We start from the raw sequence: 57671 nt of genomic DNA, 5'->3' as shown, positions 1-57671 counted from the left end.
GCGATGATCTTTAACGGAGCGTGGATGGAAAACGAGATGAAAGACTCGATTCCGGAAGGCTTCCGGATGAGAATCATGCCGATTCCGCCAACGGCCGATGCCAAAGTAAAGGAAATGATGTCGGTTGCGGATTCCAGGGATTGGGGCGGCATCCCGTCCGCATCCAAGCATATCGAAGTCGCGAAACAATTTCTGCTGCTGGCGTCAACGGAGGAGTCGAACCGCAAATTCACCGAATTGACCGGCGCGCCCCGCGCCTTCAAGTATGCGATCGACGGGATGAACCTGAGCGACTTTACGAAAAGCGCGATCGAAATGTTGAGCAAATACAAAACCGTTTCCTATATTTACGAACCGCAAGCGATCGGCGATGGCCCTAGCGGCGTCGACTTCTACGCGGCGATCGCATCCGGGGACATGACTCCGCAGCAAGTCATCGACAAGAACGTCGGCGCGGCGCCGGATAAGTGGAAGGAGCAACAAAAAACGATTAATAGCAAATAAGGAATTTTGGATCATGGGGATCAGGGCGGAAGGTCTGAATGCGGTCGGATTCAGACCTTCTTGGTTCCATCCGGAAAGGAGACCGGCATGAGCGAAGGCGGAAAGTCCGGCTTCAGGAACAAAAGCAAAGTACAACGCAATATCTTCATCGTCGTTATGCTGGCTTGGCCGTTATTGTATTTCGCCGTGTTCGGCATCTATCTGCAGATCCAAACCGTCTTGTTTTCCTTCCAGCGCTGGAACTATGTGTCGGGGAAGCAGGTTTGGGTGGGCTTGGACAATTACAGGCAGGCCATGAAAGAGCTGATCGGCGGTTCTTACTGGAGAACGGGCATGACGAACGCGCTCCTCTTCATTCCGGTAAATTACGTGCTCATCACCTTGTCCATTCTCGTAGCCGTTATTTTAAGCCGGAAATTTCCTTTCGCAAGCTTTTACCGGATCGTATATTTCTTCCCTACCATCTTGTCGATCGTTGTGCTGACCATGGTTTATCAATTCAGTCTGCACCCCACGAACGGGATCGTGAACGGCCTTCTCGGTTTTCTCGGCCTGGAGGATTGGCAGCGCTCCTGGCTGGGTGAACGCCAGACCGCGTTCCCCGCCGTCATTGTCTACTGCCTGTGGGCGGGCATCGGCTTCTATAACGTCATGTTCACCGGGGCGCTGCAACGGATTCCGATCGAGTATTACGAAGTCGGGAAATTGGAAGGCATCACGTTCTGGAAGGAACTGTTTTCTGTGGTCCTTCCGGCCATCTGGCCGACGATATCCACCTTCATCATTCTCGGCACCAGCGGCGCTTTCCTGGTCTACCTTCAACCGCTGCTGCTGACAAACGGAGGTCCGAATCACTCCTCTACGACCGCGGCTCTCGAAATGTTCCAAGCCGTGCTCGGTGCCGGGAATTACGGAATGGCCGCGACCTTCGGCATCATTTTCGCGGTGATCGGTTCCCTGGTGACCTTCCTCGTCAAACGAGCGGTGGACAGGGTGGATACGGCGGACTACTAAGAGGGAGGCGGAAAGCGTGGAACTCGTTCGGCGGACGTACGCGGTTAGACGGCACTCGGCATGGAAGTGGGTACTGCAGCTTCTCTTTTTGGGCTACGCCCTGTCCCTGATTTATCCGTTTGTCTGGATGTTCATCAATTCTCTTAAAAACAACCGCGCATTCTACAAAAGCGTATGGGCGCTTCCGAATACGTGGGAGTGGTCGAACTATGCAAACGCCTGGCAGGAAGCGCATATCGGACAATATTTTCTGAACAGCGTCTGGATGACCGCGGTGGGCACCTTTACGACGGTCATGTCCGCGGCTTTGCCGGCATACGTGATGGCGAAATATAAATTCAGAGGATCGACGTTCATCTACAATCTGTCGATCTTCAGCATGTTGATTCCGGCGATCGGCACGCTCGGGCCTTGGTATCTGCTCATGAGAAATCTGGGCTTGTTCAACGAGTGGGGCGTCATGCTCGGCTACACGGCGGGAATCGGATTCAACATGATTGTCCTGATGTCCTTCTTTAAGGGAATCAGCTGGGAATATGCGGAGGCGGCTTTCATCGACGGCGCAGGGCATTTCCGCGTGTTTTTCTCCGTCATGCTTCCGCTCGCCAGACCCGGTCTGGTGGCCATCGCCACGGTCACGATGATCGCGATATGGAACGACTACTTGAATCCGTACATTCTCATACAGGATCCCAAGAGATATACGATCGGAGTCGGATTGTTCTATCTCGTGGAGAAGCAGAAGTACGCTTCCGACTTCACCACGCTTTTCGCGGCGATGTGGATTGCGCTGCTGCCGGTGCTGATCGTTTACGCCTTCATGCAGGAAAAGCTGATCAACGGTTTTACCGTAGGCGGAATAAAAGGGTAAGGAAGTGTGCGTATGCTGGCCGAACGGCTGCTTCAATTTTACAAGGAACATATCGATAAGCTCGGTGCGTCCGAATTGCCCCATATCGAGCGGTTTGCTGAAGCCGTCGCGGACCGGATCGCGAAAGGCGGCGCCCTGTATTTGTACGACAGGGGACATCTGCTCAGTCAGGAGTTGTTCCACCGGGCCGGGGGGCTCGCCTTGATCCGCCCGCTGGAGCTGCCCGAAAAGGGAACGGATATCGGCCGGGCGGAAAACGCGGTGAAAGAATCCGGCCTGCGTTCAGGCGACGTGCTGATCATCGGTTCGGTGTCGGGCAAGAATGCATTCGTCGTGGAACTGGCCATTCAGGCGAAGAAAATCGGCGTAACGGTCGCTGCGTTAACTTCATTGCCATTCTCGGCGCTAGTGGAATCGGAACATCCGGGAGGGCAGCGGCTTTTCGAAGCGGCGGATTACGTTTTGGATATACATGCCGCGGCCGGAGACGCCATTCTGGAAGTGCCGGGGCTCGAAGAGAAAATGGCCCCGATATCGGGCATATCGGCTGCCGTGATCGGCTGGTGCTTGAAAGTCCAGATTGCCGATCATCTATTGAAACGGGGCATAAAACCCACAGTATATATAAGCGTCAATCTGCCGGGAGGATCCGAACGATTTGATACCGCAAACCAGCGGGTGCGAGAATTGGGCTATTAAACACAGCATGCTGGACAAGGTTGGAGGGAACGAACTTGGCAGCCATACGACAATACATTCTGAGCATCGAAAGCGGCGGATCGAAAACGATCAGCGTCATTCTGAACGAGGATGCCGAGCTTTTGGGGTTCGGCATCGGGGGCTCGGCCAACGAGGTGTTCGCCGGACACGATATCGCCGTCCAATCCGTCGTGGAATCGATCCAAGCCGCACTGGGCGACGCTTCCGTCCATCCGGGGCAAATTACCGCGGTCGCGGCTTCCGTGCTCATGTCGCGCGATCTGTTGAACAGGGCCATTTCAGCTGCAGACATTTCAGCGGAGGTACATTCTTACGAAGAAAAGGAGACGTCGCTTGCCGCCGCGTTCTGCAGCGATCATGGCGTGCTCGCCTCCAGCGGCACCGGGTCTTTCATTTATGGACGCTCCATACACGGGAAAACCATGGTGCTGGGCGGTTTCGGATCGATCCTCGGAGATGAGGGGAGCGGTTATGAAATCGGCCTGCAGGGACTGAAAAGCGTCATCTATTCGTTGGACGGCCGAGGCAACCCGACCAGCCTGGTAGAGGAAATCTGCGTGAAGTGGGGAATTGACCAAAGGGACAGGACCAAGCTTCAGACGGCTTGGGAGCTGGCGGAGAAGGTTCACGATCTGTATCCCTACCGGCACCGAGGCTTGCTTGCGAGGCTCAGCCTGTCCGTCGCCAAGAGCGCGAAGGAAGGCGACGGCATCTCGCGACAAATCATCCGGAATGCCGGCGGCGTCATGGCGGAGCTGACCGCGGCGTTTCTGAAGCAATTCGAAGTCGGGATACGTCCCGTTCCGATCAGTTACTCGGGAGGCAGCTGGAATATCGGCGAGCTGATGCTGGAGCCTTTCCGGCAGAGGCTTGCGCAATTGGCCAACGTCCCTTACGTCATCGTGCCGCAAAAACTGCAGCCGGTGTTCGGCCCTTTTTTGCTATGGAATAAACAGCGGGGCATCCCGTGGAACGACATGCTGATTCGCCGGTTGAAGAAACACGATAAAACCATCATCGCGCAATACGGCAAATACCTGTACGCCCATCAAGAGACCGGACGTAAAACGATCCAATCCTAATGGAGATCACCGGACGCCATGCGAAAGCTCCCAATCGCCCCTCTGGATGCAGAAGAGGTTGCGTTAGGGAGCTCTATTCGTTTCTATCGTTTGTTTGATTTAAGAGGCCTTTAACTTCCTTACTTCAAATAGATGCAATCGCTTGTTCTAATTTAATACTAGTTTTTCCTGTGTTGGCCCTACTAAGATAGCACCAGATTCTACTAGCGAATCTACGCTTAATGATTTCGAATCCGCTTCCGACTTCCTGCGTTTGTTAACCCTCCTCCTTTTTCAGCATCATTTTACGCAATTCTGTAGAAATATGTCGATTCGATTAATACTGGCCTGACAATCTGCGACTAAAGTTGTTATGTCTGTCTGAGAAAAGGCTCATCGAAGGTGTCGTCAAGCGTAGAAGATCGTCATCGCGAAAACGCGGTTCCGGCGCGAACGGATTCGCGTCGACGCGTGCAAGAAGGACAAGCGGACAGTCGTCGGACAGCAATGCATCAAACATGTGGGAGGTAGACGAAGTGTTGCGGATCGTCCAGAAAAGCAAGAAAAGCTGGGGAATCGTCATGGCCGTCGTCATGCTGGTCACGATCCTGTACCCCGCGGGGTTCGGGAGGCTGGCCCATGCGGCCGGGGCGGAAGAATTGGTCTATTGGAGCGGGGCCGGTAGCGGCTCGGGCAGCACTGCCGACGTTCCTGTGACCCGCTCGAACGCGGCCAACCAAGATCAGAAAATCACCGCGACGGGCTCGGCCATTGCGAACTTTACGACTGCAGGACCCATCAGCGGTATTACCGTCGCCAGCGCAACCGGTTGGACGAATGCGCCCGCCTATTGGGAAGCGTCGGTCAACACGACGGGGTATGTCAATCTTCTCCTGTCGTCCCGGCAGCTCAGCTCGAATACGGGACCGAGAGATTTTAAGCTTCAGTATCGGCTGACCAAGACCGAGGATTGGAAGGATGTTCTCGTCGACGGCAATCCGGCAACCGTCTTGATCGGCAGCAGCAGCTGGGGCAAAGGCGGGGTCGACGACAAGGCCGCGCTCGTCAACGTGCCGCTGCCGGCCGAGGCGAACGATCAGCCGTCGCTATACATACGGTGGCTTGTCCATTCGACGAACGCCGTGAACGGCACCTTCGGCGCTTCGGGCACGAGCCGGATCGCGGAAGTGTACGTCAACGGCACGCCGAAGGACGGAGCCGGCCAGCCGGCGCCCGACAAGTCGGCCAATCCGGCCGCGGGCAAAATCCGCTTCGGCGACAACTTCAAGACGGTAATCGGCGATGCCGGCGCGGTCGCGAAGGGCGCCGCCGTCCGGCTGTCGCTGGACGGTACGTCGGTCGCCGGATCGACGTACGCCAGCCCGGCGGACGGCTCGTTTTCCTACGAGCTGGACAATCCGGGCCGCGCCGCCACCGTCTACGTTTCCGCACTCGAGGAAGGGAAGACGGAAAGCGACAAGGTCGCGATCGCCATCGCCAAAACGGCGCCTCCGGCAGCTTCCAAGATCGTCTTCGCCGATCCGACGACCGTCAAAGGGGCGGCTTCGGCCGTGACCGGCGGCGCCACCGTCATCGCTTATCTGGATGGCGTGCAAGTCGCGACGGGCTTCGCGGAGAGCGACGGCTCGTTCCTCCTGACGATTCCGAATCCGGGCGGCCGGACGCAGGTCGGCATCGCCGCCAAAGAAGCCGGCAAGCTGGAGAGCAACCAAACGACCGTTTCGATGGCGGATACGTCCACCTATTTGCCGGGCGATATCGTCATCAGCCAAATTTATCCGAACGCCGGCAACAGCGGCGCCTTTTACAAAACGAAGTTTTTTGAACTGCACAACACGACCGACCGCGACATCACTTTCGGCGGCCAATGGTCGATCGGCTACGTGTCGGCTGCCCCCACTTCATTCAGCGCGGGCGTCGCGCTGACCGGCACAATCAAGGCGCACGGCTATTATCTGGTCACCGGATCCAGCGGTGCGAACGGGGCGGATCTCCCCGTCGCCGCGGATCAGACGACGTCCCTCAATCCGAGCGGATCGGCAGGCGGCATCCTGTTCGTCGCGCACAAGACTAGTGCGCCCGCGAACGACGAAGATCCCGACCTGATCGATCTTGTTGCGTTCGGCAACGGTACGGCAAACAACGGCAAAGGATTCATGCTGGACATGCCCCATTGGGGCAATCCGTTTATCGTGTCCAACATCGGCAGCGGACCGGCGCTCCGCCGCACGGACGAGGGCTCCGATCCCCGCTCGGCGTTCGGGCTGGGCAACGGCGCCTTCTGGAGAAACCCGTCCCAGCAGTTCGTCATGAACGTGCCGGCGATTCCCTCCAATCCGCAGGAGGTGCTGATCCGCAACGCCTTGTACAAGGCGGCGCCGGACCGCGCGAAGATCGCCTTCGCCGGGGCGACGGTCGCGGGGACGGCCGGCGCAGTGCCGGCTTCGTCGGTCGTCAAGGCGTACTTCGAAGACGCGGGAACCTTGACGCCGGCCGGCCAGACGACCGCCGCCGCGAACGGCTCGTTCACAATTGCCGTTGCCGACGCGGGCGCGCATACGGCCGTCTACGTCACGCATACCGACGTCTACAAAGAAAGTTTCTACACGCGGATCGACGCCGCCCCCGGCGCGGGCGCGGCGATGCCGATCGGGGAGCTGCGCAAAACGGACGCCAACGGCGTGCCGATTTATTTCGGATACGAGACGACCGTCGAAGGCGTCGCGACGACCGACAACCAGGCGCTCGGCGCCGAGAAAACGAACTTCTACCTGCAGGACGCCTCGGGCGGCATCCAGGCGCTGGGCGGCAAGGCGCCTGCCGTCGCCGTCTTGAAGGGTCACAAGTATCGCTTGACGGGCCGGGTCGCCTTCACGGCGGGCACGACCCAATTCGTCCCGACGGCGATCGAGGAACTGGCCGAAGAGGCGTCGCTCTCGCCGCTTGCGGTAACGCCGGACAAGCTTTCCGCATTCGCCTCGGCGGAGCCGCTGGAAGGCAAGCTCGTTTTCCTGAAGGCCAAAGTGTCCAACATTCCGGTCGACGGTCCGGATTACAACGTCACCGTGACCGACGACGCGGGGAACACGGCCGTCGTGCGCATTCTCGCCGCTTCGGGCATCGACGTGGCCGGAGGCGCGATCGGGCTCGGGGAGTCGTTCACCTTCACGGGCATCGTCGGCCAGTCGAAGGCGGCGTCGCCTTATACGAGCGGCTACTATCTGCTTCCGCGGAACGCCGCGGACGTTCAGGGGCAGCTGCAGTTCAGCCATACGCGGCTTGACAAAGCCTACGTCGGCGCGGACGTCGTCGTCAAAGCGACGGCCAAGTACGCCGATTCGGTCACGTTGTACTTCAAAGGCGAGAGCGACGCAGGTTACGCTCCCTTGCCGCTCCTCTCGGCGGACCGGCTGAACTACAACGCCGCGATTCCGAAGGAGCAAGTCCCGCCTGGCAAGCTGCTCTATTACGTGGAGGCGAAAGGCGTCGGGGAAATCAAGAGCGAAGGGACCGCCGCCGCTCCGATCGCGATCGACGTCGTGGAGGACCGCGACGGCCCGGCGTTCGGCGAGGTGCTGCCGGCGGAGAATGACGAGATCGAGACGATGCATCCCGAAATCTCGGCCGCATACGAAGACCCGAGCGGCGTCGACGTCTCCAAGACGACGCTGAAGCTCGACGACAAGGACTATACGGCCAAAGCGGTCGTCACCGAATCTTCGGTGAAGCTGACGCTGACGCCGGCGGACGATTTGGGCGTGGGCGTCCATACGGTGACCGTGTCCGTTCAGGACAAGCTGGGCAACCCGTCCGTCAAGACGTGGACCTTCAAAGTCGCGGAGCGGTTCACGGGGGGCAACCACTACTACGGGACGACGCACAATCATACGAATATTTCCCACGATGCTTCGGGCAATCCCGAAGACGCGCTCAAAGCAGCCCAATACTACGGCTACGATTGGTTCGCGTTTTCGGATCATTCCCACGACATCGACTCCTCGCTGGTCGGCACGGACACCGTGGAGCACAAGGGGATGCCGGAGCGCACGGGGGGCTCGGATTGGCAGCTGACCAAAAACCTGGCCTCGCAATATACGAAAAACGGCGATTTCGTCGTCTTCCCGGCGTTCGAGATGACTTCCACGACGTGGGGCCACTCCAACGTGTTCGGAACGGACAACTTCATCGACCGCAAGCAGGACGGCGGCAAATACCAAGACCTGAAAAGCTATTATGCCTGGGTGCTGACGTACGACAACATCGTCGCGCAGTTCAACCATCCGGGCATGTCCGCCAACGCGTTCGACAACTTTATCCCGTACGACAAAAACGTAGACAAGCTGTTTACGATGCTCGAAGTCGGCAACGGCTCGGGCAAATACTCCTACGTGAACGTACAGGACAAATTTTTCAACGCGCTGGATCTGGGCTGGCACATCGCGCCGACCTACGGCGAAGACAATCATGACGCCACCTGGGGCCAAACGAATAAACGGACCGTCATCGTGTCCAAGGATCTAAGCCAGGAGTCGCTGCTCGAAGCGATGCGCAAAATGCGCGTCTACTTCACCGAAGACCCGAACGCGAAGCTCGACGCGACGGCGAACGGCTGGTATATGGGGTCGACGGTCGATTCCAAGACGCTGAACTTCGACATTCGCTTCAGCGACGACGTCCTGGAAGAGAAGACCGATCCGAAGTACGGCTACCTGAAAACGCCGAGCGACGACCGCGTCGCCAAAGCCGAGCTGATCACCAACGGCGGCACGGTCGTCGACACGTACGTGCCGAAAAGCAGCGAAACTTCGTTCCGCTGGACGCCGACAACGACGGTCATGGGCGGGCAGCAATGGTTCGTCGTGCGGATCACCCAAGCCGACGGGGACCGCATCTACTCGGCGCCGTTCTGGTCGCCGGAGGTGCCGGTGGCGGTCAAAATCAGCAACGTCGCCATCGCGGAAGGCGCCGTTATCGGCGGCGTGCCGGCGACGCTGCAAGCCGTTCTCTCGAACATGGGCACCGTCGACGTCACGAACGTCAAGGCCAAGTTCTACTACGACGATCTGAGCCACCCGATCGGGGAAGCCGACATCGCCTCCCTCAAAGTCGGGCAATCGGCGACGGCCAGCGTCGTCTGGTCGGAGCCGGCCGTCGGCGACCGCATGCTCATTGTCGCGCTGACCGCGGACCAGGATCTGGGAGGCTACCAGTACCAGCAGGCCGTAGCGGTCAAAGCTCCGTTGGGCAAGACGATCCTGATCGACGCCTCGAGAAATAACGAAAATACGACGAAAGATGCCAGCGCCACGTACAAAGACAAACTCCAGATGTTCACGACGCAGATGCGGCAGCTGGGATACACCGTGAAGGAGAATGCGTCCCCGCTCTCCGATACGGTCTTGAAGGGCGTCAGCGTGCTGTACATTTCGCATCCGGCGACCGCGTACGGGACGGCCGAAATCGCGGCCATCAAAACGTACGTCGACGGGGGCGGCTCCGTCTGGTTCTCGGAGAAGAGCAATTACGGCAGCGGCAGCAACCAGAATTTGAATCCGATCCTCAGCGCGATCGGCTCTCGCATTCTCGTCAACAACGACGGCATCGCCGACGAGACGAAGGACGGAAACTTCTGGTCCAATCCGCTCACCTCGAATTACGCGGTCCGCCTGTATCCGCAGCCCGTGCGCAATCATCTGACCGACCTCGTGCCGACGATCGAGTATTACAGCGGTTCGAGCTTGGCGGGCAACGACGGCGCGGGCAACAAAGTCGCCTTGCAGGACGGCGGACCGGTCACCGTGCTGGCATGGGGCAACGACTCGACGTTCCAAATCTCGGCCGGCCAGATCAAGGCCGATACGGTCCAGTACAACGTATCCACCTCGCCGGCGCCCGCCAATCTGACCGGCGGCGCGATCATCCCGGCGATCGCTTCGGAGACGCTGGCCGGAGGCGGCCGCATCGTGGTCTCCGGGATGAATATATTCAACGACTTGCAGCTCAAAAACGACAACGGCAACGACGAACTGGCGCGCAACGCGATGAACTGGCTGTCGCATCTGGAGAAGCCGGTTACGCCGATCGGTCAGGCGCGGCAGCTGCCGGAAGGAACGGAAGTGCTGATCCAAGGCCAAGTCACGACTGCGGCCGGCGTCTTCTTCGACGCGGCTTACGTCCAGGACGAGACCGGCGGCATCATGGCGTTTAACGATGTGCCGGAAGGCACGCTGAAGCTCGGAGACGTCGTGCGCGTCTACGGGCATATCAAAGTATTCGAGAACAACACGGAAATCGAATTCGACAAATTCGACAACAGCATCGTCAAGGTTAGCGAAGGCACGCCTCTCGCACCGAAGGCGGTCAGCACGAAGGATTCGATATCGCCGGCTTACCAAGGACAATTGGTCCGGGTAACAGGCACCGTGACAGAGATGCCCGACAGCAACTCCATCGTGGTCGATGACGGCAGCGGTCCGGTTCTGGTATTCGTGGACGGCTATATCGCAAACCAAAGCGGACCGATCCCGGACATTCGCGTTGGCGATCGTCTCTCCGCCGTCGGCTTGTCCGGCAAATACGCGGAAGGCGACCGCATCCGGGTGCGGGATGCGAAAGAGCTGGCCGTCCTTTCCGGACAAACGGCCGAGGAAGTGGCGGCTTCGATTACGGCTGTCGCGCCTCCGCTGCCAAACGCGACGGCGCTGACGCTGCCGGCCGTGCCGGCCGGATTCGGCATCGCGATCAAATCGTCGTCCGACCCGGGTGTCGTCGGGACGGACGGAAAGATCGTTCTGCCGGAGCAGGCGGCGACGGTTACGCTCGTCCTGACCGTCACGAGGCTCTCGGACGTCAGCGCGGCGGATACGGTTCCGATCGACGTGACCGTGCCCGCGAAGCTGATCCTGTTGACGCCGGAAGTCGTCGCGTCGGGGATTGCGGGGATTCCCGCCCCCGCGAAGGACGCGGCGAAGCTAAGCTTGCCTGAGGTGCCGGAAGGCTTCGAAGTGGCGATCGCCTCGTCGAGCCGTCCGGAGGTGATCGCCCTCGATGGCACGATTACGCCTCCGGAAGCCGAAACGACGGTCCAAGTCGCGCTCGTCGTGACGAGGACGTCGGACGGCAGAACGGCAAATACGGTCGAATTCGCCGTAACGGTGCCGGGCAAGACGTCCTTGCCGCCGGAGCAAACGCCGGTTGCCGGCGTCTCGCTGGACCGGACGGCGCTGAGCCTGAAAAAGGGCGAAACGGCGATCCTTAAGGCCGACGTCTCGCCTGCGGACGCGACGGATTCGTCGGTCGCATGGCGTTCGAGCGACGATTCGATCGCGACGGTGGCGGACGGCACGGTCACGGCGATCGGCGAAGGGACCGCGATCGTCACCGTCACGACGACGGACGGCGGCTTCTCCGCCACGGCGAACGTAACGGTGGAAGCCGCCGAACCGGGCGAACCGACACCAACACCGACACCAACGCCAACAACGTCGCCGACACCAACGCCGACGCCGATTAACGGTACGATTGTCGTCACGGCGGATCAGCTTCGGGCGGGCGCGGGCGGCACGGCGACCGTCAACGCGCCGGCCGGCACGCGCGAAGTGGCGCTTCCCGCGCAAGCGGCCGAGCTGCTGAGCGGCGGAACGCTGCGCATCGCGTCCGGCGCGCTCACCCTGGACGTGCCGGCCGGGCTGATCCGGCAGCTTGCCGACCAACTCCCGGCGGACGAACGGCAAGCGGGCCAAATCTCGCTCAAGTTCGATCCCGTGAGCGCGGCGGACGCGCAAGCGATCGCGGCCAAGAGCGGCCAAGCCACCGGCTTCGACGTTCAACTGAAAGGCTCGATTTACAACTTCGTCTTCTCCATCGCATCGGCGGGCGGCCGAACGGCTTCGCTCTCCAAGTTCGATCAGCCGATGACGATCCGATTGAAGGCCGATCCGGGACTCGATCCGAAGCTGGCGGGCATCTACTACATCGCCGACGACGGGGCGCTCGAATATATAGGCGGAACTTACGAAAACGGCGAATACGTCGCCCAGATCCGCCACTTCAGCGCATACGCGGTGCTGCAGCTGACCAAAAACTTCGCGGACGTGACGAACAAGCATTGGGCGTACAACGTGATTCAAGGGGTGGTCGCCAAACAAATCGTCAAGGGCACCGGCGCCTCGACCTTCGAGCCCGGACGCTCGGTTGCGCGAGCGGAGTTCGCATCGATGCTCGTTCAAGCGCTGAAGCTGACGAAAACGTCGGACGTTCGATTCGCGGACGTCGCCTCCGGCGCCTGGTACGCGGAGGCGATCTCGATCGCCTACGGGGCCGGCATCGTCAAGGGCAAGAGCGTGAATACGTTCGATCCGAACGGTGTCATCACCCGCGAGGAGATGGTCGTCATGACGGTGAAGGCTTACGCGATCCTGAAAGGCGGGCAGCCCGCCAAAGCGGGAGGAACGCCGTTTAAGGACATGGCCAAGGTTTCCGCCTGGGCCGCCGACGATGTCCTCGCCGCCGCAGCGCTGCATTTGATCAACGGCCGGGACGGCGGACAATTCGCGCCGAAGGGCGCGACGACTCGCGCGGAAGCCGCGCAGGTCATCGACAACCTGCTTCGCTCCTAATCGCAAGTCCCGCGTTTGGAAGACCGCTTCGACCAAAGAGGATGCCGTTGAGCAAAACGGCATCCCTCTTGGCTTTTTACGTACCCACATCGAACCGCACGGGAGGATATCCGATGGCACAGTCCCTGTTTCGGGCGTTCCGTCCTTTGCTTTGCGCCGCGGCCGTCGCCTTCGCCGCGATCGCTTTCGCGCCGCAGGCCGACGCGCATGCATATAGCGCCGCTTACAATACCCTTACGCTCGCCAAATCGCAGACGGAAATGACGTACGCGCTGGACGAGCTCTCCGCGATCGAGCTGGCGGGGGGCGACGCCAACGGCGACAAGATGCTCGACCAGGAAGAGTTCGACGCCGTCAAGGACGAGCTGGCCGACATCCTGCGCGCGCATCTGACGCTCAAGCTCGGCGGAGAGGAGACGCCGTGGACGTCGCTCGAGCGCTTCGTGCTCGTGCGGGAAGGAGACGCCTCCAAAGTCGTTCTCCGCGCGCTGTATCCGCCCGCCGCGCCGTCCCAATCGATTTCGCTGACCGATCGGCTGTACGAGAACGATACCGCGACGAATTACGTCGACCTGCTGACGATTCGTTACGGCCCCCAGAAGAGCACGTCGGCATTGTCGGGCAAGGACCGCGCCTGGGCGATGCAGCTGACGGACGGCGACTATGCGGGACTGCCGGAGAAGGCGGGCGAGACGGCTTCGGCATCCGGAGACGCGCCCGGAGAGGAGCCTGCGGCATCGGCTTCCGGTACCGGCTCCGGCTGGCTGTCCTTTTTCAAGCTGGGCATTCGTCACATCCTGGGCGGATACGATCATTTGCTGTTCCTGTTCTCCTTGTTGATCGCCCGCCAGACGTTCAGGCAGTATGCGGCGATGATCACCGCCTTCACGGTCGCGCACAGCCTGACGCTGACCTTGACCGTATTGGGTTTGCTCAACGTGCCGCCACAGATCGTCGAGCCCGCCATCGCGCTCAGCATTTGCTACGTCGCCTTGGACAATATCCTCCGGCCGCGCGTGAGCTACCGGTGGGTGCTGACGTTTCTGTTCGGTCTCGTCCACGGCATGGGCTTCGCCGACATTCTGAAGGAGATGGAGATTCCCCGCAGCGAACTGGCCGTCAATCTGATCAGCTTCAATCTGGGCATCGAGGCCGTTCAACTAACCATCGTTGCGCTGCTGGTCCCGCTTCTCTATGCGCTGCATCGGTACAAGCACGCGAGACGCTTCGTCGTGGCCGCCTCCGTCGCCGCGCTCGCGCTTGGCGGCGCCTGGCTGTTCGAGCGGCTGTTCGCGGCTTGACGCCTCATGACCGACCTCAAGGAGGGGGCATCCATGTCCCAAAACGCCATGCAGACCGCGCCGCGCGCGTCCCATGCCGGGGTATTCGCCGGGCTCAGCCTGCTCGTCGTCAGCTTGCTGTACTTTTTCGCCAGCCAGTCGCCGGGGACGGCGCTGCACAATGCCAAGCTGCTCATCTTCAAAACCGCGTTCATCGGCATCCTCCTCGAAGCGCTGCCGTTTATTCTGATCGGCGTGCTCGCCTCGGCGCTCCTGCAGGTGTTCGTGTCCGACCGGATGGTCCGCCGGATAATCCCCCGCCATCCGCTCCTCGGCATCCTAACGGCCGGCCTGCTCGGCATCGTCTTTCCGATTTGCGAATGCGGCATGGTGCCGGCCATTCGGGGACTGATCCGCAAGGGCATGCCCGCTTACGTCGCCTCTACGTTCATTCTAGTCGGACCGATTCTGAATCCGATCGTCTTTTGGTCGACGTGGGTCGCCTTCCGGTCCCGCCCGGAAATGACCTACGCCCGGATGGGCTTGGCGCTGGCCGTCGCGATCGCCGTCGGTTTGATCGTCTACCGGTTCGTCAAGGGCGGCGTTCTGCGGGACGAGGGGCCGCCGCGGGAACGTGCGCACGATCACAGCCACGGCCACAGCCACAGCCATGGGCACGCGCACGGCTACAGGCAGGGCGGCGTTCGCGGCAAGCTGACCGAGATGATGAGCCATTCGGTCGGGGAGTTTTTCGAGATGGGCAAGTTTCTGCTGTTCGGCGCGCTGCTCGTCGGATTGCTGCAAGCCTTCGTGCCGCAGCAGCAGCTGGCGTCGCTAGGGCACGGCCATGCCGGATCGAGCCTGCTCATGATGGGACTCGGCTTCGCGCTGTCGCTGTGCTCGACGTCGGACGCGTTCGTGGCCCAGTCGTTCCTCGCCACGTTTTCCAAAGGCTCGCTCGTCGCGTTCATGGTATTCGGTCCGATGCTAAATTTAAAGAGCCTGCTCATGATGCTTGCGGTGTTCAAGACGAAGTTTGTCGCGCTGCTCGCGGTGTTATCGTTCGTCTTCGTCTACGCGGGCGCATGGGTGCTCGAAACTTGGTTGCTGAAAGGGGGATGAAGCGATGACGATGCTGCGGAACCGGGCAACGGTCCATCATCTGCTGCGGACGGCCATCCTCGTCGGCTTGACCGCGCTGCTCGCTCGACTGCTTTTCTCTGGAGACATGCTGCTGTATATCGCGCCGCATCTGATGCTCTACGCCCGGATCGCGACGGCGGGCGTGACCATCCTGGCCCTTTGCCAGGGCTATCTGACGGTCGCCTCGCTCCGTCACCCGGCGATCGGGTGCGCCTGCGGCCGAGATCACGACCACGATCACGCGCCGCCGGCGTCGCTCGGTAAAAACGTCGTCCTCTACGGCCTGTTTCTCCTGCCGCTGCTGTTCGGCGCGGTCGTGCCGAATGCGGCGCTGGCGGGCTCGCTCGCGCGGAACAAAGGGATGAATCTGGCCGGCGCGGCGGTCCCGAACGGGGCATCGCTCGAGACGGTCGAGCTTGAGGGAGATGCCGATCAGGCGATCAAGGCGATGTTCAGGACAAACGTGTACAACAAGGACTACGCCAAGCTCGGCATGCTGCTCTACCGGCAGGATGCGATCGAAATGAAGGACGAATGGTTCATCGAGAAGCTGCAGGCGATGAATCTGTTCGTCGACAACTTCCAAGGCAAGCGAGTTACGCTCACCGGCTTCGTCTACCGCGAATCGGGGCTGGCGGACGATCAGTTCATCGTCGGGCGCATGGCCATGACGCACTGCATCGCGGACATTTCGCCATACGGCATCGTCGTCGAAGCGCCGGACGCGGCCGGTTACCCGAACGATGCCTGGCTGACCGTCGACGGCACGATCGACCGGACGACGTTCCAGGGGCGCGAAGTGATCCGCATCGTCGCGGACGGCGTCATTTCGGCCAAGGCGCCGACGATCCCGTACGTGTACCCGGACTGGAATTTCGCTTCCAAACTTTAAAACGAAACGCGGAGGTTCGGTTATGGTGCTGAATATAGGCAGTCTCGCGATTCTCGCGCTGGCGGCGGGATACATGCTTTATTACGTCAACGGCCGCAAGGCCGTCATCCCGGCGGCGCTCGGCCGGGCGGCCTTGATCGCCGCGGCACTGCTCGTCAGCGCGGCAGCCAGCGTCGTCGCGGTGCAGGCGTTCGACTATCGTCTGCCCGCCGTGATCGTCTACGCCGTCCTGTTCGCGGCCGCCGCCGGCGGCGCCGGCTTTCGCCTCTACGGATCGCTGCCGGCCCTTCATGCGGCGCTCGCCGGCATGCTGGGAGCCATCGCCGGGGTCCGCTTCGGCATGATGCTGTTCGCTTCCGCCATCGTCGTCTTGGCGGCCGCGATCGCGGGCATCGTTGCGGTTTTTGCGCTGCAAAAGGCGGTTGATTGGCGGGCGAAGGCAGCCATCCAACCGCCGAAGGCAAAGGGGAAGCGGACTTCCAAAGCGCCTCAAGCGTTCGCGGCGGTGCTCGCCGCGGCGGTGTTCGTCTCGGGAATCGAGCTGATCGTCCACCGGGATCGCATCGCCTTCGGGCAGATCGGACAGCAGGCGTCGCAGCAGGCGGCGCTGGACGAGGACAACAACCTGCAAATCGCGACGATCGACGTCAAAGCGACTGGATTCAGTCCGCGCGACAGCCGGTTTACCACCGGCGCGATGGTGAAGGCCGTCTTCCGCGTAGACCGTCCTTCCGACGCGGGCTTGACGCTCGTCTGTCCGGCGCTCGGCATCGAGGCGCCGCTGAAGCAAGGCGACAACATCTTTTTGCTGAACCGTCCGCAGCCCGGCGTATACGCGTTCTCGCTCGGAGGTTCGCGTTTGACCGGCACGATCACGATCCGGGAAGACGGAGAACCGGCGCAGCGCGAAGGGGCATGACGGACGAATGGGAGACGCCTATGCCCGCTTTGAATAAGCGATGTTCAATCGTGTTGTTGACCTGGCATGATTTCATTACTTGGACAGCAAGGAATAGGAGAATAAAGCGTCTTGCCTGTATACTGTGACGGACACGAACACCAAACTTCGGCGTACCATTTTTTCTTGTTGAACTTACGGGCAGAATAGTTGAAACACTGCAACCTTCATGTGGGTCTTTACGTCTCCTAAATGGAAAATGAAGGAGGTGGGTTTCAATTAAGAAAATGATTGTTTTATTTTCAATTTTTTGTCTTGTGTTTCTGATTGGTTGCGGTAAAGAAACAACGGAGCAGAATAATGTTAAACATATGGAATACCTTAAGTCGTTTGGTTGGCATATTGAGGAAAAAATGAGCGAAAGAACGCAAGATACAAAAAACTATCTACCTGCAACAAACGCAGGTATTGATTTGAAGCCGTATAAAGAAATTTATATTACAACCTATTTGCTGAAAGAGAAACAAAAAACGGGAAAGAAAATATACGCTGACATTTATCAAATGAATGAAGATATTATTGGAGGAAGCGGACATTTAGAGACTTGGGAGCCTGGAGATTTCTCTTTGAAGGATAAAGAAAGGTTAATCAACGAAGGAACAATAAATAATTAAATTAATAAATAAATTAAGGTAGGCTGTTCAGCTAACGGGGCAGCGCAATAATGCTCAATCATATTCGGGATCTTTCGCTGATATTGAACGGGGAGATTAGTTTAAGAAATGAAGGAATTTTAGCTGATTGTGACCATTCTAACCGGGAAATGGGGAAAAATTAACGATCCACGTTAACGGGATACGAAACCACATCATACAGCCTGCCGATTATAACGTCGGCAGGCTGTTCTGCTAACGGAAGAATATAGTTCAACCAGAACAGGGAGCAGGCCACCGCGGTGCTGCTCCCTGTTCCATTAAAGTATTGGGCAGGATACTTTAAGATCATGCGTGGCGAACCGTATCATAAGTAGGGCGAAATATTGTCTTTACTGCTCAAGGATGAAGTAAGGATTTTGTTACTCTAACGAGGATAGTTAAGCAAATGTCTGCAACAAATTATTGATCTGTAGGGGTGACTGGTTCAGAGTAGAACTGTTGATAGCGTTCCAACAATTTCTTACCATTCTTCTTGACATAGTCTCGTTGCTTTCTAACATTATATCCTTTATAGGAACCATAGAGAATTCCCGAAGATATGTGAAGATTTACAGCGTTTGATGCCACGCGGTTTGTAGGTTCTGTATTAATTTCTACACTTTCATAAAAGCGACTTCTTTTTGCATCAACTACAGTTGCATTCCAACCTTGCTTGTTTTTAATATCAGTCCTTGCGGATGCTGTTGGCGTGGCAGACCGAGCCACCCTGGCTTCGGAAGCGCCCGCAGGAGTAGTACATACGGACGATCTTCGTCCCCTCTTTCGCTCGGTTGACCGTGCGGCTGGCGGTCATCGCCGCGCCGCACTCGGGGCAGCGGATAAGTCCGGTCAGCAGGTACTCGCCCTCGAAACGCTTCTTAGGCATGGCGCTCTTATTCTGTCGGAGCAGGTATACCTTCTCCCACAGCTCGTCCGACACGATTGCTGAGTGATCTCCCTCTGTTTGATCTTGACATAGTAACTTTATAACTAGTAATATTGTAACTAAAGGCTTGATTAAAATTTTTGTAAAGGCGGGAAATGAAATGAGTACACCTGGAAACTTTGACTACAGCAAGCTTAAGGGAAGCGATTTTGCAAATATGGATTTAAGCAACCGGTCTTTTAAAGGGTGTGATCTGGAGGATGCAATATTTGACGGTTCCAATCTCACGAATACCTTGATTATCGGCTCCAATCTGAAAGGCGCATCATTCCGTGAATGTACTTTTGACGGCACGAATTTTAAAGGCTCCGATTTGTCAGGCCTTTGTTTCGACAGGATGACATTCCAGGGAACGGTTTTTGATCATACCGGATTAAAGGGAACCAGCTTTCGAAATGCGGTTTTTTATGATGTTTCAGTTAAAACGGAGCTTAAAAACGCTATCTTCGACGGGTCCTCGATGGATAAATCAACTTATGCGTTGCTCAAGGGCTTCAATGCGGATGTGAGCAAAGTTACTGTCATTTAACTATTGAACAAAAAAAGGGGATTTGAATCCGGATTGGGGAGGCGCTATGACATTGAAAACATCAAAAGCAATCCACCGTTCCCCGGTTGCGTTGGCCATCCTGTCACTGCTGATTGAAGAGCCGATGCATCCGTACCGCATGCAGCAGCTATTGAAAGAACGGGGCAAGCACGATGTCGTTAACGTTCATCAGAGAGCCAGCATTTATCAGACTATCGAACGGCTTAGCCATCAGCAATTGATCGAGGTGCAGGAAACGATACGGGAAGAAGGGAGACCTGACAAGACGGTGTATGCCGTAACGGAAAAAGGCCGTGTTACCGCATTTTCATGGATGAAGGAAATCATATCCCTACCGGTCAAAGAGTATCCGGAGTTCCCTGCTGCCCTTTCATTCCTTCCGCTATTGGATGTGGAGGTGGTTATTGAGGCTTTTGAAAGACGGGTAGGATTCCTTAGGGATAGCTTGACAGGTATGCAACATCAGTACGAAGAGGCTAAAGAGGTGCTTCCTAGAGTACTTCTGCTGGATTTGGAGTATCGAATGAATATGTTCTCGGCGGAAATAGAATGGGTACGGTCTATTCTGGAGGAAATAAAGAACAAGAATATTGACTGGAATTTGGAATTGTTGCTTGGAATTTCCACAAAGTTTAAAAGTGAGAACCCCCATCATGAATAAATTAGAATCAACTTATATACAATAGGTCAGATTACTAGAAGATAAATCAAGCGGAAGGTGATTGGAATGGAACAGCGCAACAAATCTCATCGCAATTATGCTCATTTGATATATTCAGTTCTAGCGTGGCTCTTTGCAGCTTGCATTGTCATACAGCTGTTTTTCGCCGGATTAGGGATGTTCACGGATTCGAAGTTCTGGGAGTATCACTCCAATTTTGTACATTTTTTTGAATTCATCCTGTTGCTATTGGTGATTATCGCATTCATCGGCAAGCTGAGCCACGGTTTGCGTTGGTGGCCCTTCGGTTTATTCGCCATGATCGCGCTCCAATATTTGACTGCAGAAATGACATTGGGCACTACCGCAGCAGCATTGCATCCTGTTATTGCAACATTCTTATTCTATGGATCCGTGAATGTGGCTGTTAGGGCAACTCGTACGCTTAAGTAAGTGCAATTTGCAGCATTGCGTTAATTCAATGTTAACAATAAGGCACTCAGGTGGAGACAAACAATTTTAGATATGTCATGGTTCCGAGGATAATGAAGGCACCCCCATCAGGTGCCCTCTATTTTCGTCGTTAGAGATACGGTGAACCGCAGTTTCCCTTGTCTGTTAGAGTATTCCAAAAGGACAGTTAATACCGTCTATCTTCTGGCATAATAGATTGGCAGTAACAGTATAGATTTTTCAACAAAGGAGTCATTATATCGTGTTGTGTCAGTCTCCTGGTTATACTCCACAATCCGCTGACTTGCTGTTAGATGTAATTGCCGATTATATTGAGCTTATTTAGCTGATCTTTGCTAAAGCTACGGTGAGCTATTACAGCACGTTATGATTTAATAGGATAGGCCCTTGTAGATAATATTTGTAAGGGCCTATTTGAATTTCGCTCTATCGATGATACGGAGAACCGTATCATAATTAAGGGCATGTTTTTGCTTTTGAAGCCGACAGAGGCAGAACTGGCCCTGAAGTGCGGGGAACTGTATGAATAAAAAGCCAGATCATTGCGTTAACTGGGAACTATGCTCAATAAACCACATGAAGCTACCCCTGTGATCGGCACTTCATTACGTTAACGGGCAGGATAATGTAATATTCCATCATGCAACCGGCGAAATATTCGCTTGCATGTTCAGTTCTTGGGTAAATTAGCTCAATAAATTCTATAAATAAGATTATATATGGTATAATATGAAAATATATTTTAAAATACTAAAGCGTTATGAAATGGTGGACTAAACGAATGGAACGTACAATTCAATTAATGGAAACCCATTTAAATATCGATCTTGGAAATCCGCCCTTTTTAAAAATAGATAACGGGTTGCAAATTCCATATTCTTCGATTAAGGGGATAACAACAGGTAGACCCATACCAAATGCTTTCAAGCTTTATGGTTTTTCTTTTGGAGGAACAAGAAATGGATTATTTAGATTCAATGGAGGTTATCATCTCTACTTTTTTAATAATGAGGTTGATACCCTTCATTTTGACTTGAATAATTTTCTTGTTGGTAAATTTAAAATATCAAAGTTAATCATTGATGTTAAAAACCCTGAAGAAATAAGTAAAACTATCTCCGAAAGATTGACGTGATAGTTCAATACCGAAAGGTCTACCGCACTGGCTTTTCTCAACTAACGGGCAGTTTTGCTGAATAGATCTGGAAAAAAGGAAAGTGAGTTATACATATACCTACTGTATACTAAGTTCTTCCACTTGCTGAGTATGTGGAGCGTCTGACCTCTCACGGTTGGGCTGCGGTCAAGAAAGGATAAAATCGTCAGGTAGATTTGCCTGGTGGTCCTTCGTGTGAGGGGAGGAGATATCCGGCAGATGCGATTGTGATCAAAAGCCACCCATGACGCACGTGCGTCATGGGTGGCTTTTGATCATTTTCATACGTTCAGGAGGGGGCCGTGGTGCAATAGCGATGTTTTCAATCATTTCGGTGGACAGAGTATTGCGTGAAAATGGCCAGCATGACCCTGGAACGGCCATTCTTCGTATCCATTTCCGAACCGGACTTACTTGACCGGCCCCATCCAGGTTGTAATCGTCTTCTTCTGGTGCGGCAACGGCGGTTTCAACTTCCCGTTATCGATCAAATGCTTCAAAATATAAGCGACCAGCCGGCCTCCGCCGGTATTGCCTCTCACCATGTAAGCAATCTGCGGTTCCAAATGCTTCGGCTGATTTTGCAGGAACAGCTTGAGCATTTTATCGTAGAGCTTGCCGACAGCAGGCGCATACAGGGCGGACAAATCCGGCATTGCCTTGTTCAACCGATCCAGCGTTTGCGGAGAGTCGATCCAAACCGCATTGAACTTGTACCCCTCCTCCGTCTTGCGGATGTACCCCTTCTCCAGCAGGAACGAATATTGCTCGCTGTTCCCTTCGTTGTCGGGCAGTTCCCCTTGTTGGAACGCATGGCAAACCTCGACATTCCGGTATTCCAGGAAACGCCAATCCACCTGGCGGTCGCTCCAGTACGTATTGAATTGCCACAAGTATAAGGGACTGTCTTCGACGTAGCGGAGACTCGGACCGAAGGTGACGTAACTGCTCAGATCAAAACCCGGATCGGCATTGCGGCTCCGGTTCAACGCCGCATAGGCGATATACTGCCCTCCGTCCTTTCGCATCGGCGCGACCGCATCGAAGTTGTCGCCCGCCGGCATGCTCCGCCAGGATTGCTCCTCGACGTTCTTGGGCAGCAAGGTCCAGAGCAGGAAGTTATAGTCGCCGTCCGGAACGTACACTCCGCTATCCTCGACTTGCCGGCGAACTTCAATTAACGCGTCGAAATGAACATCGGCCACTTCGGCGGCGCACTCTTGATAGAATCGATGACTGGCTCCGGCCAACTCGACGATGTCCCAGACTATGGTATTGCTTTGATATTTGCCGGGAGAGGTTTGGATGAGAAAATTGTAATCGGCCAGGTGCCGGACTTCGTCTTCCAGCAAAGACGGCGGCATTCCGAGCTCCTCCGCGATTTGATGGACGGTATGCGCCTTGTGATAAGCCGCGTAAACGATATTTTGCGCCAAGGCGCGTCCAAGAAAATCGTTGGTTTCGCCCAGTCTGCCGGCCGAACCGGAATGGCCCATTTCCCCCATGCTGACCGGATTGACACTCAAAGTTCCTGTTGCGCGCATACGTTTCATCCCTTTCCTTAACTCCTTTTTGGCCTCGCTCAGATGCCACTTCACCGTGTTGACAGGAATGTTCAGAGCAATCGCGATATCGCCGATTTTAAGCTCGTCGTAGTAATGCATGACTACGATCCGGCGATGGATGTCGGACAGAAACGCGACTTCCCGGCGCAGCTCGCGGTAAGCTTCGGTTACCAGCAGCCGGTCAAGCGGCTCCCGGGATCGGTCGGCCGACAGTTCGGACATGCCGTTGATTTCGATCGCTTGGGGAGCGTGCGCACGCTTTTTCAACCAATTCACCCAAGTGTATCGGGCAACCGTCCAGACGTAAGCCTCCAGGCATCGAATGTCCCGCACCCCGGAGAAGGATTTCAACAATTGCAGCATAATCTCCTGAGTCAGATCCTCCGCCTCCGCCCGCTGCTTGACCCGGTTCAATGCAAAACCGAAAATCGGTTTGACATAGCTCCGAATCGCTTCCGCCGCTTCTTTTCCGTTCTGCCCGATCGAATCCATCTTTCGCCTCCGCAGTTGCATCTGTAATTCCTGACAATCAAATAGTGTGCCAGGCGAAATAAAGGTTGGGATATTTTCAAAAAAATTTGGACGTCCTACCGGATCGAATGGTTAAAGAGACGTTATGAACTTTTTGTTGAGTTTAATGGAACAAGAATTAAACAAGCTGAAGATTACTTAAGATTTAAGGGTCTCACTTTTAGTATATAAAGATACTTTTTTCCGTTCAACTAAGGTACGCCAGTTTAATAAAGTCAGTCTAAAACCTTCCATAAGAAGCAAACTAGATTTAATAGACTCTTATGGGAGGTTTTATTTATGATTTTAAGTAATTTATGGCGGCTGTATGAAGCTGATAAAAGTCCGATCGGTTGAAACCCAGCAGCTTGGGACATCGCATATGAAGAAACATATTTAACACCAAATCCTTCCTTGAAGTTACGTGAACCTAAAATGGAAACGTATTCCTAAGTTCTTGATCGAGGAGGATGTCATTCACTTGAAAATCTCTTGTCATTCTCTGAGAGAAAGGGCTCTTCTAGAGTTTCTCTACAGTACCGGCTGCCGGGTTGGAGAGGTGGAGAAGTTAAACACCTGAACTTTGAGAACTGCTCCGCAATTGTAAATGGCAAGGGATCAAAACAAAGAGAAGTTTACTTTACAACCGAGTGTAAAGTTTGGTTGAAGAAGTATCTTGTGAGCCGCGAGGACTCCTGCAAGGCCCTATTTGTAACCAATATAAATCCAACAAGACGGATGGCTATTCCGACGATCAGGTGGGCATTAAAACGGCTTGCAGATCGTGGTGAGCTCAAAGTTGCATGAAAAAGCATCAACCACTCAGATTTACGCCCAACTGCGTGGGGAACGCCGGCGAGAACTCTACCGGCGTTACTTTTAGGTTCGTTGCGGCGGGTGTCTTATTGAGGTCTATGTTCAACTAAATGGCAGTTTAGCGTGGCGGCCAACCAACTAAGTGGTTGCTTAATCTCAATTGTTGGAAGGAAAGTTCAATTCATTCGCGAATTCATTAGACATGCCGAAGTTGCGAATTTCGCAAAAAAATCGCGGTAGAACATTGGAAAGAGCATTGTAGTTTTCTATATCTTCATAGAAAGGTGATTACACATGAACCAAAGACCGTCTGAAGAAGAATACGCCGGGGACGCCGGCGAGTATATCCGGTTGGTGCCGGATGGCAACATCATCGACATTCTGCTCGCCCAGGAAAAGCAAATGACCGAGCTGCTGGCATCGTTGACCGAAAGCCAGAGCGCCTATCGGTATGAGGAAGGAAAATGGACGCTGAAAGAAGTCGTGGGCCACATCGCAGACAGTGAACGCGTCATGACCTACCGCCTGCTCCGATTTGCAAGAGGGGATCAGACGCCTTTGCCCGGTTTCGACCAGGAATTGTTCATTCCTCCTTTCGGAAGCTGGACAACCGCGCAATTGGCCGAAGACTACCGGGCCGTACGGCAATCGACGATCACACTGCTGCGCGGGTTGCCGACGGAGGCGTGGTCCTACAAGGGCACAGCCAACAACGTAAGCATTACGGCGCGCGCCCTCGCTTACGGCATCGCAGGACACGAGCTTCATCACATGGGGGTCATCCGAAATCGTTACTTGAGTTAGTCGTCCATACTTTATCGCACCCTTCCCGCCCGGTTCATAGGCTGATATGAAGAGAGGACAAGACGGCTAACGGGAAACGATAGCCTAATCAACCATCTTTTCGTTGAACGTTATTCTTTTATTCGAAAAAAATCAACATTTAACATAGCCTTGAATAAAAGGACCTCATCTTCCGCCATCGGAAGATGAGGTCCTTTTTGGGTTTGATAGAAAAAAGCAAAATCGTAGAATAATGAGAATTGCCGCTCCGGCAGGCGTTATTTATTGTAGAAGTATACGCGGTCAGGAAGGGAGATGAGCGTGATCGATCAGGAAATCGAACAAGGCGTCCATTCTTTCAGCAGCGCATCGGAGTGGGTAAAGCCGGAAGACCCCGTCATTCTGCAACGATTGGAATGGTTCCAAGACCAGAAGCTGGCGCTCATGATGCATTGGGGTCCGTATTCCCAACTCGGCTTAGTGGAGTCGTGGGCGCTGAGCGACGATGACGGCGATTGGGCGCGCAACGATATCGACTGGACCGACGATAGCGCGGAAATGAAGCGGTCGTACATCGATTTGAACAAGACGTTTAATCCGATCCGCTTCCGGCCCGACCAGTGGGCGAAGACGGCCGCCGAAGGCGGGTTCAAGTATTTGATCTTTACGACGAAGCACCACGACGGCTTCTGCATGTGGGATACGCATACGACGGATTACCGGATCACGGACAAAAACACCCCTTTCCACACCCACCGGTATGCCGATATATGCAAACACGTGTTTGACGCTTTCCGCAAGGAAGGGATGGCGATCGCAGCCTATTTCTCCAAAGCGGACTGGCATACGCCCTACTATTGGGCGCCGGGCATGGATAGAGGGAGCCAAATGTGGCGGGGTCCTTCGTACGATCCGCAAGATTATCCCTGGCTATGGGAAAATTTCGTTCAATTTACGCATGAGCAAATCATGGAATTGACGACCCGGTACGGGAGGATCGATATTCTCTGGCTGGATGCGGGCTGGGTGAGAGAGGGAGGACGGGTCAAGCAGGATATCCGGCTCGGCGAAGCGGTGAAGCGGGCGCGCCGGATTCAGCCTTGGCTGCTCGCCGTCGACCGCACGGTAGGAGGTCCTTACGAGAATTACGTGACCCCGGAGCAAACGATCCCCGATAAGCCCATGACCGTACCTTGGGAAAGCTGCATCACGATAGGCACATCCTTCTCGTTCGGATACGAGGACCGATACAAATCCGCCCGCGAATTGGTCCATATCCTGATGGAAGTGGTGGCGAAGGGCGGCAACCTGGCGCTCAACGTCGGCCCTCAACCGGATGGCCGATTGCCGAAGGGCGCCGTCCGAAGCATGAAGGAACTCGGCGCATGGTTGAAGAAATACGGAGAAGCCGTATACGGCACGCGCATATGCGCTCCGTACTACACCGGTTCTTGCGCGTTTACCTGCAATGGAGCTGCGGTTTACTGCACCTATTTATATCCAGACGAAGACGCGCCGCTCTCGGAGCGTCTCTATCTTCCGTATCCCGAACGCGCAGCGGCCGTCGAACTCGTGGGAGTCGCCGGGGAGCTCGAATTCGGGCGAGAGGGCGAAGGCTTGTCGGTGCGGCTCCCGGCATCGGAGCTCGCCCGCAAAGCTCCGATCGCCCATGTATTCCGAATCCGCAATAATTAGGCTGGTCAGCTTTCTCGACCAAACAAGGGGAGGGGAGGTGCGAAATGAACAGCAATTGGTTTCGGCGACTTCTTTTATCGTACCTTCCTGCATTTTTCATCGTCATTTCGATTTTGTTCGCGGTCTTTTTTCAAACGCTGAACGAACAAAACCGCAAAGAAGCGATCAAAGCCAACGAATTTTTGGCGCAACAAGTCATCTCGTACACGGATAACACCTTGAAGACGCTGGACTACCGCATTTTGCGGGATGTTTTGTCGGCGCCCGTGCTGCAGCATTTTTTCGGCGCGAACGGCAACGACGTCTATGGGAACATTCAGGCCGCCGATCTCATGGAGGATTGGAAGTTCAATTACCCGATGATCGATTCGGCCTACTTTTTAAGATTGGAAGATCATTTCGTTTTGGGAGACGGATCGGGCCAGACGGCCGATTTTACGGACGAGCCGTTCCTCCTGCCCTTTGTCGAGCAGCAAAAAAGCTTGGGCGAATGGACCGGCAAAAGAACGTACAAGCCCTATGCGTCGGAGCGGCCGTCGGAAGTCATTACGATCGTGCGGGGGTACCCCCACTTTGCCAGCGCGAAAAGCGGGTATATCGTCGTCAATGTCAGCTTGTCCAAGCTGAAGCGTTCGATCGCTCCCATGTACCACCCTGACCTCACCTACGTCCGCATCACGGACGGCGAAGGCGCAAGCCTGTTCGGCGAGGTTGCCGAAGAAGCGAACGACCGGAGCGTATTTTCCCATTACGTTTCTCCGTATACGGGCTGGGAGGTCTTCAGCGGACCCGCGAACCGCGGATGGACCCGGATAGTTCTGGACTTCTACAATATTTGGCTTGCGATTGCCGTGGTCGCGGTGCTGCTTGGCGCGATTTGGGTCGTGCACGTCACGCGCCGCAACTATCGGCCGATCAGCCAGATCGTATCGCTGATCCGGACGAGTTCGTTGATCCAGCAGGAAGACGGCAAGCCGGACGCCAACGAGTTCGGCTTTATCCGAAGAGCGTTGGAGCACTTCATGGAGGAGACGAAAAAAAACAGGCAACAGCATAAAGAAACCCTCATTTTGCAAAAGAAACACCGTTTCCAAGAGGCTCTGAAAGGAATCGTGCCCATCCGAGAGGCGGAATGGCAGGCGGATTTGATCCGATACCACGTGAATCCGGCAGGCTTGCGATCCTTTGCGCTGATCCTCGAGATCGATCGCTTCCAACGTTTTGTCGAAACCTACCACGCGCAGGATCAGTCCATCCTCAAATTCCTCCTTTCCAGCGCCGCCCAAGAAATGGTGCAGCTGAACGGGGCTTCCGTCTGGGCGGAATGGACGACGGACCGCCGGCTGTCGGCGGTCGTGTGGATTCCCGAACCGGCGGATGGGACCGCTATGAGGAATGCCATCGGGGAGCAGATCGTGGAATGGGTTCGCGCCAACTTGAGCTTTACCGTCACGATCGGCGTCCACGGCATGGCCGCCAGTCTGGAGGAGATCCGGAGGTCCGGCGATATCGCCGGAAATTTGCTGCAATACAAAGCCGTTCTCGGAACGGGAAGGCTCATCCGTCCGGAAGAGATCGAAGGAACGACATCCCGAATTCACGATTTTTTCGGCACGATCCACGCTTTATCGCAGGCGATCCGACTGCAGGAAAGCGATTGGACGAAACATCTGGACGAACTGTTCGAACAAATCCAAGAAGCGGTTTCCTCGCGGAAGGAAATCGAAAGCCTGCTCCAGTTCCTGCATCAACAATTAAGCCGCGTATTCCTGGAATCGGCAAAAGAGTACCGGGATGCATGGAAGGACGCGGAAGCGGAATGGCAGCGACTGGAGAAAGGTTGGGAAACCGTTCGCGAGCTGCAAGGCGCCTGCGGCAGCATCTTCGGCGAATTGTCGGATCGGATGCGGAAAGTACGGGATTCGCAGCGCAACCGGGCGGTGATCGGGGACATTCGGAGCTACATCGAGAATTGCTACGCCAACCCGGAGCTTTCCTTGGATCACTTGAGCGACAAGTTCGTGTTGCATGCCAAAAACATAAGCAAGTTGTTCAAGGAGGAGTTCGGCGGGAATTTCGTCGATTTTCTCATCGGGCTTCGAATGGATCATGCGAAGCGCATGCTCCGGAAAACGGACAAATCCTTGCAGGAAATCAGCGCCGAAGTCGGGTACCACAACTATAATTCATTTAACCGCGCCTTCAAAAATTTGACGGGATTATCGCCCAGCGACTATCGGAAACAGGTGCATTCATAGAAAGCGAACGGTCCGGTGTCAGCCGAATCCTCGGTAGCGTCAGCAAGCGGCGCATACCGGGGGTTTTCTCGTTTCGGGGAAAAACGGCAAGGATGGAAAATGGCGAAGCGTCCTTATTCGTACGCGCGATCGGCTTATTCTGGCGATTCCGCGAAAAAGGTGGGGTCTGCGAATCTTACAAATTGATGGAGAGAAGAAGCGCGGGCTAGAATCGAACTACCGAACCCGACGACCCGGATGGGAAGACGGCGCTTGGAAATCCATCCGACAAGGAGTCGTGCCGATGTCGCAAACGTGGGTCAAAGTGAGGCGCAGCTGGGAGTTGTACCTTCTCGTCCTGCTGCCCGTGCTGTATCTCCTCGTTTTTAAGTACGTTCCGATGTTCGGAGTCTTGATCGCGTTCAAAGATTTTAACGCGGTCGATGGCATTCTGGGCAGTCCGTGGGTGGGATTCAAGCACTTCCAGAATCTGTTCGCCTCTCCGAATTTTCCTCTTTTGATCAAGAACACGCTCGGCATCAGCTTCTATTCGCTCCTAGCGGGTTTCCCGATTCCGATTCTTCTTGCTTTGGCGCTAAACGAGATCCGGACGGGTTTTTTCAAGCGCGCCGTACAGATGGTCACTTATGCTCCGCACTTTATCTCCACCGTAGTCATGGTCTCGATTCTGATTCTGATGCTTTCTCCGCACGTCGGCGTCGTGGAGCGTTTCTTCTCGCTCTTCGGGTGGTCCAACACCAACTTCATGGGAGAGCCCGGACTGTTCAAATCGATTTACGTCTGGTCGGGGGTATGGCAGGAGATGGGATACGCTTCGATCATCTACATCGCGGCCTTGGCCGGCGTGGATCCCGCTTTATACGAAGCCTCGCGCATCGACGGGGCTTCCAGATTCAAAAAGATCGTCCACATCGATTTGCCGTCTCTGGTCCCGATCTCGGTCATCCTGCTGATTCTTAGTTTAGGGAATGTGATGGGCGTCGGGTTCGAAAAGATCTATCTCATGCAAAATCCGCTTAATCAAAGCACGTCCGAAGTCATTTCCACTTACGTGTACAAGGTGGGTTTGCTCGGGGCCAATTTCAGCTTCTCGTCGGCCGTAGGGCTGTTCAATTCCGTCATTAATCTGATTCTGCTCTTGCTTGTGAATTTCGTTGCCCGCAAAGTATCGGAAAACAGCTTGTGGTAAAAAAGGAGGTCGTCCATGTTCAACACGCAAAGGATCAAGGAGCCGTTCGGCGACCGCGTTCTGCTCGTCTTCCTCTATGTCTTGCTCTCCGTCATCGCGTTGTCGGTGCTATACCCGTTGCTGTACATCCTGAGCTCGTCTCTTAGTTCGCCCAATGCGGTCGTGTCCGGCCAAGTATGGCTGTTCCCGACGGCATTTTCGCTCCGAGCGTACGAAGCGATCTTGCGCAGCTCGCAGTTGATGCTCGGCTACTACAACAGCATCGTTTATACCGTCGTCGGAACCTTTATCAATGTCGCCTTCACGGTGTTGATGGCTTATCCGCTGTCGCAGAGGGGAATGCCCGGCCGAAAATACCTTATGATTTTGATGATGATCACGCTCTTCTTCAACGGCGGGCTCATTCCGACTTATTTGCTGGTTAAAGATCTTCATCTGCTGGACACCCGTTGGGCGCTCTGGCTGCCGGGAGCCTTCTCCGTCTTCCAGGTCATCGTCGCCCGAACGTTCTTTCAGACTTCCATTCCCGTCGAGCTGCAGGAAGCTTCTCAGATCGACGGCTGCCGGGATTCCCGTTATTTATGGAGCATCGTACTCCCGCTTTCCAAGCCGATTTTGGCGGTGATGACTTTGATGTATGCGGTCGGTCATTGGAACGCCTACTTCGACGCCTTGATTTATTTAAGGTCGGAGCATTTGTTTCCCCTCCAGTACGTGCTTCGGAACTTGCTGATTCTGAACGCGGCGGATCCGGGGATGCTGGCGAACACGTCCCAGCGAATGCGAGACCAAGGATTCGAACAGGTGCTCAAATACGCTTTGATCGTCGTGACCTGCATCCCCGTCTTGATCCTGTACCCGTTCGTGCAGAAGCATTTCGTCAAAGGCGTCATGATCGGCTCCTTGAAGGGGTGAACGGCGATGATTACGCCCGGAGGTGAGGTCCAAGAACATCGAGTCGTCTTTGTCCGACAGATCGGAAACGGCAAGTCAGGCAACCCGGCGGCATCCGCTTTTCCCATCCACGCAGGGCCATGAAAAGGAGGAGTCAGTTTGAAAAGGACACTGTGGGTATCGCTCATGATTTTGTTGGTCGGCAGCATCGCGCTTGCCGCTTGCGCCGGCGGAGACAAAGGGAATCCAGGCGCAAGTCCTTCGGCGGAAGGATCGTCCGCCGATCCGTCCGCCAATTCCAAGCCTGCAAAGCCGGTTGACGTCTCGTTCTTCGCCCCGCAAGGCAAAGCGCCGCTGGAAGACAATGATTACACGAAGTTGGTGGAGCAGAAATTCAATGTCAAGATCAAGTGGGACCTGGCGCCTGCCGATGCATTGGTGGATCGCAGGCAGCTGCTGCTCGCCAGCGGCGACTATCCGGAAGTGTTTCTGGAAGGCAAATTCACGACGACGGATATTTTGACTTATTCCAAACAGGGCGTGCTGATTCCGCTGAACCGTCTGATCGACCAGTATGCTCCGAATCTCAAAGCGCTCATGGAGAAGAAGCCGTATCTCAAGACGGCCATGACGGCGCCGGACGGCAACATCTACGGCATTCCGCGGTTCAACGAATGCTATCACTGCCAATATTCCCAAAAGTACTGGATCAATCAGGAATGGCTGGATCGCGTCGGGCTTTCGGTCCCGACCACGACGGATGAATTGTACGCCGTGCTGAAGGCCTTCAAGACGCAGGATCCGAACGGAAACGGAAAAGCGGACGAAATCCCGCTGACCGGCGCGCCGAACAAATCCGTATGGAACGGCAATATCGACGCGTTTCTCATGAATTCGTTTATTTACAACGATAATGATAAGTATTTGACCGTAAACGGAGGCACGGTGGATTTCGCCGCGGACAAGCCGGAGTGGAGAGAAGGCCTCGCTTATATCCATCGGTTGTATAAAGAGGGGTTGGTCGACAAGGCGGCATTCACGCAAAACGATCAGGCGGTCGGTCAGCTGGGTAACCGCGAAGGCGACGAAATCGTAGGTTCGATCACGACCGCGCTGCTTAGTTATCTCGTCAACGTCTGGGACGACAACGTCATCCGCCACAAGCATTGGGTAATCGTGCCGCCGCTCAAAGGGCCCAACGGCGTGCAGCTTGCCGGCACCTCGCAAGGGCTGGGCGAATTCGCGTTCGCGATCACCAAGAAAGCGAGCGAAGCGCAGCAAATCGCCGCCATCCGAATCGCGGACTATGCATTCTCCGAAGAAGGAGCGCTGCTCAGCGAATATGGCACGCATGAAGGCGTCGGATGGAACAAGGCGCAGGCGGGAGAGAAGAACATTTGGGGCGAACCTGCCAAGTTCAGCTTTGAAAACTTGCCGCCCCAGGACGAGAATGCCATCCGAAACGATAGCTGGTCGTTGCTGGGTCCGAAGGACATGTCGAAGGAATTCCGCGATTCGTTCGCTTCCGCGCAAGACCCGCTGAGCTCGAAAGGATACGAAACGCGGCTGGCCCTGGCAACGAAGACCTACGAGCCTTACGCTCCGAAGGAATTCTATCCGGCGGGCGCCTATATCCGTCCGGAAGACACGGATGCCGCGGCGCAGCTGACGACGTCGATCAAGGAGTATGTCCAGTCCAATATGGCGCAGTTCATTCTGGGCAATAAAGACATCGAGAAGGATTGGGATGCCTATGTGAAAGGGTTCGACGGCTTGAATCTGAAGAAGTACATTGAAATCTATCAGGCCGCGATCGAGAAGAATTAATACGTTGTTTAAGGCAATCGCCGACAACCGCCGCGCCATACTCGCATATATAGAATCGTTCAAGACACGAGTGCGAGCGGAGGGATGGCATGACATACGGAAACAACAAGTGGGGTAAGCATCGGGTGATGGCGGGAGATGCCCAGCTGGCGCGACACCTCCCGCCTACCGGACCCGCGACCTATGCGTTCGTCCGGCGCATGCTGGGACTGTACGGGTCCGTTTATTTGAAACCGAGCCACGGCACGGGCGGATTCGGCATTTTCAGAATCAGCAGGCGCAACGGTGCGTACGAGCTGCGTTACCGGACGGTCAGCCGGTCGTTCGCTTCTTTCGATAAGGCGTTCGGCGCGTTTGCCAGAGCCAAGATGAACAAACGCTATCTGGCGCAAAAAGACATCTCTCTCTTGCGCCACCGCGGCCGGCCGTTCGACGTGCGCGTCATGCTCCAGCGCGGCGCGCGGCGGGAATGGACGGTCACGGGAATCGTCGGCCGTTTGGCCGGTCCCCGAAAAATCGTAACCAACTACCACAGCGGCGGTAAGCCGATGCAGGTGGCGGAGCTGCTGGCTTCGTCGATGTCGCGGACGGAGCGGGAGGTCTGCGTGAACAGAATGAAATCGCTCAGTTTGCGGATCGGCAAGCGGATGAGCCGAAGCTTTCCGCGGTTTCGCGCGTTCGGCATCGACCTGGGACTGGACCGCAACCGCAAGCCATGGATTATCGAAGTCAACTCCAAGCCCGACAAGTCGATTTTTCGCGCGCTCGCCGACAAGCGGATGTACCGCACCATCATGCGTTTTGCGAAGCGTTAAAGGACCGGTAACCGCCGCTTCACCTTCATCGGTTGTTGCCTCAAGACGAACGGATGACATCATCCGTTCGTTTTTTGCTGCTTCCCCGCTCTTTCTCTCCCCGTCAAAGCACCGCCGGGCGCGAGCAGCCATACGATGAAGCATCCCAAGCGCCTAAGGAGAAGAGGAGAATATGCAACTGGATTTGGAAACGGCCAAGCGGCTGCTGGCCGCCGCGGAGAACAAAGCGCGGCAAATGAACCTGGCGAGCGACATCGCGATCGTGGACGCGGGAGCGAACCTGATCGCCTTCCATCGCATGGACGGCGCACGGATCGCCGGCATCGGGATTGCCCAAGACAAGGCGTGGACCAGCGTGGCCATGCAGATGCCGACGGCCAACCTGACGCAGGCGGCACAGCCGAACGGCCCGTCGTTCGGCATCAACACGACCCACCAAGGGCGGCTCGTCATCCTCGGGGGCGGCATCCCGCTCGTGCGCGACGGACGCATCGTCGGCGGCGTCGGCGTGAGCGGCGGGACCAGCGCCCAGGACGTCGAGGTCGCGAACGCGGCCGTTCAAGCATTCGAGGCGATGCAGGCGCCGGGAACGACGCGGGGCGCCAGCGCCCGGATCGGGACGGCGCAATTCTACGGCTGACGCCGCGAAGGCGCTTGCGGGCGCGGAAGTACCGGGTGCGGACGGGATGGGCCGGATAGGCCGGTTAAGCGTCGCTTTTTTCGCCGCCGGTCGGTTCGCCATTCAACAGGGTAAGCGTGACGTCGATGGCGTGCCGGATGAAGTCCGGATCCGGACGCGCCTTCAGCAGGACGGTCAAGCCGATATAGGAGACGACGAGCGTCTGGGCGAGCGCCTTGGCGTCCCGGACGCCGGTCAGCTCCCCCGAGCGGATGCCGCGCTCGATCGTCTCCTGGAACAGGACGGCCAGATACATCTGGTGCTCCCGCGTCAGCACCTCGAATTTCTCGTCCCGCGGCGCCAGCTCCACGATTGTATTGATGCAGAAGCAGCCTCTGGAAGGCCGCGATGGTTCCGCTTCCTCGGACAAGCGTTCAAAGCAGTCGCGAAACGACGCCCGAACCGAGGCATGCCGCTGCAGGACGGCGCGGATGCGGGCGGCATGAGACCGCGTATACCGTCTCAGCGCGGCTTCGAACAAGCCCATCTTGTCTCCGAAGGCGGCATAGAGGCTGGGACGCTGGATGCCCATCGCCGCCGTCAAGTCGCTCAGCGACGCGGCCTCGTACCCCTTCTCCCAAAATAGCGCCATCGCGGCCTCCAGCGCCTTGTCTTCGTCGAATTCCCGCGGTCGGGCCATCATTTTGCCTCTTTTCTATATCGATCGGTATGATATGATCATACATTCAGCTTTTCCTGGCGTCAAATCAGTCCTCCGTTTTTGGCTTGACTAGAGATCGTGTCTGGAGATATAGTCAGGAAAAAGTTATGTACCGATTGGTATGTAAATTGGAGGAGAGAGTGCATGTTCGAAAGGAAGAATACCACCGAAGCGGGCGGCTGCGCCACAGACGCGCCACGCGCCTCCGCGATGTCCCGCACGCTGACCTTGCTGTTCGCCATCGCGAGCGGGATGGCCGTCGCCAATATCTACAGCGCGCAGCCGCTGCTGGACGCGCTGTCGGGCGAATTCGGCCTAAGCCGCGCGACCGTCGGCATCGTCATCACCGTTACGCAGCTCTGCTACGCGATCGGCCTTGTGACGCTGGTGCCGCTCGGCGATCTGCTGAACCGCCGCCGGCTCATTCTGGCCCACTTGCTGCTCACCGCGGGAGCGCTCGCGGCGGTCGGCACCGCGACGGCGAGCGTCGTCCTGCTATTGGGCTTCGCCGCGGTGGGGCTCCTTGCCGTCGTCACCCAGACGCTCGTCGCCTATGCCTCGACGCTAGCTGCGCCGGCGGAGCGCGGCCGCGTCGTCGGCCAAGTGACGAGCGGCATCGTCCTCGGCATCCTGCTGGCGCGCTCCTTTGCCGGCGTCATGACCGACGTCGCCGGCTGGCGATCGGTCTATCTGCTGTCGGCCGTCCTGATGCTCGCCTTGTCCGGCGTCTTGTACCGATTGCTGCCGGCCGACGACCGGTCCAAGCCGAAAATCGCCTACCCGCAGCTGCTTCGCTCGGTCTTCGTCCTGTTCGCCGAAGAGCGCATCCTGCGCATCCGGGCAGCACTGGCGCTGCTTCTCTTCTTCGCGTTCAGCACGCTGTGGACGCCGCTCGTCCTGCCGCTCAGCGAGCCGCCGTTGTCCCTTTCGCATACCGCGATCGGAGCGTTCGGTCTGGCGGGCGCCGCCGGCGCGCTGGCCGCAGCCCGGGCGGGACGTCTTGCGGATCGCGGCTACGGCCAGCGGACGACCGGCATCGCGCTAGTCCTGCTGACCGCGTCCTGGCTTCCGATCCGGTATCTCGGCCAGTCGCTACCGGCGCTGATCGCCGGCGTGATCGTTCTGGATCTGGCGGTGCAGGCCGTACACGTGACGAACCAGACGCTGATCTTCCGTGTCCGGCCCGAAGCCCGCAGCCGTCTCACCGCCGGGTACATGACGTTCTACTCCATCGGCAGCGCGGCCGGGTCGATCGCGTCCACACGCGTTTACGCGCTCGCCGGCTGGGACGGCGTCTGTCTGCTCGGCGCCGCGGCGAGCGCGCTGGCGCTTTTCGTCTGGACCGCGACCCGGCGTCTGTCGTAAGATCGGAGATAAGGGGCCTGGCTCCCCGCGGCCGCACCGCCGACGGCGGGTCGATCCGCGCGGCGGCCGGTCGACGATCCGAGGAGGGACAGACCTTCGTGACGCTGCAGCAATTGAAATACGTGATTGAAGTGGCCAACCGCGGCTCCATGAACGAAGCCGCCAAGCGGCTGTTCATTTCCCAGCCCAGCCTGTCCAACGCGATCAAGGAACTCGAGGAAGATTTGCGGATTACGATCTTCGAGCGGACGAACAAAGGCATTTCCCTGTCCAAGGAAGGAGCCGAATTCCTCGGCTACGCCCGCCAGGTGATCGAGCAGGCGGAGCTGCTGGAGAACCGGTATTTGAACGCCAAGCCGTCGCCGCAGCATTTCTCGGTGTCGACCCAGCATTACGCCTTTGCGGTGAACGCCTTCGTCAAGCTTGTGCGCGAGCACGGGCAGGAGGAGTACGAGCTGGCGCTGCGGGAGACGAAGACGCACGAGATCATCCAGGACGTCAAAAGCCAGCGCAGCGAGATCGGCATCTTGTACGTCAACGAGTTCAACGCCAAGGTGATCAACCGGCTGCTGAAGGACGCCAACCTGATGTTCACGAGTCTGTTCACCGCCCGGGCGCACATTTTCGTCAGCATCCGCAATCCGCTGGCGAAGCATGCCGTCGTCACGTTGGACCAGCTTCAGGACTATCCGTATTTGTACTTCGAGCAGGGAGAGTACAACTCGTTCCACTTTTCCGAGGAAATTCTCAGCACGCTCACGCACCGCAAAAGCATCCGGGTCAACGACCGGGCCACCCTGTTCAATCTGTTGATCGGGCTGGACGGTTACACGATCTCGACCGGCGTGCTTAGCGCGGATCTGAACGGCAACGAAATCATCCCCGTTCCGCTCGCCAGCGAGGAGACGATCCACGTCGGGTGGATCTGCCACCGGAACGCCGCGCTCTCCAAGCTCGCCGTCGCTTATATTCAGGCGCTGCAGGAAGCGGTCGCGAACCCGTTGGTTTGATATAGCTTTTGGCTATAACCAGCTATAGTTATTAGGAGTTACGCTATGGCTGGAAAAGCATGCTATCTTTCTGATATCCAACCAAGCGAATCGGCATTCGATCGAATCGGCCGTTCGCACGATCAGAGAGATGAGGAGAATATGCGATTATGTTTAGCGGTAACTTGGGCTATCCCCGCATCGGGCGGAACCGGGAATGGAAAAAAGCGCTGGAACGCTATTGGGCGGGCCAGTTGGAGGAAGGCGCGTTCCACGCGGAGCTGAAGACGATCCGCCTGGGCAATCTGAAGGCGCAGCAGGAACGGGGCATCGACGTCATCCCCGTCGGAGACTTCACGTATTACGACCACATCCTGGATTTATCGGCGATGTTCGGGCTGATTCCCGCCCGGTTCGGCTACGCGGGCGGAGAGGTTGATCAAGCGACCTATTATGCGGTGGCGCGGGGCAATCGGGAAGCTGCCGCCAGCGAAATGACGAAATGGTTCAACACCAACTATCACTACATCGTGCCCGAGCTGGCCGACGCCAACCCTGATCTGACGCGCAACCGTCTGCTGGACGCTTACCGGGAGGCGAAGTCGGAGCTCGGCATCGAGGGCCGGCCGGTGCTCGTCGGGCCCTATACGTTCCTCAAGCTGTCCAAAGGATATGCGCCAAACGAGCTGGACGGATGGATCGACCGGCTGCTCCCGCTGTACGCGCAGGTGCTGCGCGAGCTGGCCGCGGAAGGCGTAGCGTGGGTGCAGGTCGACGAGCCGATCCTGGCCACGACGCTGGCGGAGGAGGATCTGGCCCGCGTCGCCCGCATCTATGAGACGCTGACCCGGGAAGTGCCGGACGTCAAGCTGATGCTGCAAACTTACTTCGAGTCGGTCGACGCGTACGAAGCCGTCGTTTCGCTGCCGGTCCACGGCATCGGCCTCGACTTCGTCCACGACGGCGGGCGCAATCTGGCGGCAGTCCGCCGCCACGGCTTCCCGTCGGACAAGGTGCTGGGCGCCGGCCTGATCGACGGACGCTCGATTTGGAAGGCAGATCTTCAGGAAAAGCTGATCGCGCTGACCGCGCTGCGCGAATGGGTCTCGGCCGATCGGATTCTCATCCAGCCGTCCTCCAGCCTGCTGCACGTCCCCGTCAGCGCCGCGCAGGAGCGGGCGCTCCAGCCGGAGCTTCGTGACGCGCTCGCCTTCGCCGACGAGAAGCTGGAGGAGCTCGCGCTCCTCGCCAAGGCCGGCCGGTCCGGCACCGAATCGGTCGCCGCCGAACTGTCCGAAGCGGCCCGCCGGCGCCGCGCGCTCGCCGAGTCGCCGTCCCGCCAGCGCCCGCGCGTGCAGGCCGAGATGGCGAAGCTGTCGGCGCAGCCCGACGTGCGTGCCGACGCGTTCCCGGTTCGCCGGGAGGCGCAGCGCCGGCGCTGGAACCTGCCGCTGCTGCCGACGACGACGATCGGAAGCTTCCCGCAGACGCCGGAAGTCCGCGGCGCCCGCCAAAAGTGGCGCAAGGGCGAATGGAGCAACGAGGCGTACGAGACGTTCGTGAAGGAGCAGATCCGCGAATGGATCGACATCCAGACGGAGCTTGGGATCGACGTATTCGTCCATGGCGAATTCGAACGCAACGACATGGTGGAATTTTTCGGGGAGAAGCTGGAGGGCTTCGCCTTCACGGCGAACGGATGGGTGCAGTCCTACGGCTCCCGCTGCGTCAAGCCTCCCATCATCTATGGGGACGTGGAGCTCACGGCGCCGATGACGGTCGCAGAGACGGTTTACGCGCAATCGCTGACGTCGAAGCCGGTGAAGGGCATGCTGACCGGACCGATCACGATCTTGAACTGGTCGTTTGTCCGCGACGACAAAACCCGCGAAGAAGTCGCCTACCAAATCGCGCTGGCGCTTCGGGAAGAGGTGAAGGCGCTGGAGGAGGCCGGCATCGGCATGATCCAGGTCGACGAGCCGGCGATTCGCGAAGGGCTGCCGCTCAAGCGGGAGCAGTGGCAGCCGTATCTGGACTGGGCCGTCCGGGCGTTCCGGATTTCGACGGCCACCGTCCGCAGCGAGACGCAGATCCACACGCATATGTGCTACAGCGAGTTCCACGACATCATCGATGCGATCAGCGCGCTGGACGCGGACGTCATCTCGATCGAAACCTCGCGCAGCCACGGCGAGCTGATATCGGTGTTCGAGGACCATACGTACGACAAAGGCATCGGTCTCGGCGTCTATGACATCCATAGCCCGCGGGTTCCCGATGCGGGCGAGATGTGCGGCATGATCGACCGGGCGCTGCGCGTGCTCGACCCGGCGCAATTCTGGATCAACCCGGACTGCGGCCTCAAGACTCGCAAAGCCGAAGAGACGATCGCCGCGCTCCGCCACATGGTCGAAGCGACCGAGCGGGCGCGCGAAAGATACGCGGTCCAGGCCTAAGCGGGTCGTTAGATCGCCATAGTGGCGCTGATCCGATATGAATCGAGAAAAAAGAACCTCAACCTCCACAAACAAGCGGAGGTTGAGGTTCTTTTGTTTTGAACGTCGGGATGTTCCGCGGGCTTCTTTCAATCCTTCGCTTGCCTGCAATCCTGCAGACAGAAACCGGGGACGATGAAGCGTCTGCCTCAACCCAGCTTCGCGACGCTCACCGCGATCTTCTCGAGGTCGGCTTTGCTTGCTTTGCCGTCCGGCGAGCTGATCGTCACGAAGCGGTCGTCCAGCTGGAACGTCAGCATCGGCGTTTGGTCCGGGGTGTACCATTTGGCGGACGTGCCGTTGGACAGCTTGATCGTTTTGCCTTCGTATTCATACGCGTAATCGCGGGGCGAGACGTTGACGATCATATGGTCGAACACGAGGTTCACGCCGTCGCCCGTGGCGACCGCTTTCCGGTAGACGTCGCCTTTCTTCATGGACTTCGGCGCGTACGCCGTTTCGAACGATTCGAACTGCGCGAACGCCTTTTTGATTTCCTTGAGCTGTGCATCGGTGTACTTCACGTCTTGCAGCGCTTGGACGGGCGGACGGGAGGCAGGCGTGCCCGGGCGAGAAATCGGAGGCTTCGAGGCGTGCTTGGGCGCATTGCCTTTGTGCGCGTTCGAGGCGGCGTAAACGCCGGCGGCGCCGCTGACGGTCAAGGCGAGCACGGCCAGGGCGACGATCGATCGTTTCGTGTTTTTCTTCATGTAAGATCTCTCCTTTTTAGTCGAAATCGTAAATTTGGGTCACGGGCAGCGAATGGCGATCCGACGTCGTGACGGCGAGCCGCGAGCCGGACGGATTCCAGGACAGCGGATATTCGGGAAAAGCGTTGGGCGCGACCAGCGAAATCTTGCCGATGTCGGCTTGGAGCATGTAAACCCCGTTCATGCCGCCCTTGTCTTCGGCGTACACGGCAAAGGCCAGCTTGGCGGAGTCCGGCGACCACGCGAGCGCAGGGACGAGATCGCCTTTGCCGAGCAAGGCGCCTTGGGCGGTGCCGTCCGCGCCGTAGAGCCGCAGCTCCGCGGGGGCCGATCCCGCCGCGCCGGTCCCGGTCTCGGTCACGGCGATCCGCGCGCCGTCGGGCGAGAGGGCGAACGCGTCGGCTCCGGAGACGAGCGTTCGCGGTTTGTCTTCGCCCGGTGCGAACGACTTGAGCTTGCCGAGCTTGTCGAGGTAATAAAGGCGTCCGCCGCCGGCGCCGAAGGCCGAGAACGATTCGACGTCGGGATCGTTCAGTTCCAGCGTCGCGACCTTCCCAATGACGGCGATCAGGCGGAGGTCGCCCGGGCCGGTCATCGACCCCGCCGCCAGCGCGTACGTCCCGTCGTCCAGCCAGGCGCCCTTTTCCAGGTAGTTGTCGCCCGGCACTTCAACGACGCGGCCGGTGGCGCGTTCGACGACGGCATTGCTCGCCTTGTACTTGTCGCGCCAGGTCTGGCGAAAGACGTACCGGCCGTCGGGCGAAGGCTCCTCGCGCACGAACGCGCCGCCGCTCTCGGTCTCGGAAGGCAGCCGGACCTTGGTAGCCTTGCCCGGGACGTCGCGGACGAGGTCGTACGTGGACGTCTCGTATTCGAACTTCGCCTCCTCCGTGGCCGTGGCGGGCCGAACGGGCTTGGTCGTCAGGATGCGCACCGCGTCGTCGGACGTCCAAGACTCGACGCTCGCGCCCGCCAGCCGGTGGATGCGCTTCACGGCGGTTTCCCGGCCGGCCGTCGGTCCCGAGCCGGGCACGATCGTCAGCTTGCGGCCGTTTCCGCCGGAATCGCCGGAAGGCGTTTGACTGGCGTTCGCGCCTGCCCCGGCTCCCGGCACCGTTAATCGGTCCGCTCCGCCTTGGCAGGCCGCCAGCAAGCCGACGAGAGCTGCCGCGACGGCAAGCTTGCAAGCGTTCGATGCTTTTCCCTTTTTCATTCGCAGTTCCTCCCGATCATACGAGGTCTAATCATCGGCGGGCCGCCCGGTTCGCCGGCCGCGACTTTGTCGGGGCTCCCTGCTAAACCCATCTTATCGCCCGCGTTTCTCGAAAAGATTGCGAGCTTGTATCGAAGTTGTAAACATTGCGCGGCATCGATTTATTCCCCCGGACGTTCGGCCGGCAGGACGAGCTCGAAGCGGGAGCCGTCCGGTCCGGAAGCGGCGAGACGGACGTTACCGCCCTGCTTTTCCGCGAGGCTCCGGACGAGCGCAAGGCCGAGTCCCGTGCCTCCGGACGCCCGCGACCGGTCCGCGCTGACCGTATAGAACGGATCGAAAATGCGCGATTGCGCCTCGGGCGGGATGCCGATGCCCGTGTCCGAAACGGAGATGACGGCGGCCGGCCGCGCTCCGTCCCGCGTCTCCGTTCGATTGGAGAGCGTGACGGCGCCGCCGGCTCGGTTGTATTTGATCGCGTTGTCCAGCAGATTCAGCGCCATATGCATTACATTGTCCGGGTCGGCCCAGACGGTACCGTCGACTAGATCGGTCTCGAGGTCGACGCCGGCAGCGGCCGCCTTGGCCTGCATCCGCCGCGCGGCATTCTCGAGAAGCGGGCGGAGCGGGACCGACTCGGCATGGGTCTCGAACTCGTAGACGTCCATCGCCGACAGTTGGAGCGCCTTTTCCACGAGCGCATAGAGTCTCTCCGCGTCGTCGCGGATGCGTCCGCCGGCCTGTTCGAGCAGCGCCGGATCGTCCCGGTACATCTCGAGCAGATCGGCATAAGCGAGGATGGACGTGAGCGGCGTCTTCAGCTCGTGGCTGATGTTGCCGATGAACTGCTTTTGCTGCTGTTCCAGCTCCTGCAGCCTGGCGATCGTGGCGAGCAGCTTCTCCTGCTCCTTGGTCAATTGGCGGACGGAGCGGGCGATCTTCTCGCTCATGTCGTAGATGCCGACCGCCAGCTCCCCGAACTCGTCGCCCCGCCGGACCGAAGGCTTCGTCAGATAATCGCCTTGCCCGATTTGCTGCGCGGCGGCGTTCAGCCGATCGATGACGCTAACCTGGCGCCGGACATAGTAATAGCCGAGCAGGAAGCCTCCGGCCAGCACGGCCGCTCCGGTGAGGAGGAACAGCCGCCGGATGCTCTCGTAGAAAGCGTGCTGGTCCGCCAGAGAAGCATGGAATTGCACGCTTCCGAGCCGCTGGTCGCCGCCGTACAGCGGAGCGAGATAGAGCAATTGGTCGCCTTCCGTGATATAGGCGGCTTGGCCGCGGGCCGTATAGGTCAGCGCGTCGGAGACGTCCGCACGGGACTGGATCGGCAGCGAGGTGCCGACGAACGCGCCGTCGTTGTCGTAGAGCGTCACCGCCATACCGCTTTGTTCGCCGAGATCGATCGCCAGCCGCTGGCCGTTGCGGCTCATGAACGCCGCCGTGTCCGTCGTCTCGACGGTGAGGTATTCCTGCCGCACCCGCAGATTGGCCGCATCCGCAAGGCGTGCGAACGACTGCTCGAGCTCCGTCCGCTGATCCTTCCGGATGCCGGCGAGGACGAGTGCGCTCAGCACCGCGAGGACCGTCGCGAGCAGCAGCGCGAGAAGAACGGCGCCTTTGAGCTTGAGGCCGGGGCGGAAACGTCCGGACTTCATGGCGTGGACGCGGCGGCGCTTTTGTACCCGATGCCGTAAACCGTCTGGATGAGGTGCTGCCAGGCGCCGAGTTTTTTGCGCAGCCGCTGGACATGAATGTCGACGGTACGGGTGCCGCCCGCGAAATCCATGTCCCATACCTGTTCGAGCAGGGATTCGCGCGAGTATACGCGCTCCGGGTTGCGGGCGAGCAGCAGGAGCAGGTCGAATTCCTTGGGCGTCAGCTCGATCGGTTTTCCTTCCAGCCGAACGGTGCGACTGTACGCTTCGATCCGCAAGCCGCCGAGCGCGATCGTCTCCTGCGCGTCTGTCCCCGCGGTGTGCGCGGCGTCCGCGCCTCGCCTGCGGGACAGCGCCTTGACGCGGGCGATCAACTCCCGCATATCGAAAGGCTTGGTCATATAGTCGTCGGCGCCGAGCTCGAGCCCGAGCACCTTGTCCACGATATCGTCTTTAACGGTCAGCAGCAGGATGGCCGGCTTGTCCCGGCCCTCCAGCTTGCGGCAGACGTCGTAGCCGTTCAAACGCGGCATCATGACGTCCAGCACCATGACGTCGGGACGGAAGACTTCCGCCCGCTCCAACGCTTCGACGCCGTCCGCCGCGGTCTCGACGGCATAGCCTTCCCTGCGCAGCGCGTACGCGATCGCGCTTGAGATGCCGGCTTCGTCGTCCACGACGAGCACGTTCACCATTTCCGCTCAGCTCCTTGCCGCCGATTCGGCGGGAGAGTAGTTGCTCGTATTTGACGGGCGGCTCGCCCGGAAAGTTGCGCGGCGTGTCCGGCAAGCCCGGCGCTGAACGGCCCTCGGCCGCGATTCTGCTTAAAATGTACCCCATCCGCGAAGGCAAATATTCCAAAAGCCCGTTCCGGGCGCAAAAAAAGCATCTTCGCGAGGAAGATGCCCGGATATTCGTTCGGGAGGAGTCTTGCCGTTTTTAAGCTTCCTGCTTGCGGAACAGATGCTTGAGCGCGAGGAAGACGTCGGATTTGTCCTTGATGACGTAATACAGAAATTTCGGGTCGTCGATGTGCTTGTAAGCGGCCATTAGCGTGCTGGACCGATTGTACTGGTTGACTTCGCCGTAGCCGAACATATTGGACCGCCGCATCAGCTCGCCGATCAAGCGAATGCAGCGCTCGTTGTCGCTCGTCAGGTTGTCGCCGTCGGAGAAATGGATCGGGTAGATGTTGTACTCGTTCGACGGGTAGCGGGAGTCCATGATTTCCAGCGCTTTAATGTACGCCGACGAACAGATCGTTCCGCCGCTCTCGCCCCGCGTGAAAAACTCTTCTTCGGTTACTTCCTTTGCCTCGGTATGATGGGCGATAAAGGCGATCTCGACCTTTTCGTACCTCGTCCGAAGGAATCGGGCCGTCCAGAAAAAGAAGCTCCGGGCCGCGTATTTCTCGTAGCTTCCCATACTGCCCGACGTGTCCATCATGGCGAGGATGACGGCATTCGAATGCGGCCGCTCGACTTCGTTCCACGTCCGGTAGCGGATGTCGTCCGGCGAAATGCCGCCGATCTGCGGCCGCCCGTCGCGCGAATTGCGGCGCAGGTTTTCGAGAATCGTCCGCTTTTTGTCGATGTTCGAAATGATGCCTTTTTTGCGGACGTCGTTGAAGAGGATCTCCGTCTCGCTCATTTGCTTCTTGTCTTTCTTCTCCAAGCGGGGCAGCTCCAGCTCCTCGAAGAGCATCTGCTCGAGCTCCGCGATGTTGATCTCCGTCTCGTAGTAGTCGATGCCCGGCTGGTCGCCCGCGCCTTCGCCCTTGCCCGGGCCGCGGGCTTCCTGCGGATCGGTTCCGATTACGTCGCCGACCTCGGAATCTCCGTCCCCTTGCCCGACATGCTTGGATTTGTGATGGTTGTAGATGAAGTGATATTCATCCAGGCTGCGAATGGGAATCTTGACGACCTGCTGGCCGTTGGAGGTCAGGATGCTCTCGTCGGTCACCAGGTCGGGAAGGTTCATCTTGATGGCCTCCCGGACCTTCTGCTGGTGGCGGGACTGGTCTTGATACCCTTTGCGGTGAAGCGACCAGTCCTCGCGAGACAAAATGAACGACGGTTCGGTCATGGTCAGACACCACCTTCCTCGCCTTTGGGTTCGTGCGTGTTATTCAATATATTCTCGCACGGCCAAACGATGTGTGCGAAATGTCCGGGAGCTTGTTCTCGTTTTCAGATAAATTCGGCGGCGTGCGCGATCCCCACCCTTATTTGATGGCGCCCGCGGTAATGCCGCTCGCGATTTTGCGCTGGAATAGAATATACACGACGAGCACCGGCACGATGGTGAACATCAGGGCGGCGAACAGGGGCCCCCACTCGGTCCGGTACTGCATTTCCTGCTGCATGACGCCGATCTCGACGGGGAGCGTGTAGTGCCGAGGGTCGTTGATCAGGATCGTACCGACGACGTATTCGTTCCAGATGTTGAGGACGTTGATGATCGCGACCGTGACGAGTCCCGGCTGGGACAGCGGCAGCATGATGCGGAAAAACGTGCCGTAATGGGACGCGCCGTCCATGATGGCCGATTCCTCGAGCTCCTTCGGCAGCGATTTGAAAAAGCCGACGAGCACGAAGACGCCGAAGGCGAGGACGCTGGAGGCGTAGACGAGAATCAGGCCGATGGACGTATTGATCAGATGCATCGAGTTGAGCAGGAAAAACAACGGGATCAGCGCGAGCACGAAAGGCACCATCATGGACGCGATGTAAAACAGGTAAAGCACGCCGCTCCCGCGGAACGGATAACGGCCGATGACATAGGAGGTCGAAGCCGAGAGCAGCAGGCCGAGCAGCGTCGAGCCGGTCGTGACGACGAGCGAATTGAGAAAATAGGCGTCGAAGTTGTATTTGTTCCAGACGTACGAGAAGTTCGACCAGAGCAGCGGAAGCTTGGGCAGCGCCCAGGGGGCGTTGCGCAGAAACTGCTCGTTGTTTTTCAGGGCGTCGAGCAGCGTCCAGAGCAGCGGGTACAGCACGAAGAAGCTCCAGAGCAGCAGGATGGCGTAAAAGACGGTTTTGGCGACGGGATGCCGCAGGCCCAAATGCATAGGTGAGTCCCCCTTAGCTCATCTCGATCGTCTCTTGACGAAGGAGTCGTTGCAGGATGATCGTCGTGACGAGCGAGGTCGCGAGGATCAGGACGCCGATCGCGGCGGCGAAGCCGAAGTGGTATTGGCGGAACGCCATCTGATACAAGTAGGAGCCCATGACCTGGGTGGAGTTGTCGGGACCGCCTTCCGTCATGATCCAGACGATGACGAACGAGCCGTTCAGCGTCGTCATCATGATGTTCAGGATGGACACCTTCATCTGCTCCCAGACAAGAGGCATCGTGATGTCGCGGAATTGCCGCCACTGATCCGCCCCTTCGAGCTCGGCCGCCTCATAAAGCGATTCGGGCACGTTCTGGATGGCTGCGATGAGCAAAATCATGTAAAAACCGATGCCGGCCCAGATCGACGGAGGCAGCAGCATCCAGATCGTATGGGAGGTGAAGCCGAGCCAGGTGATCGAGACGGGCTCCTTGGTGAACAGCGACAGGAAGGCGTTCAGGAAGCCGATCTGCGGATTGTATATGAAATTCCAGAGGACGCCGATGACGACCACGGAGATGACGTTCGGGATGAAGAAGATGGAGCGGAAAAAGCCCGCCAGCCGAAAGCGGAACCGTGTCAGCGCGACGGCGAAAAAGGTCGCGAGAATCATGATGCCGACGACTTTGCCGGCGACGAGGAAGTAGTCGTTGCCGAGCGCCTGCCAGACGATCGGATCATCGAACATGTCTTTGAAGTTTTGCCAGCCGATAAATGCCATGCGGTCGGACATCCCGGACCAGTCGAACATCGAATAATACAGCGCTTTGACGACCGGATAGATGGTAAAGAGGCAGAAGAAGAGAAACGTGGGAATGGTGAAGGCGGCAATGAAGACGTTGCGCTGCCATCTGGCCGTTCCGGATGTCTTCACGGTGACCCCGTCCTTTCAAGTTGGCGAAAGGAGCCCGAGGCGGCGCCCGGGTCTCCTTTCGCGATGATCTGCGACTGCGCTTGCTTATTTTTTGACTTTGGCGGCAGCGTCGGTGACGCGCTTGACCCATTCGTCAGGCGTGATCTTGCCGATCGTGAGCGCGTCCGTCGCGTCCCACATGACCTTTTCGACGTCGGCGTTAAATGTGATCGTCGGGATGACGACGGTGTTCGGATCGTTCAGGAACTTCGCGGCGTCCTTGACGAAGTTCGGCGCGTTGGAGCTGGAGATATCGCCTTTGATGTTGGAGGGCGCGCCGCTCAGCTCGGCCCATTGGGACGCTTGCGCTTCGGAGAAGATGAACGACAGGAACGCTTTGGCCGCTTCTTTGTTTTTCGCCTTCGAGGCGATCGCGACGGTCGCGGTGGACGTGTTGGCGACGACCTTGCCGCCCGCTTTTTGCGTGACCGACGGAATGAAGCCGAAGTCGAAGCCGGACGGCACGTCCTTCGACATTTCGTTCGGAAGCCACAGGCCGTTCGGGATGAACGCGTCCTTGTGCTGCAGGAACGACATTTGCGAGTCGGTATGGTTGATCTGGATCGACGCTTTGTCGATGTAGCCTTTGTCGCGGAGCTCGACGAGCTGCTGCAGACCGGCCATGACGGCAGGGCTCTTGAACGCATCGACCTTGGAGTCGGCCATGTCCTTCAGGATGCTGTAGTCGTCGTTGTTGGCCGAGACGATGGCCGGGTACAGGAACGCGCCCTGGACGTAGTACGGGTATTTGCCGGTATGGATAAACGGCGTGATGCCCGCGGCTTTGATCTTTTCGCTGACGTCCAGGAACGACGGGAAGTCGGTCGGCTCGGTCCAGCCCTTGTCCTTAAACAGCGCTTTGTCCCAGAAGATGCCCCAGGAGTTCAAGACGAGCGGGATGTTGTAGATTTTGCCGTCGTACTGCTGCGGCGGTTGGGCGAGGATGTCGCTGATCAGGTTGCCGTCGACGTTTTTGGCGGTCTTGAACCACTCGGTCAGGTCCTCCAGCTGGCCGTCCTCGACCATCTGCCTGTCGTTGAGGCCGGCGCCGTCGATGTAGACGAAGTCGGGCGGATTGCCCCCGATCCAGCGGGGCTTGTTCTGGTCGTTGATCTTCGGGCCGCCGTCTTCGATGACGTTCAGGTCGGGGTTGGCCGCCTTGAAGTCGGCGACGACTTTTTTCCACCACTTGTCGCCGTAGCCGCCGACGAAGTACTGGATCTCGAAGTCGCCGGTGAGCTTCGTTCCCGAGTCGCTCGCGCTTGGGCTCGCACCTGCGGACTCGCTCGGGCTGGGCGAGGCCGAAGGCGACGAGGACGCGGATGCGGATGCGGACGGCGAGCTATCGCTGCCGCCGTTGCCCTTGGAGGAGCCGCAGCCCGCCAGCGGCAGTACGGCCAACATTGCGGCCAGTCCGGCTGCCGCGATCTTTTTATTCCCTACCATGAAGATGAACCCTCCCCGAAAGATGTTGGATCGCGCCGAAATGGCGCCTGTCACCATCATAGAGGGGAGGGCGAGGCTGGCTCTATCGAATATCTTCCACAGAATCTTTGCTTTTTTCTTTTCGTGCGGAGAGGGGGCGGGTGCATGGGAGGGTTCGGGCTGCAAAAGCATCCTCCCTCTTTCGCCGATTCCGCTCGCCAACCGCCGATGTAGGAGTCGTAGACTCCTTCTTTCGCCGACTCCGCCTGCCAACCGCCGATGTAGGAGTCCACGACTCCCTCTTTCGCCGATTCCGCCCGCCAACCGCCGATGTAGGTAGTTTGCATACGTACATTGGCGCTCGGATGGGGGGTTCGGTGAATGTAGGTAGTTTACATACGTACATTGGCGCTCGGGAGGCGCTTTCGGTGAATGTAGGTAGTTTGCATACGCACATTGACGTCGGGGCGGCACTTTCGATGAATGTAGGTAGTTTACATACGCACATAAGCGCTCGGGCGGTAGTTTCGACGAAACTTTTTTCGTTAGAGAGGCGGGGAGGGCACCGATTCTTCCGCCTTGTACCGCAAAAAAAGCATCCCGCCTTCAAGGGGCGGGATGCTTGGCGGCGAGCTCGTTCGTGCGGTTGACCGCGAACTGCTGCAGCTGGTCCAGAGCGGCTTGCGGCGACAAGTGGTCGAAGAGGACGGCGTCGCCCATCGTGCGGGCCTTGTCCATGATCGACTGCCACGCCGGCTGCTGAATCGGGTAGAACTTCGACTGGCCGATCGAGCCGAGGTACGTTTTCATCAGCGGATCCGCCTGCGACAGCTTGTCGCCGACGCGGGCGATGACCGGGATGAAGCCTTCGCGGATGACGTTCTCCTCATAGTTCGCGTCGTCGTAGAGAAAGTCGAGGAACTTGGCGATCGCGACGGGATCGGTATGATCCGTCTTGAACGAGACGAGCACGTCCTGCACGCTGAACGAGATCGGGGCATGTCCGTCCTTGACGGGAATCGGCCCGACGCCCCATTTCAGTCCCGGAAATTCCCGGGGCACGACCGAGGAGAAATAATTGCCCGAGATCATCATGCTGAGGCTGCCGTCGCCCATAATGCGCTGCTTTTCGTCCCGCGTCGTCACGGTCGGTTCCGGGTCGGTGAGACCGGCGTCGAACAGCTCCTTCAGAAACGTCAAGCCTTCCACGTTTTGCGGCGAATTGATCGTCCAGGCGCCGTCGCGGAACCAGCCGCCGCCGGCACCGAAAAAAAAGTAGGACAGGTACGCCTGGATCTCGTCGTCCGTCAGGTCCACGCCGAAGCCGTGGGATTTGCCGGACTGGACGATTTTGCGCGCGTCCTCCTCCAGGGCGGACCATGTCTTCGGCGGCGCCTCGATGCCCGCTTCTTCGTACAGCTCCTTGTTGTAGTACAAATTCCGGGTGGACGTGACGTAGGGCAGGGCATATTGGCGCCCGTCCAACTGATCCATCTCGAGCAGGTTCGGATAAAACTTGCGCTTCAACTCGGGGGAGACGATGTCGTTCAGGTCGTTCAGAATGCCGGCTTTGGCGAAATGGGCGTACACGTTCGTATTCAGCAGGTCGGGCGGCTGGTTTCGGCTAATCATGGCCGTATAGATGCCGTCCAGCACGTTCCAGTTGGCGACCTGCAGCTCGACGACGATATCGGGATTTTTCAGCTCGAATTCGTGGACGAGCTTCTCCAGGATCGGCTTCGTCTCCGTGCTGTACTCGGAGGCGACGAAGCGGATCAGCGACTGCTTGCGATCTTCGTTCGTCTGCGGCCGATCGGTCATGGCGCAAGCGTTGACGAGCAATGCGGCCAGCAAGACAACGCCCCCGGCGCCTATGGTTCGGACGAGCCGGCGTCCGGGCGGCTGCCGGCCTGCCGGACTATCGATTTTGTTCACAAGCTCCAGCCTCCGGTCTATTTCTGGTTAAACGGGAACAGCAGCTTTTGGTTTTCCGGCGTGTACATGTTGTCCTTCGTCACGATCAGCGAGTCGATGTAGGTCGACTTGACCTTTTGGCCGTCGATCAGCCGGAGGGCGGATTTGACGCCGAGATAGCCCAAGTTGAAAGGCTTCTGCACGACAATCGCCTTCAGGCTCCCGTCTTCGAGCAGCTTGATCTGATAGATCGAGCTGTCAAAGCCGATCAAGGTGACCCGGTTCGTCACTTCCGCTTCCTTGAGCGCTTTGGCGGCGCCGAGCGCCGCCGGCTCGTTCAGCGCCAAGACGGCGTTCAGGCCGGGCTTGCGCGCGAGCACCCTCTTTACAAGCGCGTAAGCTTTCTCTTCGGCATCCTCGGCGTAGTACGTACCCGCATTATGCGCCGGATCGGACGAAACCGCTTCGAGGATGCCCTTCTCCCGTTCGGCGGACACGACGGAATCCGGAAAGTCGCTTACGATCGCCACGTACGGATTGCCCTTCGTCGCCCGCGCCGCCGCCAGTCCAGCCTGGCGCCCCGCCTCCTGGTGATTGTTAGACACCGAGACGGGCGCGGGCTTCAGCTTCGACGGGGTGTCGATGACGACGAGCTTGATCCCCGCATCCCTCGCCCGCTGGAGCGATTGGGCGATCCGGTCGTCGTCGATCGGCGCGATGACGATGGCTTGGGGCTCGCGGTCGATCGCCGCCTCGAGCAGCTCCGCCTGTGCGTCGGCGTCGGTTTCCTGCAGCGGGCCTTCGATGTCGAGCGAGGCGCCGGCCTCCTTGGCCGCCGCTTCGGCGCCCGCGCTGACCGTCTGCCAGTAGTCCGTCCGGATGTTTTTGGACTTGAGCAGAAGGGTGACGGTCTTTTCCGGGGCGGAGGACGCCGGATAAAGCTTGAAATCAAAAACGGCGTACACGGCGGCCGCCAGCAGCAGCAGCGCGAGCGCGAGGGTAAAGCGTTGGATGCGCATGGACGGGTCGGCCTCCCTCTAGTCGAGTACTTTGGGTATCGTGATCGAGACGCAGGTGCCTTCCGCCAGCTCGCTGCGGATGCGGATGCCGTATTCGGGCCCGAAGAACAGGCGGATCCGCTCGTTCACGTTGTGGATGCCGATGCCGCCTTTGCCCGGATCGGGATTGACCTGCCTTTCCCAGATGCGCGCGAGCTGCACTTCGGTCATGCCGAGCCCGTCGTCTTCCACCTCGAAGACGACGGCGTCCGCCGTCGCGTAGCCGCGGATCGTGACGGTGCCCGGTTCCGGTTTGTTGCGAATGCCGTGATAGATCGCGTTTTCCACGAAGGGCTGGAGCAAAATCTTCAGCGTCCGGTAGGGCAGGATTTCGTCCGAGAACGCAAGCTCGTAGTTCAGCTTGTCCGCGTAGCGCATTTTTTGGATCAGGAGATAGTTCGCGATATGCTCGATCTCCACCCGGATCGGCACGATCTCCTGATCCTTCGTGATGCTTGCCCGGAACAGCTTGGCGAGCGCGGACGTCATGAGCACGACCTCTTCATGTTTTTGCTGCTCGGCCATCCAGACGATGGAGTCGAGCGTGTTGTAGAGAAAGTGCGGGTTGATCTGCGCCTGGAGGAGCTGGAGCTCGCCTTTGCGCTTGTTCTCCTGCGTCTCGATGATTTCCTGCATCAAGTTTTTGATTTGGCCGACCATCATGTTGAACGTCCGCCCGAGCTGGCCGATCTCGTTCATCTGGCCGATCTCGGTCTTGACGTCGAAGTTGCCCTTTTCGACCATCCGCATCGTCTTCTGCAGGTTGCGGATCGGACGGGACAGCCGGTGCGACAGGAAGACCGACACCAGGAGAGAGACGGCGACGCCGCATACGGTGATGAGGATCGAGTTGCGCAAGGTGCTCTTGTAGCCGATGAGATCGCCGGCGTAGGCGACGCCGACGATTTTCCACCCGAAGTTCGTATCCTGGACGGTATAGAACCGCCTGCCCTCGTCGTCGTCGACGGTGAACGAGTCTCCGCTGCCCGCCGTCGTCACTTCGGCGATATGCTCCGTCCGAAGGCTGCTGTAGATGAGCTGCTGTTGGGGGTGGTAGACGATGTTGCCGCTCTCGTCGACGATGAACACGTAGCCTTTTTTGCCCAGATTGATCTGCCGGGCTAGGTCGTTGATGACGCTCAGGTTCAGATCGACGAGAAAGACGCCGTCCGCGGTGATGCCGTCCGTGTTTTTCAGCTCGCGGCTGAGCGACACGACCCACCGGTATTCGTTCTGGATGATGTTCTGCACGTGCGGGGCGGAGATGACGGATTTGCCGCCTTCGTTTTTGGCATTCCGGTACCAAGGCTGCTCCTCGACCTTCGCGTTCGGATTGAGGCTCGTAATCCGCCGGTCCGACACGAAGCGCCCGTTGTAGCCGAACACCATGATCGAGGCGATGTCCTTGCGCGTATAGAGGATCGACTGGAACAGGTCGGAGATCCGCTTCTCGTACGGCCGCCGCTCTTCTTCGCTGATGAAGCTGTTGTTGGAAATGTAGTATTTGACGTCTTTGTTCGTCATGGCGAGCAGGGAGATGTTCTCCATATTGTCGACGTAGGACTGAATGTTCGTGTTGACCTGCTTGATGACTTCCTCGATGTAGCCGCGCGAGTTTTTTTCCACCGCGTCGACGGACAGCCGGAATTGGATGAGGCTCGTGACGGCGATCGTGACGAGGATGAGGCAGGAGAAAGCGACGGAGATGCTCGACTGGATGCTTTTTAGCGGAAACAGCGGACGCAGCGGTCCGCGCGCGAAATACATGTCACCGATTCGTCTCCTTCGCCTGCCGGTCCCTGAAGTCGCGCGGCGTGCAGCCGGTATGCTTCTTGAACAGGATGCTGAAATAGTTCGGGTCGCCGTAGCCGACTTTTTCGGCGATCTCGTAGAACTTGAGCGCGGTGCCGAGCAGCAGCTCCTTCGCCTTCTCGATGCGGACGCGGGTGAGAAACTCGACGAACGTCTCGCCGGTTTGCTGCTTGAACACGAGGCTGAAGTAACTCGTGCTCATGAGGACGTGCCGGCACAGCTCCTGCAGCGAGAGCTTCTCGTTTCCGTAGTTCGCCTCGATGTACGCCTTCGCCCGGACGATCTGCTGGAGCGTATAGTGGTTTCGGTTCGCCTGCGCGGCTTCCATCATCGCGCCCACGACCTGCTTCAGCCAAAATTCGATCTCGTCGAGCGTCTTGAACCGGTAAACGTCCGTAAGCCAGAGCTGCGGCTCGAGGCCGTCCTCCGCGCCGCCCGCGATTCCCATCTCCTGCATCGCGTTTACGAGGAGGAGCACGACCCTCTGCACTTGCAGAAAGCAGGGTCCGACCGGCATCCAGGACGCCTTCAGCTCGGCGACGAGCCGTTCGATTTGGGCGTACGCCTCCGTGGCGGTGCCGGTCTTCACGGCGGCGGCAAGAAGACGCTCGGCGTCCGGCTGGGGCCGCGGCGCGGGGGGGACGGCCTCCAGGTCGGCGACGCTGAGGACGCGGTTTTTGCCGAGGAGGAATCGGTAGTCGAGCGCCGACAGGGCGCCCCGGTACGAGAGCGGCAGCTGCTCCGCCGAGACGCAGGGCCGTCCGACGCCGATCGTCACCGTGAACTTCAGGAATTTCTCCACCAAGTGGCGAACTTCCTCGGCGATGGCGAATGCCTGGTCGTACAGATCGCTTTCCTCGGTCCGGCCGGAGAGGATCGCGACCATCCGCTCCTCGCGCGTCCGGAACAGGAGGACGTCCGAGCGTCCCTGGACCGTCTCTTCGAAAATATTGAAAGCCGCGAAGCGCAAAAACTCCGCGTCGTGCGCGTCGCCGAAATGCGCATCCCGTTCGCCGAAGTCGTCGATGTCCGCGACCATGACGAGGCAGGACGGAGCGAGCGGCGGCAGTCCGAAGTAGGCAAAGCGCTCGTCGATCTCCGGCTTGCCGAGCTCCAGCGCGACGAGGCGCTCGAGGAAGCGTTCCTTTAGCAGCGGCAAGCTTTGGTGAAGCTGATGCTGCAGCCGCGAAAGATCCTCGAGCCGACGCGCCTCCTCATCCATCTCCCGGCGGACTTTGTCCAGCAGCTCCCGGATTTCCCGCGCGGTGATCGGCTTCAGAATGAAGTCCGACACGCGGAGACGGATCGCCTGCTGGGCGTACTCGAACTGATCGTAGCCGGTCAGGATGATCATTTTGATATAAGGGAACTGCGTCGCGACGAGCTCGGCCAGCTCCAGACCGTCCATGTACGGCATGCTGATGTCGGAGATGACGAGGTCGGGCTTGCGCCTCTCGATCGCATCCCAGGCTTCCCGACCGTTCGCGTAGTCGCCCGCAAGCTCGAAGCCGTGCTCCTCCCAGCGGATCGTCATCTTCAACCCTTCCCGCACGACCGCTTCGTCGTCGACGACGATAACCTTGTACATCGCTTGTCCCTCATTTCCTCTCGGTTGCGCAACCGACAACCGTCTCGCAAGCTGCGGTCCTTTCATCATAATCCAACGATTCTCGCGCGAGGGGGGAAAATCCTCCAATCCCGGGTCACAATTCCATGATTTCTCGCCGGAGAGCCGCAGCGCTGCGGAAAAAGAGCGCCAGGACCGATATGCTATAATAGAAGGCAAAGATTCGGGACCGAGAGAGGAACATGACCGTTGAAAACGTTGGTGATCGCCGAAAAGCCCGATATGGGGCGAAATATCGCGGCCGTGATCGAGCCGAAGGCGGCGAACAAGCGAACCTATCTGGAGGGCGAGCGCTACATCGTCACTTGGGCGATCGGGCATCTGATCGGTCTCGCCGAGCCGGATTTGTACGACGAGAAATACAAGAAGTGGCGGTTCGACGATCTGCCGATCATTCCCGAGCGGTTCAAGCTGCTTCCGAATCCCCGGACGAAGGATCAGCTCCAGGTCATTCGCGAGCTTGCCGGCCGCTGCGACCGGCTCGTCAACGCCTGCGACGCCGGGCGCGAGGGGCAGCATATTTTCGCGCTCATTCAGCGGCATCTGGGTCTCGCGCAGCCGGTGAAGCGGCTGTGGATTTCGGACCTGACGGCGGAGACGATCCGCAAAGGGTTCGCGGAGCTGAAGGAGGGGGCCGAGTACGACAATCTGACCAAGGCGGCGCAGGCGCGCAGCGAGGCCGACTGGCTGATCGGAATGAACGGCTCCCGCGCTTTTACGACCAAGCACAACGAACTGCTGTCGGTCGGCCGCGTCCAGACGCCGGTGCTCGCGCTCATCTACGACCGGCAGGTGCAGATCGAGTCGTTCGACTCGCTCACCTATTACGAGGTGTCGGCGACGTTTGTCCAAGGCGAGACGACGTACCGGGGACTGTGGCAGGGCGAGCGGATCATGGATCCCGCCCGGGCCGAACGGCTCGCGGAGAAGGTGCGGGGCAAGGACGGCCGGATCGCCAGCTACGAAGCCAAGGATACGAAGGAGTACCCGTGGCGGCTGTACGACCTGACGCTTCTGCAGCGGGAGGCGAACGGCAAGCTGGGCTTTTCCGCCAAAAAGACGCTCGACGTCGCGCAGGCGCTCTATGAAAAGCACAAGGCGATCACGTATCCGCGAACGAACTCGAACTACGTGAACAACGAGAACATCCCCGAGATGCACCGCGCCCTCGATGCCCTGCGGGGAACGGAATTCGAAGCGATCGCGGCGGGGGGCAACAAGCGGCTCGTCCATCCGGGCAACCGCGGCGTCTGCAATCCGGCCAAGGTCGAAGATCACCACGCGATCATGCCGACGGCGAAAAAAACGCAGGGGCTCTCGCCCGACGAGCGCAAGCTGTACGAGATGATCGTGCGGCGATTCGTCTCGCACTTCTACCCGCCTGCGGAGTATCGCGTGCATACCGTGCTGACCGAAGTCGAGGAGGAGACGTTCAAGACGACGGTGAAGCAGCTGCTGTCTCCGGGGTGGAAGGTCGTCTACGGCGACCAGCCGCCCGGCGGCGGCGTTCCGAAGAAGGGCAAAGGCGGCGCGAAGGACGACGGCGGCGAGCAGGAGCGCGAGGAGGAAGAGGAGACGAACGCGCCGTTCGAGCTGGACGCCGGCCGGGGCGTTCGCTGCGCCGAAGCGGAGGCGAAGGCGAAGGAGACGCAGCCGCCGAAGGCGTACACCGAAGGCACGCTGCTGAAGGCGATGGAAAGCGCGGGCAAGCAGATCGAGGATGAGGAGCTGCGCGACGTGATGAAGGATTCCGGGCTCGGGACGCCGGCGACGCGCGCAGCGACGATCGAGCGGCTGAAGCAGGTCGGCTACGTCGAGATGCAGGGCAAAAAGATCGTCATCACGCCGAAGGGGCGCTCGGCCATCCAGCTCATTCGCGGCGCGGGGGTCGAGCTGCTCGCTTCCCCGGAAATGACTGGCCAGTGGGAGCGGCGGCTGAACGAGATCGCGCGCGGGCAGGCGTCCGCCGAGACGTTTATGGCGAACGTGCAGAAGTTCACCCGCCTCATCATCGACAAGGTGCGAATGCAGCGTCCGGCTGCGAAGACGGCGTTCGCGCGGCCGGAGAAGCCGGCCAAGGGAGCGAGCCGCGCGGGCGGCCGGGGCGCGGCACGGTCCGCCGAAGGCGCCGCCGGCGAGGGCGGCGGTCCGGCCGCCGGGAGAGCGGCGCGCAAGCCGCGG

Annotated in this window: 42 protein-coding genes (1 of these 42 running past the window's edge); 27 read left to right on the top strand and 15 right to left on the bottom strand. The window is 58.3% G+C overall.

All coding sequences use genetic code 11. The features are described 5' to 3' along the window. The 11 genes from LKX83_RS20455 to LKX83_RS20405 all read left to right on the top strand — a co-directional run. A protein-coding gene (locus tag LKX83_RS20455) for an extracellular solute-binding protein (protein ID WP_227884352.1) crosses the window boundary here: on the top strand, window positions 1-504 show its 3' portion. Its footprint begins 888 nt before the window's first position; the window shows 504 of its 1392 coding nt (coding positions 889-1392); the start codon falls outside the window, past its left edge; its stop codon occupies window positions 502-504. A gap of 87 nt (window positions 505-591) precedes the next feature. Next, on the top strand, window positions 592-1518 hold the full coding sequence (locus LKX83_RS20450) for a carbohydrate ABC transporter permease (protein ID WP_227884351.1): 927 nt from the start codon (window positions 592-594) through the stop codon (window positions 1516-1518). 16 nt (window positions 1519-1534) lie between these two features. Then, window positions 1535-2389 (top strand): carbohydrate ABC transporter permease, encoded by an 855-nt coding sequence (locus tag LKX83_RS34450; RefSeq protein WP_227884350.1) that lies wholly within the window; start codon window positions 1535-1537, stop codon window positions 2387-2389. A 12-nt stretch (window positions 2390-2401) separates the two neighbouring features. Continuing rightward, the gene (locus LKX83_RS20440; protein WP_227884348.1) at window positions 2402-3088 is read left to right on the top strand and encodes a sugar isomerase domain-containing protein; all 687 of its coding nucleotides are present in this window, start codon (window positions 2402-2404) and stop codon (window positions 3086-3088) included. Between the two features lie 35 nt (window positions 3089-3123). Continuing rightward, window positions 3124-4191: an N-acetylglucosamine kinase gene (locus tag LKX83_RS20435; protein WP_227884346.1), complete on the top strand. Its 1068-nt coding sequence runs from the start codon at window positions 3124-3126 to the stop codon at window positions 4189-4191. 515 nt (window positions 4192-4706) lie between these two features. Next, window positions 4707-12809, top strand: coding sequence for an S-layer homology domain-containing protein (locus LKX83_RS20430; protein WP_227884343.1), 8103 nt, complete (start codon window positions 4707-4709; stop codon window positions 12807-12809). Between the two features lie 113 nt (window positions 12810-12922). Then, entirely contained in the window at window positions 12923-14110 is a 1188-nt protein-coding gene (locus LKX83_RS20425) for a HupE/UreJ family protein (protein ID WP_227884342.1), read from the top strand. A 33-nt stretch (window positions 14111-14143) separates the two neighbouring features. Then, window positions 14144-15211, top strand: a complete 1068-nt coding sequence (locus LKX83_RS20420) for a permease (protein ID WP_227884340.1) — start codon at window positions 14144-14146, stop codon at window positions 15209-15211. A 4-nt stretch (window positions 15212-15215) separates the two neighbouring features. Beyond that, on the top strand, window positions 15216-16124 hold the full coding sequence (locus LKX83_RS20415) for a TIGR03943 family putative permease subunit (RefSeq protein ID WP_227884339.1): 909 nt from the start codon (window positions 15216-15218) through the stop codon (window positions 16122-16124). A 22-nt stretch (window positions 16125-16146) separates the two neighbouring features. Further along, window positions 16147-17043: a hypothetical protein gene (locus LKX83_RS20410; RefSeq protein ID WP_227884338.1), complete on the top strand. Its 897-nt coding sequence runs from the start codon at window positions 16147-16149 to the stop codon at window positions 17041-17043. Between the two features lie 266 nt (window positions 17044-17309). Further along, entirely contained in the window at window positions 17310-17696 is a 387-nt protein-coding gene (locus LKX83_RS20405; RefSeq protein ID WP_227884336.1) for a DUF4830 domain-containing protein, read from the top strand. A gap of 706 nt (window positions 17697-18402) precedes the next feature. On the opposite strand, the gene LKX83_RS20400 is transcribed toward LKX83_RS20405, so the two are convergent. Next, window positions 18403-18657, bottom strand: coding sequence for a recombinase zinc ribbon domain-containing protein (locus LKX83_RS20400; RefSeq protein ID WP_227884335.1), 255 nt, complete (start codon window positions 18655-18657; stop codon window positions 18403-18405). 106 nt (window positions 18658-18763) lie between these two features. Between LKX83_RS20400 and LKX83_RS20395 the strand changes: the two genes are divergently transcribed. From LKX83_RS20395 to LKX83_RS20380, 4 genes are all read left to right on the top strand, one after another. Then, complete coding sequence (locus tag LKX83_RS20395) at window positions 18764-19192, top strand: pentapeptide repeat-containing protein (protein ID WP_227884334.1); 429 nt, start codon at window positions 18764-18766, stop codon at window positions 19190-19192. A 52-nt stretch (window positions 19193-19244) separates the two neighbouring features. Next, on the top strand, window positions 19245-19874 hold the full coding sequence (locus LKX83_RS20390) for a PadR family transcriptional regulator (protein ID WP_227884333.1): 630 nt from the start codon (window positions 19245-19247) through the stop codon (window positions 19872-19874). Window positions 19875-19940: 66 nt separating this feature from the next. Continuing rightward, on the top strand, window positions 19941-20327 hold the full coding sequence (locus tag LKX83_RS20385; RefSeq protein WP_227884332.1) for a DUF6220 domain-containing protein: 387 nt from the start codon (window positions 19941-19943) through the stop codon (window positions 20325-20327). A gap of 802 nt (window positions 20328-21129) precedes the next feature. After that, window positions 21130-21483 (top strand): hypothetical protein, encoded by a 354-nt coding sequence (locus LKX83_RS20380; RefSeq protein WP_227884330.1) that lies wholly within the window; start codon window positions 21130-21132, stop codon window positions 21481-21483. Window positions 21484-21914: 431 nt separating this feature from the next. Here the strand turns inward: LKX83_RS20380 and LKX83_RS20375 are convergent, their stop codons facing one another. After that, the gene (locus LKX83_RS20375) at window positions 21915-23561 is read right to left on the bottom strand and encodes an RNA polymerase sigma factor (protein WP_227884328.1); all 1647 of its coding nucleotides are present in this window, start codon (window positions 23559-23561) and stop codon (window positions 21915-21917) included. Between the two features lie 1128 nt (window positions 23562-24689). Here LKX83_RS20375 and LKX83_RS20370 point away from each other — a divergent pair. The 8 genes from LKX83_RS20370 (at window position 24690) to LKX83_RS20335 (ending at window position 34496) form a co-directional block, all read left to right on the top strand. Next, window positions 24690-25199 carry a DinB family protein gene (locus LKX83_RS20370; RefSeq protein WP_227884327.1) on the top strand — a complete coding sequence of 170 codons (510 nt, stop codon included), beginning with the start codon at window positions 24690-24692 and terminating at the stop codon, window positions 25197-25199. Between the two features lie 294 nt (window positions 25200-25493). Next, the gene (locus tag LKX83_RS20365; RefSeq protein WP_227884325.1) at window positions 25494-26873 is read left to right on the top strand and encodes an alpha-L-fucosidase; all 1380 of its coding nucleotides are present in this window, start codon (window positions 25494-25496) and stop codon (window positions 26871-26873) included. Between the two features lie 44 nt (window positions 26874-26917). After that, complete coding sequence (locus LKX83_RS20360; RefSeq protein ID WP_227884323.1) at window positions 26918-29131, top strand: helix-turn-helix domain-containing protein; 2214 nt, start codon at window positions 26918-26920, stop codon at window positions 29129-29131. A gap of 283 nt (window positions 29132-29414) precedes the next feature. Beyond that, on the top strand, window positions 29415-30320 hold the full coding sequence (locus LKX83_RS20355) for an ABC transporter permease (RefSeq protein ID WP_227884321.1): 906 nt from the start codon (window positions 29415-29417) through the stop codon (window positions 30318-30320). Between the two features lie 15 nt (window positions 30321-30335). After that, on the top strand, window positions 30336-31235 hold the full coding sequence (locus LKX83_RS20350) for a carbohydrate ABC transporter permease (RefSeq protein WP_227884320.1): 900 nt from the start codon (window positions 30336-30338) through the stop codon (window positions 31233-31235). Between the two features lie 138 nt (window positions 31236-31373). Continuing rightward, a complete protein-coding gene (locus LKX83_RS20345; RefSeq protein WP_370639105.1) occupies window positions 31374-33041 on the top strand; it encodes a type 2 periplasmic-binding domain-containing protein in 1668 nt (555 codons plus the stop codon). An 89-nt stretch (window positions 33042-33130) separates the two neighbouring features. Further along, window positions 33131-33856 (top strand): YheC/YheD family protein, encoded by a 726-nt coding sequence (locus tag LKX83_RS20340; protein WP_227884319.1) that lies wholly within the window; start codon window positions 33131-33133, stop codon window positions 33854-33856. Between the two features lie 172 nt (window positions 33857-34028). Beyond that, a complete protein-coding gene (locus LKX83_RS20335; RefSeq protein WP_227884318.1) occupies window positions 34029-34496 on the top strand; it encodes a GlcG/HbpS family heme-binding protein in 468 nt (155 codons plus the stop codon). 64 nt (window positions 34497-34560) lie between these two features. Here LKX83_RS20335 and LKX83_RS20330 read toward each other — a convergent pair whose 3' ends face one another. Beyond that, window positions 34561-35175 (bottom strand): TetR/AcrR family transcriptional regulator, encoded by a 615-nt coding sequence (locus LKX83_RS20330; RefSeq protein ID WP_227884316.1) that lies wholly within the window; start codon window positions 35173-35175, stop codon window positions 34561-34563. A gap of 231 nt (window positions 35176-35406) precedes the next feature. Here LKX83_RS20330 and LKX83_RS20325 point away from each other — a divergent pair, with 231 nt between their 5' ends. From LKX83_RS20325 to metE, 3 genes are all read left to right on the top strand, one after another. After that, on the top strand, window positions 35407-36561 hold the full coding sequence (locus LKX83_RS20325; protein WP_227884436.1) for an MFS transporter: 1155 nt from the start codon (window positions 35407-35409) through the stop codon (window positions 36559-36561). A 98-nt stretch (window positions 36562-36659) separates the two neighbouring features. Further along, entirely contained in the window at window positions 36660-37571 is a 912-nt protein-coding gene (locus LKX83_RS20320) for a LysR family transcriptional regulator (RefSeq protein WP_227884315.1), read from the top strand. Between the two features lie 149 nt (window positions 37572-37720). Continuing rightward, entirely contained in the window at window positions 37721-40006 is a 2286-nt protein-coding gene (metE, locus tag LKX83_RS20315; protein WP_227884313.1) for a 5-methyltetrahydropteroyltriglutamate--homocysteine S-methyltransferase, read from the top strand. A gap of 188 nt (window positions 40007-40194) precedes the next feature. Here the strand turns inward: metE and LKX83_RS20310 are convergent, their stop codons facing one another. From LKX83_RS20310 to LKX83_RS20255, 12 genes are all read right to left on the bottom strand, one after another. Then, window positions 40195-40755: a hypothetical protein gene (locus LKX83_RS20310; RefSeq protein ID WP_227884311.1), complete on the bottom strand. Its 561-nt coding sequence runs from the start codon at window positions 40753-40755 to the stop codon at window positions 40195-40197. A gap of 16 nt (window positions 40756-40771) precedes the next feature. After that, window positions 40772-41968, bottom strand: coding sequence for a TolB family protein (locus LKX83_RS20305; RefSeq protein WP_227884310.1), 1197 nt, complete (start codon window positions 41966-41968; stop codon window positions 40772-40774). 161 nt (window positions 41969-42129) lie between these two features. Further along, window positions 42130-43626: a sensor histidine kinase gene (locus tag LKX83_RS20300; RefSeq protein ID WP_227884309.1), complete on the bottom strand. Its 1497-nt coding sequence runs from the start codon at window positions 43624-43626 to the stop codon at window positions 42130-42132. Further along, on the bottom strand, window positions 43623-44321 hold the full coding sequence (locus tag LKX83_RS20295) for a response regulator transcription factor (RefSeq protein WP_227884308.1): 699 nt from the start codon (window positions 44319-44321) through the stop codon (window positions 43623-43625). Before LKX83_RS20295 ends, LKX83_RS20300 begins: the two co-directional genes overlap by 4 nt. Before the next feature lie 244 nt (window positions 44322-44565). Further along, the gene (gene yhbH / locus LKX83_RS20290; protein WP_227884307.1) at window positions 44566-45711 is read right to left on the bottom strand and encodes a sporulation protein YhbH; all 1146 of its coding nucleotides are present in this window, start codon (window positions 45709-45711) and stop codon (window positions 44566-44568) included. A gap of 139 nt (window positions 45712-45850) precedes the next feature. After that, window positions 45851-46696, bottom strand: a complete 846-nt coding sequence (locus LKX83_RS20285) for a carbohydrate ABC transporter permease (protein ID WP_227884306.1) — start codon at window positions 46694-46696, stop codon at window positions 45851-45853. A gap of 13 nt (window positions 46697-46709) precedes the next feature. Beyond that, window positions 46710-47615, bottom strand: a complete 906-nt coding sequence (locus tag LKX83_RS20280; RefSeq protein WP_227884304.1) for a carbohydrate ABC transporter permease — start codon at window positions 47613-47615, stop codon at window positions 46710-46712. Window positions 47616-47699: 84 nt separating this feature from the next. Then, window positions 47700-49100: an ABC transporter substrate-binding protein gene (locus LKX83_RS20275; protein ID WP_227884302.1), complete on the bottom strand. Its 1401-nt coding sequence runs from the start codon at window positions 49098-49100 to the stop codon at window positions 47700-47702. Window positions 49101-49685: 585 nt separating this feature from the next. Beyond that, window positions 49686-51014 carry an ABC transporter substrate-binding protein gene (locus tag LKX83_RS20270; protein WP_227884300.1) on the bottom strand — a complete coding sequence of 443 codons (1329 nt, stop codon included), beginning with the start codon at window positions 51012-51014 and terminating at the stop codon, window positions 49686-49688. A 17-nt stretch (window positions 51015-51031) separates the two neighbouring features. Then, complete coding sequence (locus tag LKX83_RS20265) at window positions 51032-52012, bottom strand: substrate-binding domain-containing protein (RefSeq protein WP_227884298.1); 981 nt, start codon at window positions 52010-52012, stop codon at window positions 51032-51034. An 18-nt stretch (window positions 52013-52030) separates the two neighbouring features. Further along, the gene (locus LKX83_RS20260) at window positions 52031-53818 is read right to left on the bottom strand and encodes a cache domain-containing sensor histidine kinase (RefSeq protein WP_227884296.1); all 1788 of its coding nucleotides are present in this window, start codon (window positions 53816-53818) and stop codon (window positions 52031-52033) included. A 1-nt stretch (window position 53819) separates the two neighbouring features. After that, window positions 53820-55451: a response regulator gene (locus tag LKX83_RS20255; RefSeq protein ID WP_227884293.1), complete on the bottom strand. Its 1632-nt coding sequence runs from the start codon at window positions 55449-55451 to the stop codon at window positions 53820-53822. 228 nt (window positions 55452-55679) lie between these two features. On the opposite strand from LKX83_RS20255, the gene LKX83_RS20250 reads away from it, so the two are divergent. Beyond that, a partial coding sequence (locus tag LKX83_RS20250) for a DNA topoisomerase 3 (RefSeq protein ID WP_227884292.1) occupies window positions 55680-57671 on the top strand: 1992 nt, incomplete at its 3' end.

The sequence above is a fragment of the Cohnella baijiui genome (genome assembly GCF_020731285.1).
In the GTDB taxonomy this organism is placed as follows: domain Bacteria; phylum Bacillota; class Bacilli; order Paenibacillales; family Paenibacillaceae; genus Cohnella.
The sequence above is the reverse complement of the archived record's forward strand: the minus strand, read 5'-3'. Positions and strand labels throughout refer to the sequence as shown.

What these genes read in the sequence shown, in the direction of transcription:
- LKX83_RS20365 (WP_227884325.1), top strand. Translation starts at nt 25,494, where the DNA reads ATGAGCGTGATCGATCAGGAAATCGAACAAGGCGTCCATTCTTTCAGC.
- LKX83_RS20295 (WP_227884308.1), bottom strand. Translation starts at nt 44,321, where the DNA reads ATGGTGAACGTGCTCGTCGTGGACGACGAAGCCGGCATCTCAAGCGCG.
- yhbH (WP_227884307.1), bottom strand. Translation starts at nt 45,711, where the DNA reads ATGACCGAACCGTCGTTCATTTTGTCTCGCGAGGACTGGTCGCTTCAC.
- LKX83_RS20335 (WP_227884318.1), top strand. Translation starts at nt 34,029, where the DNA reads ATGCAACTGGATTTGGAAACGGCCAAGCGGCTGCTGGCCGCCGCGGAG.
- LKX83_RS20255 (WP_227884293.1), bottom strand. Translation starts at nt 55,451, where the DNA reads ATGTACAAGGTTATCGTCGTCGACGACGAAGCGGTCGTGCGGGAAGGG.
- LKX83_RS20360 (WP_227884323.1), top strand. Translation starts at nt 26,918, where the DNA reads ATGAACAGCAATTGGTTTCGGCGACTTCTTTTATCGTACCTTCCTGCA.
- LKX83_RS20330 (WP_227884316.1), bottom strand. Translation starts at nt 35,175, where the DNA reads ATGGCCCGACCGCGGGAATTCGACGAAGACAAGGCGCTGGAGGCCGCG.
- LKX83_RS20385 (WP_227884332.1), top strand. Translation starts at nt 19,941, where the DNA reads ATGGAACAGCGCAACAAATCTCATCGCAATTATGCTCATTTGATATAT.
- LKX83_RS20425 (WP_227884342.1), top strand. Translation starts at nt 12,923, where the DNA reads ATGGCACAGTCCCTGTTTCGGGCGTTCCGTCCTTTGCTTTGCGCCGCG.
- LKX83_RS20265 (WP_227884298.1), bottom strand. Translation starts at nt 52,012, where the DNA reads ATGCGCATCCAACGCTTTACCCTCGCGCTCGCGCTGCTGCTGCTGGCG.
- LKX83_RS20305 (WP_227884310.1), bottom strand. Translation starts at nt 41,968, where the DNA reads ATGAAAAAGGGAAAAGCATCGAACGCTTGCAAGCTTGCCGTCGCGGCA.
- LKX83_RS20410 (WP_227884338.1), top strand. Translation starts at nt 16,147, where the DNA reads ATGGTGCTGAATATAGGCAGTCTCGCGATTCTCGCGCTGGCGGCGGGA.
- LKX83_RS20285 (WP_227884306.1), bottom strand. Translation starts at nt 46,696, where the DNA reads ATGCATTTGGGCCTGCGGCATCCCGTCGCCAAAACCGTCTTTTACGCC.
- LKX83_RS20440 (WP_227884348.1), top strand. Translation starts at nt 2,402, where the DNA reads ATGCTGGCCGAACGGCTGCTTCAATTTTACAAGGAACATATCGATAAG.
- metE (WP_227884313.1), top strand. Translation starts at nt 37,721, where the DNA reads ATGTTTAGCGGTAACTTGGGCTATCCCCGCATCGGGCGGAACCGGGAA.
- LKX83_RS20450 (WP_227884351.1), top strand. Translation starts at nt 592, where the DNA reads ATGAGCGAAGGCGGAAAGTCCGGCTTCAGGAACAAAAGCAAAGTACAA.
- LKX83_RS20300 (WP_227884309.1), bottom strand. Translation starts at nt 43,626, where the DNA reads ATGAAGTCCGGACGTTTCCGCCCCGGCCTCAAGCTCAAAGGCGCCGTT.
- LKX83_RS20355 (WP_227884321.1), top strand. Translation starts at nt 29,415, where the DNA reads ATGTCGCAAACGTGGGTCAAAGTGAGGCGCAGCTGGGAGTTGTACCTT.
- LKX83_RS20350 (WP_227884320.1), top strand. Translation starts at nt 30,336, where the DNA reads ATGTTCAACACGCAAAGGATCAAGGAGCCGTTCGGCGACCGCGTTCTG.
- LKX83_RS20380 (WP_227884330.1), top strand. Translation starts at nt 21,130, where the DNA reads ATGGAACGTACAATTCAATTAATGGAAACCCATTTAAATATCGATCTT.
- LKX83_RS20405 (WP_227884336.1), top strand. Translation starts at nt 17,310, where the DNA reads ATGATTGTTTTATTTTCAATTTTTTGTCTTGTGTTTCTGATTGGTTGC.
- LKX83_RS20260 (WP_227884296.1), bottom strand. Translation starts at nt 53,818, where the DNA reads ATGTATTTCGCGCGCGGACCGCTGCGTCCGCTGTTTCCGCTAAAAAGC.
- LKX83_RS20395 (WP_227884334.1), top strand. Translation starts at nt 18,764, where the DNA reads ATGAGTACACCTGGAAACTTTGACTACAGCAAGCTTAAGGGAAGCGAT.
- LKX83_RS20375 (WP_227884328.1), bottom strand. Translation starts at nt 23,561, where the DNA reads ATGGATTCGATCGGGCAGAACGGAAAAGAAGCGGCGGAAGCGATTCGG.
- LKX83_RS20415 (WP_227884339.1), top strand. Translation starts at nt 15,216, where the DNA reads ATGACGATGCTGCGGAACCGGGCAACGGTCCATCATCTGCTGCGGACG.
- LKX83_RS20325 (WP_227884436.1), top strand. Translation starts at nt 35,407, where the DNA reads ATGTCCCGCACGCTGACCTTGCTGTTCGCCATCGCGAGCGGGATGGCC.
- LKX83_RS20275 (WP_227884302.1), bottom strand. Translation starts at nt 49,100, where the DNA reads ATGGTAGGGAATAAAAAGATCGCGGCAGCCGGACTGGCCGCAATGTTG.
- LKX83_RS20370 (WP_227884327.1), top strand. Translation starts at nt 24,690, where the DNA reads ATGAACCAAAGACCGTCTGAAGAAGAATACGCCGGGGACGCCGGCGAG.
- LKX83_RS20420 (WP_227884340.1), top strand. Translation starts at nt 14,144, where the DNA reads ATGTCCCAAAACGCCATGCAGACCGCGCCGCGCGCGTCCCATGCCGGG.
- LKX83_RS20310 (WP_227884311.1), bottom strand. Translation starts at nt 40,755, where the DNA reads ATGAAGAAAAACACGAAACGATCGATCGTCGCCCTGGCCGTGCTCGCC.
- LKX83_RS20340 (WP_227884319.1), top strand. Translation starts at nt 33,131, where the DNA reads ATGACATACGGAAACAACAAGTGGGGTAAGCATCGGGTGATGGCGGGA.